This is a genomic window from Mesorhizobium sp. WSM4313 (assembly GCF_002294725.1).
Taxonomy (GTDB): Bacteria; Pseudomonadota; Alphaproteobacteria; order Rhizobiales; family Rhizobiaceae; genus Mesorhizobium.
Genome location: NZ_NSFT01000008.1, coordinates 1 through 55,479 on the forward strand (window position 1 = coordinate 1; position 55,479 = coordinate 55,479).

Consider the following 55,479-nt stretch of genomic DNA (forward strand, 5'->3'; position numbering starts at 1 on the left):
CCCCCCGCCCATGCCGTCGGTTGCCCTGTTGGGCGCTTTTCTGAGCCCGGACGGCTGCGTCAGCTGCGGCTAATCATCGGCTGGAATTAAGCTTCTGGATACGTCCCTTATCCAGCCGGAACACGCCGTCGGTACCGCCTTGCTGCTCGAAGTCGGTTTGAAGCTCGTCCCACGTGCCGAGATATGCGCCGCACTCGGCGCAATGGATCGGTGTTGCTGGCTGGGCATCGGCCGGGATCTGCAGACGAATGGTGCCGCAAAACGGGCATTCCAGTTTGTGGTCCAGATATTCGCCAGCCATTTTGCGGAGCATCGCGCAACAAGCACGTCTTCGCAAGCAGGGAATTTCCGGCGAGCTTTGCTTCAGCCGGGTCGATCTTCGAAGCAGCCGGTCGCGAAATGCCGCCGCCAGATCCGGCGGGCATCCGCCGCATTCAGCCGGTCACACGCGACTTGAGGTGGACGTCTGAACACGCGCCCTTATGATGCGTGCTTCTCGCAGAAGCGACGGTCGGTCGCGCCCAACGGCCTTTATCAGCCTTCTGGCTTGGGCCTCCGAGATGCCGGTTTTCTCTTTCAGCAGAATGACGAGCTGCTTGTCGTCAATTCGACCGTGGGAACTCCCTTCACCGGGTTCAGTCATATCAAGATCCTCCTTCCAACCGAACTGGGAAGACCGTTGAAAGTTTCAATGCGGCGTTGCTTGCCTAGCCGCTCTGTGGCGGCATTATCCGCCCAGCAGTCTTCGCAAGGCGAATCGAGTTGGCGGAAAGCCGTCCGGCTTTTGGCTGTCGAGCCCGGAGCTCGCCCGTTAAAGCGGCTCGATCTCCGAAAACAGCCAATCGCGAAACGCCTTCACCTTGCGCTGGCGGATCGCCTCCGGCGGGTAGACCAGATAGAAGCTGGAGACCGCCTTCAGCGCATGATCGAAGGGCCGCACCAGCCTGCCGGTGGCGAGATCGGCCGAGACGAGCATGGTCCGGCCGAGCACCACGCCTTCGCCCTGCACGGCCGACTCCACCGCGAAAGTGGCTGAATCGAAAGTGAGCCCGCTATTCGGGTCGACATCTTCGACGCCGGCGCTGGCCAGCCACGCGGCCCAGTCGATGCGGTAGCCGTCGCGGATCAGCGTGTGGTGCTTGAGGTCCTGCGGCTGCTTGAGCGGATGCGGCCCTTCCAAAAGCTTCGGGCTGCAGACCGGAAAGACTTCCTCGCCGGTGAGAAATTCCGACGTCAGCCCGTGATAGTGGCCGGCGCCGTAGCGGATGGCGACGTCGATGCCGTCGCCGCGGAAATTGGTCAGTCGCCCGGTGGTCGAGACGCGCACGTCGATATCGCCATGCGCGCGATGAAAGCGGTAGAGCCTCGGCACCAGCCATTTTCCGGCGAAGCCGTCCGAGGTGCTGACGTTGAGCGTCGAGCCGGAATGGCGCGAGGTCGCGGTTTGCGTCGCCAGCGCAACCTGGTCGAGCGCCTCGCGCACGGCGACCGCATAAGGCTCGCCGACAGGAGTGAGTCGCACCGAACGCGTCGCCCGCTCGAAAAGCTGCACGCCGAGCTGGTCCTCCAGATGCTTCACGGCGCGGCTGATCGCGCCATGGGTGAGGTTGAGTTCGTCGGCGGCCCGCGAAAAATTCAAATGCCGTGCAGCGGCCTCGAAGGCCGGCAAGGCGTTGAGCGGCGGCAGTCTGCGGGCCATGACGATAATCCATTTGTGAGGTATGGTAACAAATACTTGCCAAATTTTGGTTTGTCCGTCGAGCCTTTTCCAATCAAAAATCCTCACAGAATTTGTGATCAATACTCACTTCAGATCAAACCTGCGAGGACATCATGGCCACCGTTCATCCCTTCCTCTGGTTCAACCTCGATGCCGAAGCCGCGCGAGATTTCTATCTCTCGGTCTTCAAGAACAGCTGCGCGCTGCGGACCATCGAGTTCACCGACAAGCCGCATGCGATCTTCGATTTCGAGCTCGAAGGCCAGCGCTTCACCGCGCTCAACGCCGGCGGAGTGCCGCCCTTCAACGAGCGGATTTCGCTCTACATCGAAACCAAGGACCAGGCCGAAACCGATTATTTTTGGAACGCGCTGACCGCCGGCGGCGGCTCGGAGCAGCCCTGCGGCTGGCTGAGGGACAAGTTCGGCGTCTATTGGCAGGTCATTCCCGAACCGGCGCTGCGCCTGATGAACGACCCCGACCGCGCCAAGGCCGACCGGGCGCGTCAGGCGATGTATTCGATGAAGAAGATCATCCTCGCCGATATCGAAGCAGCCCACGCCGGCCGCGCCTGATTTTGAACCCATCGCGGAAAGACGGAGAAGACCCATGACCAATCTCCCCACGACATCGCTCAATGGAAAGAAGATCATCGTCGTCGGCGGCAGCTCCGGCATCGGCTTCGGCGTCGCGGCAGCGGCGCTTGAAAGCGGCGCGGAGGTGGTGATCGCCGGCCGTTCGGCCGAAAAGCTGAAGGCCGCCGAAAAGCGGCTCGGCGGGGCAGGGCGCGTGACAGGCATCGCCGCCGACATGGCCAATGAGGCCGAGGTGTCCGGCTTGTTCGAGCAAGCCGGCGCTTTCGATCATCTGGTGGCGACGGCCGGCACGCCGCCGCCCAATTATCCGATCGGCGAGACCGACATGGATTTCGTACGCCAATTTGTCGACGGCAAGCTGATCGGCGCAGTGATGCTGGCCAAGCACGCCGTGCGCACGCTGAACAAGCCTGGCTCGATGATCTTCACCTCGGGCATCAACAAGGACCGTCCGCCGGTCCCCGGCGGCTCGGTCGTCGCGGCGGTCGCCGGCTCCTTCACCTATTTCGCCCGCGCGCTGGCGCTGGAACTTGCGCCAACCCGCGTCAACATCGTCTCGCCCGGTTGGGTCGATACCGAAATGTGGGACGAGATCGTCGGCGCCGCCAAATCAGGCTATTTCGAGCAGATGGGCGCCCGACTGCCGGTCGGAAAGATCGCCAGGTCCGCCGATATCGCGCCGGCCTATCTCTACCTGATGCAGAACGAGTTCATGACCGGCGAGACCGTCCATATCGACGGCGGGCAAAGGCTGGTGTGAGCGGTAGAGCCGGACCTCGATTTGAAGGTTCCGGCTTCACCTATTGCCGTCCACAAGGGCCGGCGTCGCCTTCCAGACCTTCGCGGCCAATGGCGTTTCCGGCGGAACGCTAATATAGATGATGCTCGAATGAGCAGCGCCTCCGCACCGTCGAGGAACGCCATGCGAAGGGTCATCGTCACAGTCATGTGGATTGTCGCCGCGACAGGCGCCGACGCCCATGACTGGTACGAAAACAAGGTCGACCCGGTGACCAACTTCAAATGTTGCGGCGGCACGGATTGCCGCCCCATCCCCGAGTCTGCCGTGCAATCCGGGGCCGACGGCGGCTATGTCTATCTTCCCGATGGCTTCAACATCCCGCCAGACCGCGTGCAGGAATCGCCGGACGGCCGATACCATATCTGCGAGAACCATTACGTCATAACCAACCAGCCCTATCTGCGCTGCTTCTTCGCGCCGCGGCTCAAGGTCTCCCGGCTGCTCGCGCTAGTCGCGGCCCTCGATATCTGCAAGGCACCTGACACTGGTCATCGCCACCATTGAGCTTTCACTTTCGTGCGAAGCTGAAGGTGAAATGGCTGCCGCGGTGATAGACGGCGGCATGGACGACCGGGGCTCCGGTCCCATCGAAACAGGTTTCCGTAATGAGCAGGGCTGGCCCAAAGTCGCGCAAGTCGTTGCGCTGCACGATTTCCTCGGGCAGCGTTACGGCTGCAACGGAAGCGGCCGACATACGCGGCTGATGGCGGTGCTTTTCCAGCAGGGCGAGCAGCGAGCCGCTCCATTCGATGTCGAAAAGGCGCCCCGGCAAAAGGCTGCGCGGTACGTAGTCGAGTGAATAGATGAGGGGCAGATCGTTGTGCAACCGCAGCCGTTCAAGCCGGATGACGCGCTCTCCGTCCGCTAACCGCAATCGCTGCTGGATCAATGGATCGGGCGTTTCCTCGGCGATGGAAAGAACCTTGTTGACGGTGTTGTAGCCATAGTGGCGCGACATGTCGGTCACGCTTTCGAACACCGTGATCGGGCGGTCGACCTGGACGGCGGAGTTCGCGGTCACGAAGCGGCCGAGACCATGAGTGACGGAGATGATGCCGTCCTGTTCAAGAAGCTTCAGCGCTTCGCGCAGGGCAGGGCGCGAGATGCGGAAGCGCTGCGTCAGCTGGGATTCCGTTGGCAGCCGGTCGCCGGGCTTGAGCCCTTCGGTCCTGATGAGGTCGGCCATGCGGTCGCGCAGCTGAACCGCCAATGTGCGCGCGTCCCGAAGCGGCTCGTCCAAGTCCCTCTTCCCCATTGTGCCAACTCTCTTTTTGTTGTCGGACAATCGCGCTCAGGTCAAGCGGGGACATGCCGTGGCGATCGCACGTCGCATAGGCAACGCATGCGAATCTTTCGCAAAATTTCTCTTGAAATGCGCTCCAGTAGATGTCAGTTGTCTTACAACTGAATTGATCGAGGGAACGATGCTCAATTTCGACGAAGCCCGGTTTATGCGCATCCAATCGGGGGCGGTGGCCTTGCGCGAGCGCATTGAAGCCGTTGTGGCGCAGTGCCTCGCCGCCGGGGCGCAAAACATCTTCTTTCTCGGCACCGGCGGTGCAGCGATCCTGATGCATCCGGCGGCGCAATTGCTGCAGCGCCGATCTGGCTTTCCGGCCTTCGTCGACATCACCGCCGAGCTGCAGCTTGTCCAATCCGTGCACCTGACCGACAAATCGATCGTCGTGTTGCCCTCGCTCTCCGGCACGACCAAGGAAAGCGTGGCACTGCTGTCCCGGATCAAGGACGTCGGGGCGACGGTGATCACACTGGTCGGACATGAGGAGACGCCGCTCGGCAAGGGCGGGGACCATGTCTTCGTCAACTTCGCCGAGGACGACACGTCCTGCGAGTCCTTCTATCTCCAGTCGCTCTTCATCGCGCTTGCAGTGCTGAAGCATCGCGGCGAGCTCGCCGAATCGGAACGGATTTTCGCCGAACTGGAGCAGTTGCCGCGACTGTTGCTGGAGGTGAAGCGGAGCTATGAACAGGAAGCCGCCGGCTTCGCGCACAAACTGGCCGCCTCCGACTATCACATCATAACCGGCGCCGGGAATGTCTGGCCGCAGGCCTGGTATTACGGCATGTGCATCCTGGAGGAGATGCAGTGGATCCGGACCCGCCCCGTGCATGCTTCAGACTTTTTCCACGGCACGCTGGAGCTGGTGGACAAAGACGTCAGTGTCGTGCTCTTCAAGGGCGAGGACAGCGCCCGGCCGCTGGCCGATCGCGTCGAGAAATTCGCGCCTGCCTATACGGACAAGTTGACGGTGCTCGACACGGCCGATTTCGAATTGCCCGGCATTTCGCCGGATGTGCGCGCGCTGGTTTCGCCGATCGTGCTCGCGACCGCCCTCGAACGGGTCAGCGCGCATCTCGAGGTGATCCGCAACCACCCGCTGACGACGCGCCGCTACTACAAGCGCGTTGCCTATTGAGCTTAGCTCTCGGCGTCAGCTTGATCGTGCAGCGCAGGATATGAGCAGTTTTCGATTTGCCGCCGTCGGCGACAACTGCATCGACCGCCTCGGAGCGCCGATCGGCCGCTCGCTGGTCGGCGGCAACGCGCTCAACGTCGCCGTCCAGCTCGCCCGGCTTGGCCACGGCAGCTTCTATTTCGGCGCGGTCGGCAGCGACGCGGAGGGCGAACGCACCCGCGCCGAGCTCGAAGCCAATCGGGTGGCGGTCGAGCACCTGCGCATACGCCAGCGCAACACCGCCTGGACCGACATCAACGTCTTGCCGTCCGGTGAGCGTTTGATTACCGCCGAGGATTTCGGCGCCTGCGCCGGCTATGCGCCGGACGAGGCCGAACTGGCGATCCTGGAGGCAATGGATCACGTCCATATCGGCTGGCTGGACGATGGCGGCGCCTTGCGCAGGCACCTGTCGCGGGCAGGCGTCAGCGTCTCGCAGGACATCTCGGTCAACGCCGATCCCGCCGATCTCGCTGTGGAGGGTTTGAGCATAGTTTTCTGCTCGACCGGCCGATCTCGCGACGCGGCCGAAGCGATGGCCGCGAATCTTCTGTCGCGCGGCGCAGGCTGCGCCGTCGTCATGCGCGGTGCCAAGGGGTCGATGGCGCTGACGGCCCGCGAGCGCGCCGAGACCGGCATCCGCCCGGTCCAAGTCGTCGACACGACCGGCGCCGGCGACAGTTTCATCGCCGGTTTCCTGCATGCATGGCTTGCCAGGAGGCCGCTGGTGCAATGCCTCGAAAGCGGCCGCGACCATGCCGCTCTGGCCTGCTGCCATCTCGGCGGCTTTCCCCAGGAGGGGATGCCGCATTGAAGCTCAGCGTTTGAGCGATCGCCCGAAGCGTTCCTCGATGCGGGACTGCAGGAATTCGAGCCCGATGGACAAAAGCCAATAGATCATCGAGGCGGTGATCAGCATCTCGATATGCCGGAACTCGGTCTGGCCCTGCGTGCGCGCCAGATACATGATCTCCCAGACCCCGACCACCGAGACCAGGGAGGAATCCTTCAGCATCGCGATGAACTGATTGCCCGTCGGCGGCACGATGACGCGCATCGCCTGCGGCAGGATCACCAGGAACATTGTTTGATTGGGGCTGAGCCCAAGTGCGGTGGCGCCTTCCGTCTGGCCGCGCGGGATGCTTTCGATGCCGGCACGGAAAATCTCGGTCATATAGGCGCCGTAGCAAAGCGACAGCGCCATGATCCCGGCAGGCACGGCCCCGATCACATAACCGACCTGCGGCAGGCCGAGATAGATGATGTAGATCTGCATCAGCAGCGGCAAACCGCGAAACAGCGAAGTGTAGAACGTTGCCAGGCCATAGACGATGCCGTTCTTGGAGAGCTTGGCTATGGCGCCGATGAAGGCGATGACTGTCGCGATGGCGATCGAAATGGCGGAAATGTAGAGCGTGGTCACCACGCCCTGCGAGATGAGGAAACCGATCTTCCGGGCGATGAAAGAAAAGGACAGGTCAAAGGAATAGAAGAACAGCATCAGCAGCACGAACAGCTCGATCCATACCGCCACGATCTGCTGCTTGCGCCCGAGTTGCTGCAGCGCCTTCCAGTTGGCGGCCACGATCAGCGCGATCAGCATCGCCGAGACGGCTCGCGCCACCACGGGATTGGCCGCAAGCCATTCGATCGAGCTCGGGATCAGCTTGCCGATCCAGTCTGCCTTGATGCCGAGACCGTAGAGGCCCGCGGCGAAAGCGGCGAGCGCCAGGCACACGCCGATGCGGCGCGTGGCGTCCGGATAGTTGAGCAGCAGTCTGCCGATCACCTGTCGATCTCCCTTCTGGTTAGCGGGGGCGTTCGCGCCACCAATCTTGCGCCTGCAGCTTCCAATAGGTGAGTTGCGCCGCGGCAAGCCCCACCGGTCCGCCTGCCCAGGCCAGTCCGAACGGCGCGAACAGAAGGTGGCGGTCCGATTGGCCGAGTACCGCCTCGGCGACCACCTTGCCGGCTATGGCCGTCGTGTTGATGCCGTGCCCGCCAAACGCGGTGAGATACCAGGCGCCTGGCTGCAGCTGCCCGATCTGGGGCATCAGGTGGCGGGCGTAGGCCATCAGCCCCGACCAGGCGAGTTCGGTCTTGAGCGCAGCGAGCTGGGGGTAGGTTCCAACCATCTCCCGGCGCAGTTCCCTGGCCAGCGCCGCCGGCGAAGCGGCCCGCGTAGTGATGCGCCCGCCCCAGAGCAGCCGCTTTCCATCCTCCACGACGCGGTAGTAGTCGCCGGCCCGGCGGTTGTCGCCGACGGCATCCGTCGTAGCGATGGCGTCGGCGATGAGATCGGGGGCTTCCTCGGTCAGCATCACATAGGTCGCGATCGGCAACATGGCCCGCTTCAGCCGGCCGACCAGCGGTCCTGTATAGCCGCCGGTGGCAAACACCGCTTGCCGCGCGCGTACTTCGCCGCTTGCGGTGCGTAGCGTCTTGTGCGGGCCATCGAGTTTAGCCTCGATCGCGCTGGAGCCCTCGTAAATCCTGCCGCCCAGCCGCTCGATCTCCGCCCCGATGGCGCGCAGATAGTTCAGCGGATGCATGTGGAAGGCGTTGGCATCGCGCAGGCCTTGGTAGTAACGCTCGGAACGCAGCACAGCGCGCACTTGCTCGCGCTCGAGATATTCGAGCGGATAGTCAAAATCCCGCGCCAGTTTCTCTGCATGAGCCCTCAGTTCGGCGCCGCCGTCATGGCGCAGCACGCCCATGATTCCGGGGCGAGGCTTCGCTGCCGTGATGTCGAGATCCTTGATCGTCTGCCGCACGAAATCGACGCCTTCGATCGACAGCCGATGCAGCTCTCGTGCCGCCGCCGCGCCGGCCATCGCGGCGATCTTGTCGCTGCCGGTCGCGAAGCCGGGGCTGACGAAGCCGCCGTTGCGGCCCGAGGCGCCGAAGCCGATACTCTCGGCTTCGAGCAGCACGACCTGCTGCCCGGCGCGCGCCAGCTGCAGCGCCGTCGTCAGACCGGCCAGTCCGCCGCCGACAATGACCGTGTCGCATCCGGCCGGACCCGCGAGCGGTGGTCTGACCTTCTCGTCGGCAAGTGTACGGCGATAATAGGTGTCGGGATAAGTCATGATAGGTTCTGACGGAAGCAGGCGGCCTTGAGGGGCCGCCCGCGATGAGCGTCAATCGGCGCTGTAGTTCTTGCCGTACCACTTGGTGGTCAGCGTGGCGAGCGTGCCGTCTTTCTTCATCTGGTCGATGATGCCGCCGATCTTGGTGGTCCAATCGGCATCGCCCTTGTCGGCGATCACCACCAGCGGCTCGCGGAAGGCGTAGTCGCCCTCGATGATGCGCAGCGGATAACCGTTCTTGATGGCGTTTTGAGCGGTCTGCTCGGGCGCGATGACCGCGTCGAGCCGCACGCCGTCCCCAAGTCTCAAATCGTCGAACGGCAGCATGGAATCGGCGAAAGTCCGGATTTCGCCAGGCTGCAGCTTGTATTCGATTGGCAGAAGGCCGGGAGCGTCGATCTCCAATTGGCGGCGGATGAAATCTTCCGAAGTGGTGGCGGTCTCGACGCCGATCACCTTGCCGTTCAGATCGTCCACGGATTTCGCCTTGCTGTCCTTGTGGACCACATAGACATAAGGGCTGTAGTAATAGATGCCGGCGAAATCGATCACCCTCGCCCGGGCCTTGGTCGGCGTCACCGAGCCGACGCCGAGATCATAGCGGCCCTGCCAGTGGCCGCCGGTCATGGTCGCCCAATCGGGCGTCTCGAAGCTGACCTCGACGCCGAGCCGTTTGGCGATCTCTTTCGAGACGTCGATATCGAAACCGACCAACTGGTTGCTCTCGTCGAGAAAGCTCTGCGGTGGCCAACCGCTGTTGGTCGCGACCACCATGGCCTTCTTGGTTGTGACGCGATCCAGGGTTTCTCCCGCCCACGCTGCCGACGCAAATGCGAGCGCGCCGGCAGCCAGCGTGAAACAAGCGATAAATCTCCTCACGAAACCTCCCTCTCGTATGTAAGATGTCTGACAACGCAACTTGTCCGTAAGGGGGAGGGTGAGTCAAGCGTCTTTATCGGCGCATCGTGAGTTTGGCCTGCGATACGCGTTCCCGGCGTTGGCCGGATCGGCATTGGTCGAATTTCCTGGGCTTTTATGCGATCGGCAGCCGGCTGCTGTGCGAATTCGCGGATCAGTCGGGCCGCCACCAGTTCTCGGCGCTCGGGTGCTGATTACCGGGCGCGCCCAATCCATGCTGAAGACGTTGCTGGTTCATGGCAGGCACGCGCGCTCGCCAATACGTCGGCGCAGGCTGCTGCTTCTTGGACAGTTGCTTCCGATCTGTCGCAGCACAAAAGGTAGCTTCTCGACTACGCTTAGGTCTGGTGATCGACACCTGCCGGACGATCGGCCTGCGCGTATCCGAAATAGCCCATGATTTTCCGCGCTTCGCCGGCGTCGAAACGGCAAGCCACTTCCATAGGCAGGCTGGATCGCCAGCTGCCCCGACAGTCGGTGATCGGCTGGTTCACCTGGGCGTGCCGGCGAGCGGAATGGGGCGTGCGCACCGCCTTTTCGCGCCCCCATATGACGGGCTGCTGGTGATAGTTCAGAATGCCTGGATCGAAGGCCACGCCGATGAAGCGGCATAGCCGTTCGATGGAAAGCGCGGGCGATTCGATGAAGTCTTCATAACGCCACAGGATGCTTTCGCCCTTTTCGACGCGCTCCATCGAGGCCTTGCTGTCGGCGATCCATCTTTGGAAAGCCTTGTCGAAATCGCCCTCGTAACGCTGCCCGAGCGAGGCCACGATGTCCCTGCCGTCACGCGTGACGACGATGAAGCGCGCGCCCGGGATCGTCTCGATGATCTGCCCCGTATAGTGGATATGGTTCGGGGTCTTTTCGACCCAGACGCTGCGGCGTGAAATGGCTGCCTGCAGCAAAACCGCGCTTAGCTTGGTCCATCGCGCCCCATCGCTTGAGACAAACGCGCTTGTCTCGCGGCGGACAGAGAAAATATCCGGATGCGCAGCCAGTATCCGGGCGAGCAAAGTTGACCCCGTATGCCCGCATCCGCAAATGAATATTGAAACCTTGGGCTTCGGAAGAAGCCGCACCACGCCTCTATTCACGATTTCGTTTCCCCCGGAGATTCTAAGCAACCTTTTTCTTCCGGGGATTGCAATAGGGAATGCCTATATGCGGTCAGTGACGAACAGCTAATTGCTGCTGGCGCTTTGACCAGGAGGCAGGGTGGCTGGAGTGAAAGGCTCCGTTGTCAGGCCGGCAGCCCGAGCTGCTTTCGCAGGCTCTTGTCGAATGCGGATGCGGGGACGAAACGGCGCAGGAAACTGACTTGGCGCGCTGTCTTTCCCGCCGCATAGCGCCGCTTCGGAGCGGGATCGATCGCAGCCGCCAGAACGGTGTTGGCCACCACTTCGGGTGTATCGCCTTTTTCCATCGCCTTACGCACGGCTGTGGTCATACCGGCGCGCGCGGCGTCATAGACGTCGAGCACCTGGTCCGGCCTGGCCAGATTGTCTTCGAACAAAGTCTGGGTATAGGCCGGCTCGACCAATGCAACGCGAATTCCGAACGGCCGCACTTCGTGGTCAAGCGATTCGGAATACCCTTCAACGGCATGTTTGGTCGATGAATAAAGCGCGAAATAGGGGGCGGGGATGAACCCCTGCACTGAGCTCAAGTTGACGATCCTGCCCTTTCCTTGACGTCGCATGATCGGCAGCACCGCGTTGATCATACGGATGACACCGAAGACGTTCACGTCGAACAGAGCCTGGGCCTGTGCAGTCGAGGATTCCTCCGCGCCGCCGAGCAGGCCGATGCCGGCATTGTTGACCAGCACGTCGATGCGCCCGGCATCGGCCAGCACCTCATCGACCAGCTTCGCCACGGCCGTGTCATCGGTCACGTCGCAGGTCAGCATGGTAATACCGTCGGTTTTCTTGGAGACCGCGCGACGGCTCGTTCCGAACACGCGAAAGCCGGCGCTCTGCAGCGCCTTGGCCGTTGCGTGCCCGATTCCGCTGGATGCCCCTGTGACAATGGCAACGCCAGGATTGGTCCTGTTCATGGAGATCACTTTCTTTGGGTTGGACTGGAAAGCAGGAAAAGCTGGAGCAAAGAGCGTCAATCACGAGCGGCTCGACCGTTTACGCCGTGCCCGTCCCAGCGCCGGAACAGCACGCTGGCATTGACGCCGCCGAAGCCGAAGCCGTTGGCGATCGCGTAGTCCATCTCCATCGGCCGCGCCCGGTTTGCGACGAAGTCTATTCCGTCGCCGGCCGGATCGGGGACGCTCAAATTGAGGGTCGGCGGCGCCACCTGGTCTCTCAGCGCCAGGATGGTGAAGATTGCGCCAATCCCGCCGGCGGCTCCGAGCAGATGTCCGGTCGCCGACTTCGTTCCGCTGACGGCTATGGAGAAATCCGTGCCGAAGACGGTTTTGATCGCTTCGATTTCTCCCAGATCGCCTACCGGCGTGGAGGTCGCGTGCGCGTTGAGATGGCGGATCTCGCGCGTTGAGATGCCGGCCTGGGCGATCGCGATCTCCATGGCGCGGCGCGCGCCATCCCCATCCTCGGGACCGGACGTGACGTGATGGGCATCCGCCGTCGTGCCGTAGCCGACCACTTCGGCGAGCGGTTTCGCGCCGCGCGCCACTGCATGGCCCAATTCCTCGATGACCAGGATGCCGGCGCCTTCGCCCATGACGAAACCATCCCGCGTCATGTCGAACGGACGCGAGGCCTGATCGGGACGGTGATTGAAGGAGGTTGAAAGCGAGCGTGCCGCCGCGAAGCCGCCCAGACTGACGACGTTCATGCAGGCTTCCGTGCCGCCGCACACGGCGATGTCGGCTTCATCGGCGCGGATGATGCGCGCTGCATCGCCGATCGCCTGGATGCCGGCGGCGCACGCCGTTACCGGCGCGCCGATGTGGCCCTTGAAGCCGTAACGAATCGTGATGTGGCCGGCGGCGAGGTTCACCAGGAAAGACGGCACCGTGAACGGCGAAAGACGCCGAACGCCGCGCTGGTCGACGGTTCGCACCGCCTCGGTTATGGCGGGGAACCCTCCGATACCTGAAGCAATGATCGTCGCGGTGCGAAGCCGATCCTTTTCCGACTCCGGCGTCCATCCCGCCTGGGCAAGCGCCTCTTCCGCCGCCGCCAGCGCGAATAGGATGAAGCGATCGATCTTGCGCTGATCCTTCGGAGCCAGGAAGGCATTCGCATCGAGACCGGCTTCGGGATCCTCCTCCAGGGAAAGAACCGTTCCGCCGATCTTTGTCGGCAGGGTTTCCACCATGTCCTCGGGAAGCCTTCGAATGCCCGAGCGGCCGGCCAGGAGACGTAACCACGACGCCTCGATATTTGCGGCAAGGGGCGTGACCGCGCCCATGCCCGTGACAACAATCCGTCGCATCTATTCTCCTATTGATCTGAGTGGCCAGCCCGCGCCGGTCAGACGCTGACGGTGTCGCGAACCTGTTCGGCCGCTGCATCCAGAAAGGCCTGCGCGAGGTCGGGATCATTGACGACGCGCGAGAGAACCACCGCACCGACCATCGTCGAGAGGACGGCCATGGCTTTTTCACCGGTTTCTTCGTTCTCAGTCCTGGCAATCATCCTGCCGAGCACTTCAAGATATGCTTTGATGCCGACTTCGAACGACGCTTTTACCTCGGTCCCCTGTCTGGCCACATCCGACCCGAGCGCCGCAACCGGGCAGCCGTCCATCCTTTCCTCGCGATGGCCCATGCTGAGATAGAACTCGATCACCGCCCCAAGCGGATCGCCGGGATTCGCTGCGGTCGCCGTCCATCTGTCGGCAGCGCTCTCCATCGCGCGCCTGGAAGCTTGCGCGGCAAGGTCCTCCTTTGACGCGAACTGCTTATAGAAAGCGCCTTGGGTCAGCCCGGCGCCCTTCATCAAATCCTTAAGGCCGATACCGTCAAAGCCGTGCTCTCGAAAAAGCCGGCTTGCGACATCGATCACGGTTTGCCGGTTCCGCTCAGCCTGAATGCGGCTCACGCGCATCGTCGACCTCCATATTTTAGATTATGTACGACATCTATAATTCAGTTAGAAGCCGAACGCAATCTATCAATGGGCGGCGTCCCACGTGGCGGTTTGCTACGGGCTGAATGTGCCTGCGGCAGGCCTAGATCATTTTCGATGCCGAAGCGCTGCGACGATCACCGCCATCGTCTCGGCGTTGCCGGCGGCGACGGCGGCAAAGGCAAGTGCCGATGCAAAAAGGCCGATTGCCGAAAGACGAAATGCAGCCATTGTGACCTTCCTCAGACCGGCCGGAGCAAAATCCGCGGGAAACCGTTAGGTCCCATTAAGACCATGCAGGAAACCGCAAGGATGGCACAATCTGTCGACAAACAGGAACCGCTCGCCTTCCGCTTCGCCGATGACGGCCTGGTGCCCAACCATCCGCGCTGGCCCATGCTCTTCTATCCCGGCGCCGTGCAGCTGCCGGACGAAGGCGATCCGGCTGCCGTTTTCGAGGATATTTTCGGCGCCAATGGCTGGGGCGACAGCTGGCGCAACGGCATCTACGACTTCGTCCACTATCACTCGCGCATTCACGAGGTGCTGGGCATCGCGCGCGGCACCGCCGAGGTCCGCTTCGGCGGCGATAAAGGCAAGGTGCTGGAGGTGAAGGCGGGCGACGTGGCGGTCCTGCCGGCCGGCACCGGCCATCAGCGCCTGTCCGGCTCGGCCGATCTTCTCGTCGTCGGCGCCTATCCGCCATTCGGCACCTATGATTTGTGCCGGAGCCCGGAGCAGCACGCCGAGGCGCTGCGCACGATCCCGAAGGTCGGCCGGCCCGACAAGGATCCGCTCTTCGGCGGCGAAGGCCCGTTGCTGAAAGCCTGGAGCGAAGGCTGAAATGGCAAGCATCGTCGCCATCGAGCATGTGACGCTGGACGGTGTCTTCCAGGCGCCGGGGCGCGCCGACGAAGACACGCGCAATGGTTTTGCGCACGGCGGTTGGGGCAATCCAGGCAGCGACCCGAAGATGCAGGAAGTCATTGGCCACGCCATGGCCGGCGGCTGGTCGTTGCTCGCCGGCCGCACGACTTATGAGGATCTTCACGAAGCCTGGGCTGTTCGTCAGCCGGCCAGTCCGATGACCAGGGCGCTGACCGGCGCACGGAAGTTCGTCGCCTCGCATGACGCCGGCTATGAGCCGCGCTGGGAGAATTCGGCGCTGCTTGCCGGCGATGCCGGGGAGACGGTGCGCGCGCTGAAGCAAGGTCACGACGAGGCGCTGATTGTGTTCGGCAGCGGCAAGCTGCTGCGCGCGCTGATGCGGCACGGGCTTGTCGATGAGCTGGTGCTGATGGTCCACCCTCAAGGCCGCGGCGGAGCGGCCAGAATAACCGGAACCCAGCGGTTCTTCCTCTACGGATAATGTGTTTTCTTCGGCGCGTAGCTTGCCGGATCGAAATCGAGTTCCTTCGGCAGCGGCTTGCTCGAGCATTGCAGGTGCATCTGGCGGGCAAGAAGCCGTCGCTGCTGGTGCTCATGCTCCTTGACCGCCGCCACCATCCCCATGCTGTAAGGGCCAAGAAGCACGCCGAACCCCCAGCCGGGATGGTCCTTCTCGCGCTGGGCGTAGTCCGATGCCGCGGCGCGGGCCTGCTGGCATTCCGGCGAGGACCATTTCGGATCCTGCTGCGACAGCGAAGCGCCATTATCGGCGGCAGAGGACACGCATCCAGCCACTGCCGCGCTCAGCGCCACGACCACCGCAATTCTCATCGTTTGAGTCCCTGCTAATTCAAGGCGGAGAGAACACAGAACGCTCCTTCGCACAAGCGAGATAGCGGCGAAAAGCAACGGGCAGGGCGGGATAGCCGCCATCGTCGACCTTCGGCGCTCCCGAGATTTTTTCAACGTCCCGTTCCGTTTCCGCCCACCATTTCGTCCTTGCTTCCGTCCCAACGAAAAAGGAGAACCGCAATGGCTGGAATGGTTGTCATCTACAAGCAGCCGGCTGACGCGGAGGCGTTCGACAAGCATTATTTCGAGACGCACATACCGCTGGCCAAGAAGATCCCGGGTCTGAGGAAATACGAGGTCAGCCAGGGGCCGATCACGGCGGTGGCCGGACCATCCGATGTCTACCTGATCGGGACAATTTATTTTGACGATCTCGAAGCGATGAAGAGGGCTTTCGCAAGCCCGGAGGGAAAGGCGGCCGGGGCGGACCGCCGGCTTTACGCACCCGATGAATCGGGGGTCCAGATGTTCCTCTTCGACAGCAGGGAAGTTTGAGCCCGCGGCCGAGACAGGACGATCGGCCGCCGAGAATCGCGGCCGCATCGCTGCTCACGTCGACTTTTTCCGCTCGATGTCGATGCGTTTTTGCTCCGCCGCGGTGATCGCGGTTTCCATCACGGCATCCAGATCGGCCATCGCTTCCAGATGGCCGTGATCGACGATCGACTTGCGCAGCATGCGCATGGCCAGCAACGCGTCGTCCAATGCCTGTTCGACATTTTTGACCATGGCCGGGTCAGCCTTTGCGCTGGCTGCGCTTGTTCGGCGCCGGATCGTCGGCGGCCGGCCTGTCCGGACGATTTGCTAGCGCCTTGCGCGCCAGCGCCTCGGCCGCCGACCGGTCCGGATTGCCGGCCGGTATCGTGACCGCGCCGGGCATCGCAGCACCCGGCTGTTCGCCCAAGCCGTTGTCCTCGCGCTCGATTTCCTCGCAAGCCTGATGCCAGTGCTCCTCGTCCTGGCCATTCGCTTCGCCGCTGCGTTGCCAGATCTCATAGGCGCGGCGCTTGATGCGTTCGTATTTGTCGGTCGCCATTGTCCGATCCTCCGTCATCTGTTCAAACGCGCGCTGGCCGCGAATGATCCGTGACGGGACAGGGAATGGATAAGGTTGCGACTCAGAACCTGCGGCTGAGATAGGCCGATCCGCCGAGGCCAAAGCGCCACTCGGCTTCCACGCCCTTGGTGAGGCCGATCCGGCGACCGGCGAGGATTGCGGCCGGGTCGGCCTCGGAACGGGCGAACTCGAACGGCGGCGCGGTAAGCGAGAGCCCGTTATGCGAACCGTCGATGTCCAGCGCCTGGCAGAGCTTGCCGGGACCGGAGCAGAGCAGCCGGTCGTCATCCGTTCCGCGCCGCTCGCGCATCGCGGCGATGCCGGATTGCGGCTGGATCGCCCGGATCAGCACGGCGCTGCCCGGCAGGCACACCGCGTTCAGGCACCAATGCAGCCCATAGGAACGATAGACATAGGCGTCGCCGGGCACGCCATACATCGGTGCGTTGCGCGGCGTGCGGCCGCGAAAGCTGTGCGATGCGGGGTCGTCGGGCCGGTAAGCCTCGGTCTCGACGATGATCCCGCCGACGCCGGCGAGCCCAAGCCTGGCGCCGATCAGGGCGCGCGCGACGATGACCGCGTCGCGGGCGAAGAAATCGGGCCCGACACTAGGCGGCATGGCGATCGGCGTCGTTCGGACAGCTCATCATCGCCGTCCGCTCAGCCCAAAAGATTGCGCGCCGCGCGCATGAAGATCCGCGAGCCGATCGGGATAAGATCATCCGGGAAATCATAGTCGGGGTTGTGCAGGGAAGGGTGCCTTTCGCCGGCGCCGAGGAAGAACATCGCCGACCTCGCATTGTGGCCGAAAATACCGAAATCCTCCGAGGCGCGCATCGGCAGCGCGTCTTCGCTGCGCGCAATGCCTTCCGCGTCGAGCGCGCGGTTGAGATGCTCCACAGCGTCCGGCGCATTGACGCTGGCGAGGAAGATCTCGTGATAGTCGAAGCGAACGGCAAGGCCGTGCTTCGCGGCGATTTTTGCCGCGAGCGCCTCCGCGGCGGCGACCTGCTCGGCCATGCGCTCGTCGCGGCGGGTGCGCAGCGTCGCCCACACTTCGGCATAGCCGGGCGCGATGCCGAACACGGCTTCGCCCATCGCGCAATGGGTGACGGTCACCATGCCGAAATCCTCGTCGGTGAAGGTCCCGCGCCCGAGCGCGGGCAGCGCCGGCATCAACTCGCTCACCGCCGGCATCGGCGAGGTGCCGGTCTCGGGCATCGAGGAATGCGCCGTCTTGCCCTCGAGCACGATACGCATGCCGCGCGAGGCGCAGTTGACGGTGCCGGCCTTCAGCCGCACCTCGCCGAACGGCACGCCCGGCAGGTTGTGCAGCGAAAACGCAAAATCAGGCTGGATCTCGCCAAAGCGCGGGTCGGCGACGACCCCGGCCGCGCCGTTGCCGGTTTCCTCGGCCGGCTGGAACATCAAGACGACGCGGCCGCGCGCCGGTCTTTCGCGTCCGAACTGGCGGCCGAGCGCCGCCAGGATCGCGGTGTGCCCGTCATGGCCGCACATATGCGACTTGCCCGGCACCTCGGAGGCATGGGCGACGCCCGAAAGCTCCGCGATCGGCAGCGCATCGAGCTCCGAGCGGAACAGCACCGTCGGGCCGGCCTGCCCGCTGTCATAGACCGCCGCCACGCCATGGCCGCCGAGCCCGGTCAGAACCTTGTCCGGCCCGGTATCGGCGAGGAAATTCACCACCTCTTTCGCGGTCCTTTCCTCCTCATTCGAAATTTCCGGCTGCCGGTGCAGCTTGCGCCGCCATTCGGTGAGCTCGACGATGTCTCGATTGGTCAGGGTCATGGGTTGGGGCTCCGATGGGGTTTTTTCAGGTCACACAAACACGATAGGTTTTTTCTCGCGCCGTGCCATGCCGATCAATTCGGATAGGCCATCGGCCTCCGCGAAATCAATGCCGCTATCTCCCCGCCTTCACCTGCGGCAGGTCGCGGCTGATCGGACGAAGGCGACGCTCGTTCTGTCCACCCGCAACGCTCCGCAAAAGTCAGAACCGTTGCCCGATGGTCCCGTCTTGATAGGGAGCCGTCGCGCGGCTTTCTTTTAGCTCCCGGCATCGGCCAGACTCAATCAAGAAATGCCACGTAAACCGCTGAAATCCTTAACACGATTTTCATTCCGCTCGCCTACCCATTAGAGACATGAAAAGGCATGACGAGCGGCTGGTGTCGGGTCCCTCTTCCGAGGGAAGGAGCGAAGCCGTGGAAGCCGGCATCCTGCGCGACCAGCTTGCGGATCTGAGCAAGGGCGTCTTCATCTCGATGCCGATCGGCACGGTGCTCTCGGCCTTGATCCTGGCGGTGCAGCTCTTGTCGGGGGGCGGCCTCGCCGCGGTGCTGTGGTTCGTGGCGATCGCCTTGATCAACGGCGCGCGCGTGGCGCTTGCCGTCACCCAATCGGAAGCCGCCGGTGACAACCCGAGGGCGGTGGGCGCCCGGCTTTCGCTTTATGGCCTGATGGCGCTTGCCTCGGGTGTCGCCTGGTCTTTTCTGGCGCTGCTGAGCGACGGATACACGACCAGCCAGGCGCCGCTCTATCTGATCGTGCTCGCCGGCACTTCGGCCGGTTCGGTCACCTACGGAACCTCCTATGCGCCGGCTTCGATCAATTTCATTATCCTGCCGCTCCTCACCGCCGCCGGCTGCGTGCTTGCCAAGGGCGGCGTTGAAAATTACGTGCTCGCCTTCACCGTGCTGCTTTTCCTTGGCGGCATGGTCAGGAGCGCGCTGCTCGGGCAATTCCGCTTCCGCGAGACGAGCCGGCTCAAATACGAGGCGCGCGAATTCGCCGCCGAGATGGAGCGCAACTCCAGGCGCGACCCGCTGACGAATCTGCTCAACCGCTATGGGCTGGAGCAGGCGATTGCCAAGCTCGGGCTCTCCGACGGCCCGTTCGTGGCCATGCTGATCGACCTCGATGGCTTCAAATCCGTCAACGACACCTATGGCCACAACATCGGCGACGACCTTTTGGTCAAGGTGGCGCGCCGGATCGAGGACCACGCTCCGCAAGGTGCCACGATCGCGCGCATCGGCGGCGACGAGTTCGTGCTGCTTTTCTCCGCCGGCAGGTCGCAGCAAGCGGCCGGCGAGCTTGCATCCGCCATCATCGCTGCCATCGCCAATCCGGATTCGGAGTTGAATTCGGTGCGCGTCGGCGCCTCGATCGGCATCTACCAATCGGAAAAGCCGCGACTGACCGAGATGCTGCTCAAGGCGGATTTCGCGCTCTATGCCGCCAAGCGCGGCGGTAGGAACGAATATTGTCTCTTCGACGCCGGGCTGGACGCCGCGCTGGAACGCAAGAATTGCATCGAGCGCGACCTGCGCGGCGCCATCGAAACCGGCACGCTCTGCTCCTGGTTCCAGCCTTTGGTGCGGCTCGATACCAACGCGGTGGTTGGTTTCGAGGCGCTGCTGCGCTGGCACCACGATGTCCATGGCGCCATCTCGCCACCCGAGATCGTCACTGCCGCGCGCGAAACCGGGCTGCTTTCGCTTCTGACCGAGACGGTGTTCTTCAATTGCTGCGCCATCATCGCAGAGCTCGTGAAGCATGGGCGCCGCGATGTTCGCGTCGCGATGAACCTCTCGCCGCGCGAGCTCGAGGCCGGCAATGTCGACGACATGATCCTCGACGGCCTGAAGGCCAAGGACGTGCCTGCCGCGATGCTCGAGATCGAGATCACCGAGGAGGCGCCGGTCGACCGCGACCGGGTCGACGAAAAGGTCGGGCGCCTGGCGGATGCGGGCATATCGATCGTGCTCGACGATTTCGGCACCGGCTTCTCGACCCTGGTTTCACTCAAGGACAGCCGCATCCGCAAGATCAAGATCGACAAGGATTTCGTGCGCGACCTGGCGAAATCCCTCGAGGACCAGGCCGTGGTCGAGGCGGTGATCGGCCTCGGCCGGACGCTGGGCATCGAGGTGATGGCCGAGGGGGTCGAGACCGACGCCGACCGTATGATCCTGCGCTCGCTGGGCTGCGTGATTGGGCAAGGCTATCTTTTCTCGGCCGCGCTCCCCCTGGGCGATGCGCTCGCCTTCGACGCGACCGGTAGTTCCGCCACCGAGGCCCTTTTCGAGCCGCGGCGCACGCCCAAGAGCGGCAGCGCCGCCTGATTGGCCACCGCCAAGGGCATTCATTGACTTGGCGGGCAACCGGCGTCGGAAGGACAGGGTAGCCGCGGCCCGCGTGAAACCTTTTGATTTTTGGGCCGTTGTGGCGCGATGTCCCCGGCCAAGCACAAACCGAAACCGGCCGACAGCGCCACGCAGCGCGGTGCAAGCAAGCCGCGTTCGGCGCCGCCGCGCCAGGACAAGCCGCGCCAGTCGGAACCGCGTGGCGCCCCGAAGCCGCGCGCCGAGCGGGCGCGGGAAGACACACGGCACGAAGACCGGCTGAAAGACGACAAGGCGCAGCAACGCAAGCCGCAGGCCGGCGAGGCCGAAGAAAAGGCATCCGCCGACGCCGCGCCGGAAGCCATCGGCCATGCCGGGTCGCCGCCGCCCGAGGCGATCGAGCCGGATCCCGAGCTTTCGCCCGAGGAGGCCGTGCGGGCGCGCAAGAGATATCTGCTGCGGCGCTTCTGGATCAGCGGGCGCGGCTATTGGGGTTTGCGCGGCGACAGGCTTGCCTGGCCGCTGACGATCGGGCTGCTCACGCTGATCTGCGTCAATGTCGGCTTCCAATACGGCATCAACCGCTGGAACCGCGCGATCTTCGACGCCATCGAGCTGCGCGACGCGCACACCGTCTACTGGTTGAGCGCCGTCTTCCTGCCGCTGGTCGCCGGCAGCATCAGCCTGGTGGTCGCGCAAGTGTACCTGCGCATGACCATGCAGCGCCGCTGGCGCTCCTGGCTGACCACGGCCGTCATCCAGCGCTGGCTGGCCAGCGGCCGCTACTACCAGCTCAACCTCGTCAAGGGCGACCATGCCAACCCGGAGGCTCGCCTCACCGAGGATCTGCGCATCGCCACCGAATCGCCGGTCGACTTCATCGCCGGCGTCCTCAACGCCTTCCTGTCGGCCTCGACCTTCATCGTGGTGCTATGGACGATCGGCGGCGCGCTGAGCTTTTCGCTGGGCGGTTCCACCATCACCGTGCCCGGCTTCCTCGTCGTCACCGCGGTCATCTACGCGGCGATCACCTCGACCTCGATGTTCGCCATCGGCCGCCGTTTCGTCCAGCTTTCCGAGGACAAGAACCAGGCCGAGGCCGAGTTTCGCTACGTGCTGACGCGCGTGCGCGAGAATGGCGAGAGCATCGCGCTGCTGGGCGGCGAGGAGGAGGAGAACGCCGGCATCGACCGCACCTTCGCCGGCGTGCTCGGCCGCTGGGCGCGGCTCACCGGCCAGCACATGCGCACGGCACTGGTTTCGCAAGGCTCCAGCCTGTTCGCGCCGGTGGTGCCGGTGCTTCTATGCGCGCCGAAATTCCTCGACGGCTCGATGACGCTGGGCCAGGTGATGCAGGCGGCCTCCGCCTTCGCCATCGTGCAGGGCGCCTTCGGCTGGCTGGTCGACAATTATCCGCGCCTGGCCGACTGGAACGCCTCGGCCCACCGCATCGCCTCGCTGATGATGTCGCTGGACGGGCTGGAGCGCGCCGAGGAGAACGACAAGCTCGGCCGCATCCAGCGCGGCGAGACCGCAGACGGCGCGATGCTCAGCCTCAACAATGTTTCCGTGACGCTCGATGACGGCACCGCCGTGGTCAAGGAAACCGAGGTGGAGATCGCGCCTGGCGAGCGCGTGCTGGTCTCGGGCGAATCCGGTTCGGGCAAGTCGACGCTGGTGCGCGCCATCGCAGGCCTCTGGCCCTGGGGCAGCGGCAGCGTCGATTTCCACCCGGGCAAGCGCCTCTTCATGCTGCCGCAGCGCCCCTACATCCCGTCCGGCACGCTGCGCCGCGCCACCGCCTATCCCGCCGCCGCCGAGAACTGGAAGACGAAAGAGATCAATTCGGCCCTCGACAAGGTGGGCCTCGGCTATCTGAAGAGCCGGCTGGAGGAAGAGGCGCCCTGGGACCAGACGCTGTCGGGCGGCGAGAAGCAGCGTCTCGCCTTTGCCCGCCTGCTGCTGCACGCGCCGGACATCGTGGTGCTCGACGAGGCGACCTCGGCGCTGGACGAGAAGAGCCAGGACAAGATGATGCGGACGGTGATCAAGGTGCTGCCCCAGGTCACCATCATCAGCGTCGCCCACCGCGCCGAGCTGGAAGCCTTCCACACGCGAAAGATCACGCTGGAGAGGCGCGAGGGCGGGGCGCGGCTGGTGAGCGATGTCGAGCTCGCGCCGAAGAAGCGCGCGCCAGGCCTGCTGCAGCGCGCGCTGTGGGGCAGCGGCGGCGATAAGGGATAGGGCACTCTGACGTCGTGCGTAATCCCCGGCGGCGCTTCCCCACTCCGACAAGCGCGCGGCCTTCGCAAGCCTGGGTTCCTCGCCCCACAAAGTGGGCTACGCTATGCGCATATCTTCTGTGACTGGCGCGACTGATCAGGCCGAGGCTTGACTGCCAGGTGGTTCCCCCAATCCGTCGCTGCTTCGCAGCGCCACCTTTCCCCCCTCCGGAGGGAAAGGAAGGGAGCCTTGCTGGACGAGCGTTGACGGCAAAAAGCTTGGCGCCTTCCCCGTCGATCGGGGGAGAGGTGGCTCGGCGAAGCCGAGACGGAGTGGGGGTCGACCAGCGCTACATTAGCCAATGCATGCGCCGAGCTGCCATGCACGCCATCGCCAAAGGCCAGCCGCTTGGAAACATGCATGCCGTAGACGAAGTGGGGACAGGTGGCTCGGCGCGCAGCGCCGAGGCGGAGCGGAGCGGGGCCGGCGTCTGCGATTACGGCCAAACGCGCCCACACTGAACAGTCTGTAGAGTGGCTCGCCGTTTCCATGAACCGAAGAACCGCCTAGAGTTCCGCACGACAGACTGGAACCATCGGGGAGGGGAGAATCGCGATGAACCAAGCCAAGCCGCACGATCCGAGGCCGCTTTCGGAAATCGCCAGTTATCACGCTCACATCTATTACGGCGATGAGGCGCAGCGCCGGCAGGCCGAATGGCTGCGCCAGCGCATCGGCGAGCGTTTTCGCGTGCGCCTCGGCAACTGGCGCGACGAGCCGGTCGGCCCGCATGAGCAGGCCATGTACCAGGTCTCCTTCGCCACCCAGATCTTCGCCACGCTGGTCCCCTGGCTGATGCTGAACCATGGCGGCCTCAGCATCCTCATCCACCCCAACACCACCAACCCCAAGCGCGACCACCTGGTCGACCCGATCTGGATCGGCCACGCGCTGCCGGTGAAGGGCGAGGTGCTCGGCGAGGAGGACGAGGCGGAAGAGGCGCTGGAGGTCAATACGGAACCGACGCTGGGGGTGTGAGGACGCGCGTGAATTGTTGCTGTCGAGCTTAAGCCCGAAACGATTGTCTGCTTCGGGGACGCAAGCGGACAGTCTGCTTGGTTATCCCAAACCGAAAAAACTGTGGTCGTCGCGGCTGGAAATCTGCAAACCAAGAACAAGCTCTCGCTCCGTATTCGCTGAAGACTCCTCTTTTGATTCGGTACGCGCGGGGCTGATGGCGTCCTGATAAGTATAGGTCTCATTAGGATTAGGACACTTTGCGTCATCATGACCAATGAGCCAGAACCAAGCTTGTCGCTGCTTGCTCTGCAGGACGCCTCACTTGAGGCAGTGACTGTGATCCGCGATGAGATCCGGTTCATCTTCGAGAGCAATCCAGAGAAAGGGCCGTTTTCGCAGACCGTTTATGGCCTCGTACGGCTGATGGGCGATCGAAGCCAAGCCACGTTGATGCTAGCCAGCTGGTCGATGCCATGGGATGCCGAGATTGTCTTGCGGGCATTCTACGAAACCGCCGCCAAGGTCCTTCTCTTGACGATGTCGCCTAACGGTCAACGGGAAAAACTGCTGACGGAATTTTGGGATGATTTCGATTCAATCCACACGATTCGGCGGGCACGCAAGGCGGCACTTGCGCTCGGCACGCCTGGTGAGGGCGAAGGCGATCGAGACGTTTTCGAGGCGCTGATCGATCCCGATTATAACGACCTGTCACATCGCCATAATAAGGCTGCCCGGAAAGCGATCGAGCAGCGGTGGTCGTTCTCGGAGATAATTGAGACGCTCTCACGCTTGGGTGCCGGAGAAGATGTCCGGCACGTGAAGTCGTTGCTTCACATGTACGGTATGGCCAGCCATTTCGTCCATGGCGACAAGACGGCCTTGGATTTGGCCCACGACCGGGTTACGCGTCCTGAACCTGAAAGATCGATAGTAGCGGCCGCTCAGGCTGCTCGCATCCACTCTGACATCGTACATCTCTGGTTCATGTGCACAGACACGATTTCGCGCGCCCTAGGCGTTCCGTTCAGTGATGCCGCCACAGTCGTTGCGGCGGTGCGAAAGGTAGAACAGTTGGGTAGACCTTTCGTCGTACTGTTCGAGGAGAGCCAGAAAGGGTTTTACCAAGGCTTGCGGGACAAATATGCGAGTAAGCGGACTGAGGTGGACCGGTGACTTCAGGCCCCGCCTACGCCCTCAACCTTCCTCCGGCACCACAAAGGAAAGCGCGATCAGGTCATCGACGTCGATGCCGCCATGGCCATTGTCCAGCACGTCCGCGACCTTTTGAAAGGCCAGCATGTCATCCATGCTGAGCTTGGCTTCCCGCAGCCTGTCTTGCAAGCCCGCCACCTTGGTTTCCAGGATCCTGGAAGTCTCGATCATGCTTGCCTCCGTTGCTGTCCAACGCCGCGTTCCACACGCTCAGCATCAGGCACGTGAACACGACCGGCCCGATGAAAAGGCCGATCGCCACGGCCGCCGCAATGCCCATCCGCTCCGCTTTGGCGGTGATCCTTGCAAGGCCGTCATCGGCCGGGACGAGATTGGAAAGATCGCCGTGTTGGAGCGCGCTGTTGTCGTTTACGGCCGTCGGGGGCATCTCCCACCGCTCTCGGAAAGGAAGCTGCTGCTCGGCAAAAGGTTCGCGGGCACTCATCCGCATAGGTCACACCCCCGAAAACGCCGCCTTGCCGTGGCGTTCGAAAAGCGCCAGCTTGGCCGAATAGCCAAGCCTGAGCTTGGTCTTGCAGGCATCGCACCGAAAGGTGCTCACCGACTTGAACCATGAACCGTTCCTGATGATCGGCCGGCGGCAATTCGGGCATTCATAGCGAAGACTCACGTCCCGCAACTCCTCGGAAATCGACATTGTCCACCTCTGTCCCCAGCCCCTGTTCTTTCTGCGGATGCCCACCACCTGGGAGCAGGTGGCGGGCGATCCAGCCAACTGACGATGAAGGGACTGATTGCTCGTCAGCGCAGCCCTAATGAGATTGCAGGGATTATGTTTCGCGCGATGGACCAATGCGCTGGCGAATGGGACCTCAGTCGGATCGAGGGCCGTATCAGCGGAACCTAATGTTTCTCGCGCGCTTATGGCCACATGAGCAGGCGAGGTCTCGACTTCTTCGACAGATGGATGGCGGAGCATCTGCCGAACGTGATGACGGATGACCCCGTCGCAGTGGCCGACCTCGCCGACGAAATGATCAAGGCGGCCGAGCGCGAAGGCATCGCGGCCAGCGAGATCAACGAGGAAATCGAGAGCGTCTTCGAGGTGATCTTCGAGGCGCTGCAGCATCGCGAAGGCAGTCTGGGGGAGAGCGACCAGGCTGTCTTTGAGCTGCTTGCAGGGCGCCTGGCAAGGGAGGCCGGCATCACCCAGGAGCAAGCCGGCGAGCTGATCGAGACGATCGGAACCGACTGGGGTTCGCTCCTTCGCGAAGCTCATTTTCTGAAAGAGCAGGGGGGATGAGCGAGCGTGGCGCGGAGTTCTTTGGCGGATGGATCACCGATAATGTGATGCGCGGTAATGTGGGCGCGGACATCGTCTCGGTAGCCGAACTGACGGCCAAGCTGTTCGCCGATGCCAGGGCGGCAGGTATCGCCGAGGACGAGATTGAAGAGGAAGTCGGAAGCGCATACGAAGCGATCCTGGCCGCCATAGTCGGCTCCGAGCACAGCGGCAATCCGTAACGATCGGATGGCCGTCCATGCGAACTGGGGAGCGGCGGTGAGATCCGCGCCGAACCATAGGAACATTAGCGCGCCCTAAGGGTTCTCTCAGCAAGGATCGCAGGTGGAACCATGGCCGAGTTGGCATTCGCTTTTGTGTACTATTCGGGGCTGACCGGCCATGACATGGTGGGTGCGGTCGTGTCTTTGACCGCGGGGCTTCTTCTCTACAACGTTGTGCGCGAAGACCGGCCAAACCGATAACCAGCCCGATAATCATGAGCGGCTCGAAAGCGGGTGGTGCCCGCGAGCCTGACCGGCGGCGGGCACGGACCGGATGCAGGGTGCCTGCCGAACGACGGACGCTTGGAGCAGCCGCCCTGCTTGGAACATTAGTGCGTGCTAATTATTAGTCCTCGATAGGAGGACCTGCCAATGCACAGCATTATCTATCTTATCGGTCTCGTCGTCGTCATTCTCGCCATCTTGAGCTTTTTCGGGCTTAGACGGTAAGGGCCAAGCGGCCGGCACGGTCGCCAGACATGCCGGTTTCAATTTGACAGTGCCAATATCATGGCGCCAGCCAAGGAAACCCGCGGATGGAGGTGGCTGCGGATATCTTCGCCTATGTCTGGGACGCCTGCGTGCTGCAGCAGTTCTGTCGATGCATTCGTCGCCGCCCGTTGCCGAAGTCAAACGGCGGCAGGAACTGCGTGAGCGGCTCGACAGCCGATGGTGGGCGTGTGACGGCCTGCCGCCGGTTCACTCACCCTCCAGCCAGCCGCGGCAGCAGGAAAATCTCCGCCCCCTCCGGCAGTTCCTTGCTCCACGTATCCCGATAAATCGTCCCGTCGATCGCCACCGCGATTCCCCGATCGATCCACGGCTCGATCCCGGGATACTGTTCCGCCAGCTTGCGGAACAGCTCCCTTATGTCCTTGGCCTCGATCTCGTGCTTGGCCTTGCCGCCGGCGACGGCGCTGAGCGAGCCCCAGAGGGTGACCTCGACCATCAGCGCCTCAAGGTGCGTCGATATTCAGGTGAGGCCGGCCTGCGAATGACGGCTTCCTGCGCTTCCGGTGCTCACGTACGTCAAGTACGCTCCGCTCCGGTTCTCGGAAGCCATCATTCTCGGCTCGGCCTGACCTGAATCTCAACACACCTTGCCCTAGCTTGGATACCTCTCAGCCTTCCCGCTCCGCCTCCAGCGCCGCCAGGATGCGCGGCGGCGACATCGGGATGTGGGTCATGCGCACGCCGACCGCGTTCGACACCGCGTTGGCGATCGCCGCCAGCGGCGGCACGATCGAGGTTTCGCCCACGCCGCGCACGCCGTAGGGGTGGTTGGGGTTGGGGATTTCCAGGATCTGCGTATCGATCATCGGCAGGTCGGAGCAGACCGGGATGCGGTAGTCGAGGAAGCCGGCGTTCTGCAGCCGCCCGTCCTTGCCGTAGATATACTCCTCGTTGAGCGCCCAGCCGATGCCTTGCGCGGCGCCGCCCTGGTACTGACCCTCGACATAGGTCGGGTGCACCGCCTTGCCGGCGTCCTGCACCACCGTGTAGCGGATCACCCTGGTCGAGCCCGTCTCGGGGTCGACCTCGACGTCGCAGATATGGGTGGCGAAGGACACGCCGGCGCCGTCGGCGACGAGCTCGCTATGGCCGGCGATCGGCCCGCCGGTCGTACCCGACTTGGCCGCGATGTCCTTCAGCGACAGCGGCGAGAGGTTGCCGTATTTCTCGCCCTTGGCGATGGCGTGGCCCTTTTCCCAGGTCACGTCCTCCACCGGGATGTCCCACATCTGCGCGGCGCGATCCTTGAGGATCTTGATCGCGTTGCGCGCGGCCGAGATCGTCGCCATCGAGGAGGAGAAGGTGCCGCGGCTGCCGTCGGTCATGTCGTTGTAGCCCAGCGAAGACGTGTCGGCGACGATCGCCTTGACGTTGGAGTAGTCGATGCCGAGCTCCTCCGCCGCCACCAGCGACAGCGAGGCGCGGGACCCGCCGACATCGACGGTGCCGACGGCCAGCGAGACCGTGCCGTCCATGCCGATGTTCAGATCCGTGCAGGTCTGGCCGCCGAAGTTGAACCAGAAGCCGCAGGCCATGCCGCGCCCCTGGTTTGCTTTCAGCGGCGCCTTCATGTGCGGATGGCTCTTCACCGCCTCCAGCGTCGGCCCGATGCCGATCGGTCCGTAGATCGGGCCGTAGGACGAGCGCGTGCCTTCCTGCGCGGCGTTCTTGATGCGGAAGTCCACCGCATCCATGCCGAGCTCCTTGGCGAGCTCGTCCACCGCGCTTTCCACGGCAAAGGCGGCCATCGGCGCGGAGGGCGCGCGATAGGCCGCGGTCTTGGGCCGATTGACCAGCACTTCGTAGCCGACGGTCTTGACGTTCTCGAGCTTGTAGCAGGCGAAGGCCGTCATGGCGCCGATCTCGGCCCAGGAGCCGGCATAGGGGCCGCAGCTATAGCGCAGCGTCGCTTCCGCCGCGGTGATGGTGCCGTCTTTCCTCGCGCCGATCTTGACGTCGATCGAGGTGGCGCTGGTCGGGCCCGAGGCGCGAAAAACCTCGTCGCGGGTCATCACCAGTTTTACGGGACGGCCGGCCTTGCGCGACAGCGCCAGCGCCACCGGCTCGGCCCAGACATGGGTCTTGCCGCCGAAGCCGCCGCCGATCTCCGACGAGGTGACGCGCAGCTTCGAGGCTTCGAGCCCAAGCAGCTGGGCGCAATGCTGGCGGTAGACGAAATGGCCCTGCGTGCACACCCAAAGCTCCGCCGTGCCGTCCGGGTTGACGCTCGCCACGCAGGCATGCGGCTCGATATAGCCCTGATGCGTCTGCTCGGTCTTGAACGAGCGCTCGACGATGAAATCGGCCTCGGCGAAACCCTTGTGGACATCGCCATGGCCGAACTGGGTGCGCTTGGTGACGTTGGAGGGCTTGGCCGGCTTTTCCTCCAGGCCCTCGGTATAGACCTGGTCGTTGATCAGCGGCGCGTGGTGCTGGGCCGCCTCGTCGACATCGGTGACATGCGGCAGCACCTCATAGTCGACCTCGATCAGCTTCAGCGCCTGGCGGGCGGTGCGGGCGTCGATCGCCGCCACCGCGGCCACCGCATGGCCGTCATAGAGGGCCTTCTTGCGCGCCATGCAGTTGTCGAGGATGTCGTACATGGCGGCATCGCCGTCGGTGAGGTCGGGCAGGTCCTTGGCCGTGATCACCGCCTTCACGCCGGCGAGCTTTTCCGCCTTCGACGTGTCGATGCTTTTGATCACCGCATGCGCGTGCGGGCTGCGCAGGATCCGGCCGACGAGCTGGCCGGCCATGTTGAAGTCGGCACCGTAGCGGGCGCGTCCCGTCACCTTGTCGACGCCGTCGGGGCGGACCGGCCGCGTGCCGACCGAGGAGAAATTGCGTCCGGAGTAGCGCGGATCGAAGTTCATGATCAGGCTCCCTTCATCACGTTTGCCGCATCCTGGACGGCGCGCACGATCTTGTCATAGCCGGTGCAGCGGCAGAGATTGCCGGCCAGCCCAAAGCGGATTTCCTCCTCGGTGGGCGAGGGGTTCTTCTCCAGCAGGTCCTTGGCCGCGATCAGGAAGCCCGGCGTGCAGATGCCGCATTGCAAGGCCGCATGCTCCAGAAACTTCTGCTGCAGCGGATGCAGCTGGTCGCCATGCGCCATGCCCTCGATGGTCTCGACCTTGCGGCCCTCGGCTTCCGCGCCCAGCACCAGGCAGGAGCAGACCAGCCTGCCGTCGACTATGACGCTGCAGGCGCCGCAGTCGCCGGTGCCGCAGCCTTCCTTGGCGCCGGTCAGCCCCAGCCGGTCGCGCAGCACGTCCAGCAGCGTCTCATCGGGCTGGCACAGATACTCGACGGCGTCGCCGTTGATCGTGGTTGATACAGCTATACCGGCCATTATTTGCCTCCCGCACGCTTGTAGGCGGTCGTTGCGGCTCTCTGTGCCAGCACGCCCGCGACTTTCCGTCTGAATTCGATGGTGCCGCGCTTGTCGTCGATCGGGCGGCAGGCGCCGGCGCAGATCTTCGCCAGCCGCTCCAGCGTCTCTTCGTCGAGCTTCGAGCCGATCAGCACTTGCCCGGCTTCCTCGACCAGAAGCACCGTGGGTGCGGCGGCGCCGAGCGCCACGCGGGCGGTCTTGATCGCGCCCTTCTCGTCCAGCGTCAGGTTGACGCCGGCGCTCACCACCGCGATGTCCATCTCGGTGCGCGGAATGAAGCGCAGATAGGCGTCGCCCGCATGCTCAGGCCGCTTGTCGAGCAGGATCGCTTCGATCATCTCGCCCTTGGCCAGAGACGTGCGGCCGGGTCCGGTCGGCACGGCTTCCACGGCAATCGTGCGCTTGCCCGAGGGCCCGGCGACGACTGCTTGTGCCGCGGCCGCGACCAGCGCCGGCACGCTGTCGGCGGCGGGCGAGGCATTGCACAGATTGCCGGTGATGGTGCAGCGGCCCTGCACCTGCTTGGAGCCGATCAAATTGGCCGCCTCGACCACGCCGGGCCACGCCTTGCGGAGCGCCTTGTTCTCGCCCAGCACCGCGCAGGGCACCGCGGCACCGATCCGAAAACCGTCGGCCGTTTCGGCGATGTCGGCCAGGCCGCCGATCGCCTTGATGTCGACGATCAGCTCGGGCTCGATGAAGCCGCCCTTCATCCTCACCAAAAGGTCGCTGCCCCCGGCCAGGATCGCGGCCGGGCCTACCGCCTTGGCGAGCTCGCCAACGGCATCTTCGATTGAAAGCGGACGTATGTAACGCATCGTCTCCCCTTGGTGGTCATAATCGGATCGCCCGTTATAAAGCGTCTGGTTATAATGGCCATCCCGTTCGTGCATGTCCGGGTTGGGCCAGAGCCCTATTCCAGATGCGCCCAGAGGGCGGGCCAGGGGCAGGCAGCGCGACAGAGCCGGATGCGGCAATCGCCCGGCGGAGCCATTCATGCGATTAACGCCATGCGCGTCGCCTATTGCCTGCGTGGCGGCGTTGGCGAAGCAGCGCCGACCGTGCGGAATGGTCGAAGATGGCTTTGAGACAAGGCAGGGGGCGTCGGCTCGCAAAAGCATGGCCAAGAAATTCGCATTTCTTTTGGTGCGCGATTTCACCTTGTCGCCGCTGTCGCTGTTCATCGACACGCTGAGGCTCGCCGGCGACGAGGGCGACCGCAGCCGCAGGATCGAGTTCGACTGGGAGATCGTCGGCGAGCGCGGCCTGCCGATCCGCGCCAGCTGCGGCGTCGAATTGCTGCCGACCAAGGCGATGGGCAATCCGGAGGATTTCGACAATGTCGTGGTGGTCGGCGGCCTGCTCGACACCAGCCGCAAGCTGAGTTCGGAAAAGGAGGCGTTCCTGTTGCGCGCTGCGCAGAAGGGCGTGCCGCTCACCGCGCTCTGCACCGGCAGCTTCGTGCTGGCGCGCTACGGCCTGCTCGACGGCTACAGCGCCGCGGTCAGCTGGTTTCACATCAAGGATTTTCGCGCCGAGTTCCCCGATGTGAACGCCCATGCCGACAGCCTCTATTCCGTCGACCGCGGCCGCGCCACTTGCGCCGGCGGCACGGGCGCGGCCGACCTTGCCGGCTATTTCGTCTCGCAATTCATCGGCCGGAAGGCGGCGGAGAAGGCGGCCAAGATCCTGGTGCTCGACCGCATCCGCTCCAGCCGCGACGTGCAGCCGGTCGGCGATCTTTTTCCAGCGGCCGCGAGCCGCGCGGTGAAGCGGGCGCTGCTCCTGATGGAAAGCAATCTTCAGGAGCCGATCCCGATCGCCGAGATCGCCGCCAGGCAGAACTGCTCGCGCCGCCAGCTCGAGCGCTTGTTCGGCACCGAGCTCGGCATCGGCCCGATGGCCGCCTATCTGGCGCTCAGGGTGCACTACGCCAGGTCGCTGCTGGAAGGCAGCGAACTCGCGATCGGCGAGATCGCCTATCGCTGCGGCTTTGCCAATGCCGGCCATTTCAGCCGCGTCTTTCGCCAGCAGGCCGGCATCACGCCGACCCATCTCAGGCACCCGAATCGGGTTTTGGCGAATGACGTTGCCAAGTAGCGGTCCCTGTGCACGACTTCGGCAAGCTGGTTTCTATGTCACAGCGATGACTTTCCCCGTCGCACCAAGACGACACAGGACCTTCGCTTGTCGCACTTGGATGCCGCCTGGAAGCGCATAGTTTATTCGCACCTCGATCGGCGCCGCCAGACCGGCTTTGCGTTGGCGCATCGGACCGGCACTGACCGCGAATACGCGCACAGCACCAAGCGGCGTCGTGACCGACATGATCGCCGCGCGGCAAGCGCTCACGACTTTGGGCGGCGTGCCTGGCTTCGCTTTCAACGATACAAGGGGCGCAAAAGGATAGCCCGCTCCAAACCGCCCGAACTCCCCGCCACCGGTGCTGGAGGGTTTGAGGATGGATGGCAGGCTGATCGCGGTTGTCGCGCTTCTGGCGGAGAAAACGGTGGGGTTGTCGGGAGGCGCGGTGTCCCCGGTGCCTGACGTTGCGGTGCCGGCATTCGTCGACACGCCGGCGCTTGCGCTGCCTGCAGCGTCACCCGTCGAAACGCTGGCGCCAATCGACCCGGTACCAGCATTCGCGGACGCGCCAAGGCTCGCCCCTCCTGCGCCTGCCGACGCGCCAAGGCTGACGCCGCCTGAGCTCACCGACGCGCCAACGCTTGCGCTGCCCACATTTGCCCCCAAGCCAGCGGAGACACCTTGTGATCCGGCGCCCAGTCCAGCGCCGACGCCAATGCCGCCGACCTTGCCGCCACCGCCGACATCAAGGGCGGCCGCCGGTCCGGTAGCGGCTGCGATCATCAAAGCGACCGCCACGTATTTGCCCATTTCAGGACCCCTCCTGGGCATGCGTTCCTGCCAATCCAAATGTACTCCCGACCATCATCATCGAGGTGGGGTCGGAAGCAACGCGTCGGGGAGAGTGATCGTCGTCGCCACCAGAACCCGTTTCGGTGGTCTTGGGATCTTCGCTCTGTTCTTATCCTGCAAGCCTGTTCGGCGGACAGCTTGGCCATCCTGGCTGGCAAGTGAAACCGCGGCGGAACGCGTCCCAGGCGCGCGCTCCGTCTGCGCTGTGCGGCGCGCGCTTTGCGCCTTGACGAGATCGATCGCCTTTCGCGCAGCGGTGAGAGCGACGGACATGTCGGTCAGCTTTTGACGCTCCTGCTCCAGCGCTGCGTTCAAGTCGGCAGATGCCTGCTTCGCGGCGTCTCTTTCCCGACGGGCGTCATCGGCATCGCTTGCGGCCGAAACCGCGCGCGTGTGTTCCAGATCCAATGCCTGGTTGACATGCTTTGCGGCAGTAACCGCGAGCTGGAGGTCCTTTAGGGCGGTGGCCCGCTCGGCCGCAGCCAGATTTGCGCGTTTCTGATCGGCCTCGCCGGCCTGGCGAGCCATGGCGAGTTCGTGCTCGAATTGTTCGACCTTATGGCGCTCTTCGGCAACCGATTGATTTGCCTCGCCCAGGGACGCTTCCACAGCGTTGCGTGCTTCGTTTGCAGAAATCAACTGTGCCTTCAAGTCTTTGATGACGCGCTGCGCCGCTTCCAGATCGAGTTTGAGGGTTCCGTTGCTTTGGTTCGCCTCTCTCAGGGCCTTTGTCTGCTCTGCGGAGGTGCTGGCCAACAGCCTTGCCTGGGCGCTTGCTGTGCGCTCGGCATCCTGACTCAGGCCCAGTTGCGCTTTTGTCGACGCCAGTTCGCCTCGCGCTGCCGCGATCTGTTGCTGGATTTCGGCGCTGTTGTCTGGGGGAGATACCGCCGCCAAGAGGAGGATGCATCCGGGAACGGCGCTCCACCTCCAGTGGCGCATGCTGAAGCGAACCCACGCCGGGCGCGGGTCGTCTTCGAACTCCTCGTAAGATCCATGTATGGACGTCACTGGCCACGGTCCTCTGTCTGCCGGTATTCTTCGCGATGCTCAAGAAACACGTCATAGCGGCTGTGCGTGCGCAAAATTAAGATTTTCGGTCTTGGCGGTTCGCTCCGTGTTGAACTCCATCTACAGCTTGGACAACTTGTATTTTGCGCAGTTGACGGGCTGCTTATACCAGGTACGCCTTTAGGGGCAGGATGCATCATCCAAATGGACTACATGTCATGATTGATCGTCTCGGAGCAGAACTTCTCGATGGCGGGCTGATCAATGTCGGGCAGTCTAAGCGCGCGGTTGCTGCTGCGCAAAATGATGAGGGTCCGCGATAACCCTGGTCGGGTCGCATGACCGGTCTGGCCGATTGCGCCGGCGCGCAAACGAGCCGTAGCTTCGTGACGAGCGGCGCGCCGCTGTTTCAACAGTCGAATTCGCCTTCGGAACGCCATGCCGCATTATCCCGACGCCATGCCTGGATCGAAAACCCTGTTCGAGCGCGCCAGGAAGGTGATGCCGGGCGGCAATACGCGCACCACGGTCTTCGTCGATCCGTTTCCGATCTACGCCGCGCGCGGCGAGGGGTGCAGGGTCTGGGACGTCGACGGCAATGCCTATTACGATTGCATCAACAATTTCACCGCGATGATCCATGGCTACGCGCATCCCGATGTCACCGCGGCCGTCGTCGAGCAGCTGCCCTTCGGCACCGCTTTCGGCGCCCCGACGCTGAGCGAGATCGAGCTTGCCGAGCTGCTGGTCGAGCGGCTGCCCTCCGTCGACCAGATCCGCTTCACCAACTCCGGCACCGAGGGTGTGATGATGGCGATCAAGGCTGCGCGCGCCTTCACTGCGCGGCCGAAGATCGTCAAGATCGAAGGCGCCTATCACGGATCCTACGATTTCGCCGAAGTCAGCCTGGACTCCTCACCGGCGAACTGGGGCGACCTGCCCAGGTCGACGCCCTATGCAAAGGGCACGCCGCGCGGCGTGCTGGACGATGTTATTGCCGTGCCCTTCAACGACACCGAGGCGCTGCGCGCCGTCTTAGCCGCCGAGGGCGACAGCATCGCGGCCGTGCTGATCGACCCGATGCCCAACCGTGCCGGCCTCATACCGGCGCGTCGTGACTATCTTCAGGCCATGGTCGAGACCGCCCATGCGGCGGGCGCGCTGGTGATCTTCGACGAGGTCATCTCGTTTCGGCTGGGCTGGTCTGGCGCGCAAGGGCTGTGGGGCATCGAGCCCGACCTGACGGCGCTGGGCAAGCTCATCGGCGGCGGCTTTCCGGTCGGCTCCGTCGGCGGGCGCGCCGATATCATGGCGGTGTTCGATCCAACCGCAGGCCAGCCCGCACTGCCGCATGGCGGCACCTTCACCGCCAATCCGGTGACCATGCGCGCCGGCCTTGCCTCGATGCGGGCGCTGACGAAAGAAAGTTTTGCCCATCTTGATCGGCTTGGCGCATCGTTGCGCGAAGGGATTACCGCCTCATTCGAAAAGCATGGACTTGCAGGCCAATGCGTCGGCCTTGGCTCGCTGTTCAAGGTTCATTTCACGTCGCATCCCGTCACGGATTACCGCTCGATCTACCCAGGGCCGGCCGAGCACAGGAAGTTCGACACCTTCCACAAGGGTTTGCTTGGCCGCGGCGTTCTGTCCGCCAGCTACGGCCTGTTCGCGCTGTCGACGCCGATGACCGAGGAAGATGCCAGCGCCATTCTTCAAGCGATCGACGAGACCTTGGGCGACGTCGCCGCGCAGTCGTGAAAGCAGGCGGACCACAGATGACAGCTTCTCCTCATGTCGTGGTGATCGGAGCCGGCACGCTGGGCATGTGCACGGCGCTCAACCTCGTCGAGCAGGGCGCGCGCGTGACCGTGCTCGAAGCGCACTCGATTGCCTCGGGGTCGAGCGGCCGGTCCGTCGGCGTCGTCGGATCGCAATTCACCGACCCGTTCGAGATCATGCTGCGCGTCCATTCGCTGCGCCGGTTCCGCGAATGGGAAGGCGAGGGGCTTCGGTTCAACCATATCGGCTATCTGCGGCTGGCCCGCACGCCCGCCCAAATGGAGCTCTTCGCCAAATCGGTTGAGGTTCAGGGCGAAGCGGGTCTTAGTTCGCGCCTGATCCATGCCAACGGACTCACGGAAATCGTTCCGCACATCAATCCTGACGGGCTCGAAGGCGGATTGTTCGGGCCCGACAACGGTTTTCTCGATCCGCATGAGATGTGCAATTTCCTTGCGGGCATCGTCCGCGCCAAGGGCGGCGAAATCCGTCAGTACCGCAAGCTGGTCGGGGTGCAACGGCGCCCGGGCGGCTACACGCTGGAAACCGATGGCGGCCCGGTCGATCGCGAGCGACGACTGATCGATTGCGATGTCGTGGTCAATGCGGGCGGCGCCTGGGCGCCGCAGGTCGCCGCGCTTTTCGGCCAGCGCCTCCACATCTGGCCCGAGCGCCACGAGGCCGTCGTCATCCATCTTGACGAGCCGCTCGGCTACACGATGCCGATGGTGATGGACCTCGTGAACGGCGAAGGCAGCGGGCTCAACTTCCGCCACGAAAAACCAGGCGAGCTGATCGCCGAAATCCACAAAGTGAATTCGATCGCGCCGGAGGACCCCGACAATTACAACGACCAGTGCGAGGAGCAGTCGAAGGTCGATCTGGCCGAGCTGCTTTTGGAACGCGTGCCCGACCTGCCGGGCGCGCGACTCGGCCGGGGGTGGGCGGGCCTTTATCCCGTCACCGCCGACCATCGCCCCTTCGTCGGACCATTCGATGCCTCGGAGCCGACGCTGATCACCGCTGCCGGCGCCGGCGGCTATGGCATCCAGCTCGCCCCTGTGATCGGCCAGATCGCGGCCGACTGGGTGCTTCAGGGTGCGCCGGTTTCGGTGCCCGGTTCGCAGAGCCTGGCGCCGTCGGCCGAGCGCAACGTCCTCGGTCACTGACCGATGCATCAAGCTGGCCCCTGACGCGTAAGATGCGAGCGTTCCCGTTAACCATCGATTAACTATCCAGTCGCCTTTAATAGGGTTCTGGAGGATACTGATTTCGGCCGCCAGCGATGATCTCGCGACTGCCGAAAATTAGAAAAGAGCGGCGGATACCGTCGCCGTCTGCCGGGGAGGCGCCCAGCATCTTAGATGAGGGAGCGCCGGAATGAATATCGAGGAAGCGGTCACTGCAGCGACGGCGGGGTCGAGCGCGCTCCTGTCCTGTCTTGGCCAGCCGGTCGTGGCATATCACGTCACGGCCATCATGCGCGAAACCGACGCAAGACATGCGCGGCAGATGCAGCTCGCCTTGCTGCGGCGGAGCATCGAGGCCCTTGTCGAGGACGGCCTCGAGGACATCGAAGCCAAACGCTTCGCATCGCAGTTCCATGGGCGCGTCGGCTCGGCCTGGGATCTTCTGCATATGGCCGGCGACACGTCGCATTGATCCCTGCCGCGTACGCTTTTGCCGGGCCGACTATGTAACACTCCCGTCATGAGGTAGACTGTCGGCTGCGACTGGGATTGACCTTCATGGAGTGGGGGGCATGCGATGCAGGCGATACCGATAGCGCATCCGGCGGAAGCGCCGGTCGCTCGAGCGATATCGCTGGCTGGTTATCCCGCCGCCGTGTTGTGCTGGCTGCTTTCGGCCGGCGTCTATATCGCGGCAAAGTGGGTGGCACCGGAAATGCCGCCTTGGGGACTGTGCTTCTGGCGGCTGGCGCTCGCCTGCGCCATCCTGTTGCCGATCGTGCACCGGCATCACGGCGCCATGCTGGCGCTGCTCAAATCGCGGCCGCTGGAGATCGTCGCCGTCGGCGCCATCGGCCTGACGCTCTGCCAAGGGATGATCTACCATGGCCTCAACGACACCGACGCCACCACGGCCGGCATCATCATGGCGATGTCGCCGATCATGACCATGGTGCTGGCGCGTCTCGTGCTAGGCGAGCCGCTCGGGCTCTGGAAGTCGCTCGGCGCGGTTGCAGCACTTGCCGGCATGCTGGTGATCGTCGCGCATGGCAAGCTGGACGCGCTGGTGCAACTGCGCTTCAACATCGGCGAATTGTGGATCGTCGGCAGCGCCTTCTGCTGGGCGCTCTATACGGTGCTGCTGCGCCGCTCAAAATTCGGCCTCGAGCTCCTGCCGCTGGTGGTCCTTCTGCTTGGCGCCGGCGCGCTGGTGGCGCTGCCGTTCCACCTTTGGGAAATCTTCAACGACGAGCGCTCCGCCTTGAATGCCGACGGCCTTCTCGCGCTTGCCTATCTGGCGGGTCCCGGCGGCGCGCTGATGTACTATCTCTATAACCAAAGCGTGGAGACGCTCGGCGCCAGCCGGGCAAGCATGTTGCTCTATCTGCAGACCTTGTTCGTCGCCGTGCTCGCCTATCTGCTGCTCGGCGAGAGCCTGCACGATTACGATCTGCTCGGCGCGGCCTTCATCGTGGTCGGGGTCGTGCTGGCGACGGCGACCAAGTCGAGGCCGGTTCCGGCAAAGGCGTGAACGAGCGGCCACGTGCCTTGATCGACATATGCGGCTGCCCGAGCCGCCAAGTCGATCTGGTTCCTCAGGCGGTGAGCCGTCCTGACCAAGCTTTCCTAAATTAGCCAATTTTGCTATTGGCTGCCCCTTCGCAGCGTCGGCCAAGGCCGAAGGGGATCATGGCGATCGACAAGCGCGTGGACGCATGAACGGCGGTCAGCACATGCTGGAACTGCGCGTGCTTGGCGATTTTCAGGTCACGCGCGACGGCGAGCCGCTTCACCTGCCGCCATCGCGCAAGACGCGGGCGCTGCTCGCCTACCTCGCCGTCACCGCCAGGCAGCACCAGCGCGAGCGGCTGTGCGAGATATTTTGGGACATCCCGGACGATCCGCGCGGCGCCTTGCGCTGGAGCCTGTCGAAGATCCGCCAGGTGCTGGGCGCCGACGAATCCGTTCTTGCCGCCGATCGCAATGCTGTCGCGCTCAATGTCGAAACGGACTATACGCGGCTGGCGCCGCTGGTGAAGGCCGATCTTTCATCACGCTCGACCGAGGAGCTCGAAGCGGTCCTGGCCTCGATCCGAGGCGGCTTTCTCGCCGATCTCTCGCTCGAACGCTGCTTCGACTATGAAGCCTGGCGGCAGGCCATCGGCAGCGAGGTCGAGATCGTCGAGCTTGGCATCCTGCGCGAGCTGGTCGAGCGCCTGGAGAATGAGCCGCGACGTGCGCTGCCGTTCGCCCAGCGTCTGCGCCGCCTGACGCCCGACGACGCCAGCATCGCCGCCGAGATCGAGGCGCTGGAGGACAAGGTTCGGTCGGCCGCCGCTCAAGCCACGGGACGCGCGCCGCAGTCCGCTCCCCTCGCGCCGCCGTCGAAGCCTGCCGCGTCGCCGCAGGATTCCGGCCGCGCCGTGCAGTTCTGTCGGGCTCTCGACGGCACCAGGCTCGCCCATGCCAGCACCGGCAGCGGGCCGGCGATCCTGCGCGCCGCGCACTGGATGTCGCATCTCACCTTCGACTGGGACAGCCCGATCTGGCGGCATTGGATGCGGGAATTGTCACGTCACAACCGGCTGGTGCGCTATGACGAGCGCTGCAATGGCCTGTCGCAAAGGCACGTCGTCGACATCTCGTTCGAAACCATGGTGTCGGACCTCGAATGCGTGGTCGAGGCAACCGGGCTCGACCGCTTTACCTTGCTCGGCCTGTCGCAGAGCTGCGCGGTTTCGATCGCCTATGCCATCCGCCACCCCGAGAGAGTGTCGGGCATGATCCTCTACGGCGGCTACGTCAAAGGCTGGCGGGCGCGCGGCGATGCCGGCGAGATCGCGACGCGCGAGGCCGTGGCGACGCTGATGCACGAGAGCTGGGGCAAGTCGAACCCGATGTTTCGCCAGGCCTTCTGTTCCATGTTCATCCCCGGCGCCACGCACGAGCATTTCGCCTGGATGGACGATTTGATGCTGCGCACCGTCTCACCCGACGATGCCTGGCGTCTTCAGAACGCCTTTTCGGTGATCGATGTCAGCGACTTGCTGGAAAAGGTGCATGTGCCGACGCTGGTGCTGCACGCGCGCGACGACAACGTAGCGCCGGTGGAGTCGGGCCGCACCATGGCCGCCGGCATTCCCGGCGCGCGCTTCATCGAGCTCGATAGCCAGAACCATATCCTGCTCGAAGGCGAGCCCGCCTTCGAAGAGTTCATCGACCACGTCCGCGCCTTCATCGCCGAGACGACGGGGGGATAACCAGGTACTTGCGAAGCGCTCAGCCGCTGATGAGCGGCACGGTGAACACCGTCGCGGTGCCGGTGAGGCAAAGCTCGCCCGCTTCGTTGCGCACCGATGTCTCCAGCTTCGTGATCGGCTTGTCGGCGCGCACGTCCTTGACCTCGACGCGGCCGGTGATCATTTCGCCGACGCCGACCGCCTTGACGAATTTCCACGAGACTTCGAGGAACACCGAGCCGGGGCCGGGGAGGTCTTCCGCGACCACCGCGTTCAGGATGCCGGACGTGACGCCGCCCTGCACGATGAGCTTGCCGAAGACCGAAGCCTCGGCCAGCGCCTTGTCGTAATGCAGCGGATTACGATCGCCGGTCATCTCGGCAAAGGCGTCGATATCCTGCGGCTGCGTGCGCCGCGAGCGTTCGGCAAAGGCGCCCACCTTTGGCCGGCCCTTGATGACACCGATCCACCCGTCCTTCATCACATGCACAGTCATGGTCTTGCTCCAGTTCGGTTGCGGGAAAAATCGGCCGGCGGCCCGTCCTGGTTGGCCGGCGCTCGATAGGTCGAGGGCTTCGATGCGGTAGCGCGGCGGGCCGGCATGGGTTGCCCGGCCAGCGCCTGCACCTCGGCCTTCAGGACGGCGCTGAATCGGCGATGCCGCTCGCCGAGATCGTCAAGGGTCCAATCGAAGCCGGCGATGGCGTCCGTGGTGTCGAGGATCTGGTTGGCGATCATGTCGCGCTGCTGCTGCCAGACCGCGAATGCTGCCTCGGACCCACTGAGGATTGCCCGCGCGAGGCTCTCGGCGTCGCGCAGCGCGTCGGAAATGCCGTGCGAGGTGATCGGATCGCGGAAGAAGCCGGCGTCGCCCACCAGCGCCCAGCCCGGGCCGTGCGGCTGGCGGATATAGCCCGGCACGCCGCGGAACGCCTGCAGGCGCGCATCCTTGGGTGCCCGCGCCGCCTGTGCTGCCAGTGTCGGGGAAAGCGTCTCGAGCACATCCATCCGGGCGCGGGCGTGGCCGAGGCGGAAGCGCTGGTCGAACAGGCCTGTCGGCACCGAAGCGACGATGCAGGCGAGGCTGTCATTGGTCGGGATTAACGAGCCGGCGATCCCGTCGCGGAAGTACCAGTGATAGCCGGCGCCCGGCTCGACTGGCGCATAGCCATAGACATGGGCAGCCGACACCGCGCCGCGCCGCAAGGGCTGGGCGTCGACGCATTTTGCCACCAGCGAGCCGATGCCATCGGCGCCGACGACGATATCGGCGCTGACCCGCACGGCAGTACGGCCGGCGGCGCGGATCTCGATGCCGCGCACGCGGCCACGCGTGTCGGCAAAAAGACCGCCGACCGCGACCTTGTGCAGGATCTCCGCGCCGGCCTTGCGCGCCGCATCGACCAGGATGCGGTCGAGCACGGTGCGCCGCGGCGCGATGAGGCCGGGGAGGTCCGAGCTAGCGGCGAGCGGGATGGTGATCTCCTCGTCGCCATAATGGAAGGTCGTCGTCTCGATGAGCGGCGTGCCGGCCTTGAGCAGCGGCTTGAGCAGACCCCAGCGCCAAAGCTGCAACACGGCCGGTCGCATCAGCGCATGCGTCGACAGCATGTCGGATCCATAAGGCTTGCGGTCGATCGCAAGCACCTTGAGGCCGGCGCGCGCAAGCAGCATCGCCGTCGCCGCGCCCGCGCAGCGCGCGCCGACGACGATAGCGTCGTAATGGCCATGCTTCGGAGCGGCCATCAGGGAGATGAGGTTGTTTGCCATGTTCAATGTCCTCAGGCCGCCTTGCGGGCGTTGCAATCGAGATAACGGGAGATTTCAGCGGCGATCGCCTCGGCATCCGCGCCGACGCCGCCGATGAAGTTGGAATCGCGTTTGCGCAGAAAGCGGAAGCCGAGCGCGTAGAGACCCGGCACGCTGGTGACGCCGCCCTGATGCGCCAGCTCGCCATCGGCGCCGAGCGCCAGCGGCTCCAGCCAGCCGAACGAGCGCGCATAGCCGGTTGCCCAGACGATGCTGCGGATCGATCCGTCCGTCAGCGAAAGCCGCGCCGCGCACGTCGCCGGCGTCGCCACCGGCTCGGGCCGGTACGGTGTCGTCATACCCGCGAAGCGATCGATCTGGTCGAGTAGGCGCGCCTGCTTCGCTTCGGCTGCTGCGATGTGCTGGCCAAGATCGCCGGCGAAGCCGATCTCGCGGTCGCCGACGCCATGCACCCGCCCGGTGAGTTCCACGCCGAGCGCCTGCAGCGTGGCGAGGTCGACATCTGCCCTGTCCGGTCGGCCGGCGAGCTGCAGCGATGGTTGGCGCCGGGCGCCTTCCGGATCGGCGAGGTCTTCCTGGCGCTGTGCCATCAAGCCCATTTCGCAAAGCCAGAAGAAGATATCCTGGCCGCGCCATGTTCTGGGCAGGCGTGTATGCTTGCCGACCGAAAGCACCACGCGCCGCCCGGCGCGGACGAGCTCGTCGGCGATCTGCACGCCGGAGGACGAGGCGCCGACAACCAGCACACCGCCGCCCGGCAGCTCGCCAGGCGAGCGATATTGCGAAGCGTGGATGCTGAGCGGTCCGCGAAGCATCTCAGCCGAAAAAGGGATGACCGCCCGGTCGCAATGTCCCGTCGCGACGACGACCGCTCGCGCCAACAGCTCGCCGGCGCTGGTGCGCAAGGCAAAGCCTTCGACGGTCCGCCTGGCAGCGATGACCTCGACATTGCTCTCGACGGGTGCATGCCATTCCCAGGCGTAGTGTTCCAGGCTTTCCACGAAAGCCTCCTTGGTCATGAAGCCGTCCGGATCGCCGCCCTCATAGGGCGAGCCGGGCAAGGCGTTCAGCCAGTTCGGCGTGAGCAGCCTGAGCGAGCGCCAGCTCTGCGAACGCCAGCGCTCGCCGATGCGGCCGCGCTCCAGCACGGCATGGTCGATGCCGGCCTGGCCGAGGCAATGGCTGAGCGCAAGCCCGGCCTGGCCCGCGCCGATGATGACGACGTCCGAGCGTCTCATGGTTCATTTCCGTCTCGGGAGGCGGCGGCCCGGATCGGTTCCGGACCGCCGGCCTGCTTACTGGATGGTCTTGATGCCGACGGTGACCGGCACGCCCTTGGTCAGCACGTCGAACACGGCCGAACGGGCGCGCGACTGCTCGACCAGCTGCTGGAGCTTCTCGGCCGGCGCATCGCCTTCGATCTCGAACGACACCTGGATGTTCTGGAAACCGTTGCGGACCTCGTCGGAGATGCCGAGAATGCCGCGCAGGTCGATGTCGCCGTCGACCGAGCATTTCACCTTGGTGAGCTTGATGCCGCGCGCGGCGGCGATGTTGGCGACGCCCGCCATCAGGCAGCCCGCCAGCCCGTGCAGCAGCCACTCGACCGGGGTCGGCGCATTGTCGGCGCCGCACAAGATCGCCGGGTGATCGGCATCGGCATAATGCGGCTTCTCGTGCTTCTGCTCCTGTCCGGCGCCGAAGAAGCCGTTCATGACGGTCTTGCTGTGCGTGCCCTCGATCCACTCGTTGTGAGCACGGAACTGGAACTTGGCCAGCTCCGGCTGCCCGGCGACGAAATTGATCGTCGCCAAAAGGTTCGGCGTGTCGACGCCATTGAGCGGAAGCCGTGCAGGTTTGGTGTTGGGTTGCATCTTCATCTCCAAAGGTTCGTTTGCGGCTTGGTTGCCGTGACGGCCTCTGTTTGCCGATGGAGCGTTTGAACGAGAGTGGATGAGACCGTGGAATTTTTCATACGCCTACCGTGGAAATTGCGTCGGGCGTATCGTTTGAAACGAAGTGTCTTGACCCGAATGCGCCGGAACGCAACAGCCCCGGGCGTGGGGAAGCCCGGGGCCTGTCGACGGCGTGGCGACGATCGCCATCGGCGGTCAGCGGGCGCTGCGGATGTCCATCCCGTTGGTGTCGGAGGCGTAGCGCATCGAGGTGTAATGATCGATTTCAGAACGGGCGATACCCAAGTCCTTGAGTAGGTAATCGGGCATAGCCTGCATGGCGGCGCGGTCGCTGCGCATCCTCATTGCACGGTAGACAAGGCGCAGCGCACGGCCGGCAAAATTGATCGGGCCGAGACCCGATCGGCTGGTTTCATGGGCGGTGTGTTCCAAAGTCGTCATCGTCGTCTCCATCTTTTGCGGCGCGACCGTTCGCGTCGTCGATGGCGGACTTGTCGCCCATGACCGAGGGAACGAGCGTTGGAACGGGTGTCGAATTGCCGTGGAAATGGAGGTTTCGCGACTGACGCCCAGCCGGGCTGGGGTTGATTGAAGCCGGACTGGATCGCGGGCAGCCCGATGCTTTGCGCCGCCCTGTCGCGATCTCAGGAAATCCGCAGCCCGGCCTCGTCCAGCAAGACGCAATCGTGCGGGTCGAAGCCGAGTTCGATCGCTTCGCCTTCGCGCAGCACCCGGCCGTCGATCGGGGCGTTGGCGCGGATGTTCGCCTTGCCGCCTATGTCGACCTCGTAGATCGCGCTGCCGCCGAGATAGGAGGCAGACACGATCCGGCCGGGCAACCGGTTGGCGCTCGCTCGACCGACCGACAGTTTCTGCGGCCGCACCACGACGGTGACTGCGCTTCCCTGCGGCAGCGCCTTGGGTGAAAGCACATAGATCGTCTGACCGCCGGCGAGCGTGACAATGGTCGGCCCGTCGGATCGGCTCACCGTGCCTGACAGCATGTTGGCCTTGCCGAGGAAGTCGGCGACGAAGGCGGTGGCCGGCCGCTCATAGACCTCTTCCGGCGTGCCGATCTGCTCGGCCGAGCCGGCATTCATCACCACGATGCGGTCCGACATGGACAGCGCCTCTTCCTGGTCGTGCGTGACGAAGATGGCGGTGATGCCTGTTTCCTTCTGGATCTTCTTGATCTCGACGCGCATCTCCTCGCGCATATTGGCGTCGAGGGCCGAGAGCGGCTCGTCGAGCAGAAGCACCTGCGGCTCGAAGACGATGGCGCGCGCCAGCGCGATACGCTGCTGCTGGCCGCCCGACAATTGCGAGGGCAGTTTCTTCTCGCTGCCCGGCAGCCGCACCATGTCGAGCGCCTGGCCGACCTTGCGCTTGATCTCGGGCTTGGCGACGTTGCGGTGTTTCAGCCCGAAGGCGACATTGTCGAACACGCTCTTGTGCGGAAACAGCGCATAGCTCTGGAACACCAGCCCGATATTGCGCTTGTAGATCGGCACGTCGTCGACCCGCCGGCCGCCGATCATGATCTGGCCGGCAGAAATATCGACCAACCCGGCGATGGAGCGCAGGATCGTCGTCTTGCCGCAGCCCGAAGGGCCGAGCAGCGTGACGAAGCTGCCCTTGCCGATCGACAGCGAGAAATCGCGTACCGCGACGAACTTGCCGTAGGCGATGTCGATGTTGCGGAACTCGACCGCCGGGCTGCTCGCCCCGGCGCCCGCGCTCGCGCCTTCCGCCCCGGCCGAGGCCGGCCGGGGATTGAGTGTCGTGCCCTGGCTGTCAGGCACCTTTCGAGATCCTGTTCCACTGCTTGGTCCAGGCGTCCTCGTTGGTCGCCCAATAGACCGGATCGGCGAAGGTCAACGCCTTCATCGTGCCGGTCGGATCGAAAGCCGGCAGCTTCGCGATCTTGTCGGTGAGCTTGACCTTGTTCGGGTCGAGCGACGGCGGATAGCTCTGGCCTTCGGCCACCGCGATCGAGGTCGCCGGATCGAGCATGAAGTTGATCAGCTCCTCGCACTCGGCCATCGGCGAGCCTTTCAGGATCAGCATGTCCTCCATCCAGGCATAGGAGCCGGCCGGATCGAGATAGCCGATCGGGTGGCCCTGGTCCTGCAGCGCCGCGACGCGGCCCGACCAGGCGTCGGTCACTACGATCTCGCCCTTGGAGAGCAGGTCCATCAGCTCCGCGCCGGAGCTCCAGAACTTCTTGGCGAGGTCGCGCGTCTCGCGCACCTTGGCCCAGATCGCGTCCATGTCCTTGAGATCGTTGGGATCTTGTCCGGTGGCGAGAGCCGCGTACCAGACGCGGGTGGTCATGTCGGAATAGCCGCCGACCTTGCCGGCATATTTCTTGTCGAGCAGAAGTGCCGCGCCCTTTTCCTTGGCTTCCTCCGGCGAGATCACCTTGGTGTTGTAGGCGATGCCGGTGGTGCCATAATCGTAAGGCACGGCCGACAGCTTCGGCGTCAGCTTGCGGAACGGCTCGATCATCGGCTGCAGCACATTCGCCATGTTGGGAATGTTGGCCTCGTTGATCTCCGAGTTCATCCCGGCATTGATATATTTGATGTAATAGTTGACGCCGGACGAATGGACGATCTGGAAGTCGCCGGGCTTGGCCGTCTTGATCTTGGTGATGATCTCGTTCTCGTCGCCGAACGTGCCCTGCACCACCTTGATCTTGGTCTTGGCCGTGTAGGCCTGGAAAGCATATTTGTCGATCGCGTCCTGCACCGTTCCGCCCCAGCCGTCGAAGCGCACCTGCTCGACCGCGGCAAGCGCGCGGCTCATCCACGGCATGGAGAGGCCGGCGGAGGCCGCAGCAGCCGCGGTCAGACTCAGGAACGTCCGTCGGCTGAGATCGCCGTTGACATAGCGGTCGTGCAGCCGCTCCAGCCGCTTGGTGGTGGTCAGTTTCATCGTGCTTCCTCCTTGGGTTCGCCGCGTCTTCTCAGTTTTGTCAGGCTTTGCATCAGCAGGCCGCCGATCAGCGGGATGCCGACGGTCACCACAATCATCACGGTGCCGAGCGCGTTGATCTCCGGGCTGATCGAGATTTTCAGCATCGAAAGGATTTGCGTGGGCATCGTCTCAACGCCGGCCGGCCGCCAGAACAGGCTGGCCGACGTGTTGTCGAACGAAATGGTGAAGGCGAGCAGCGCGCCACCGACGACCGCTGGGATGAGCAGCGGCAGCGTGATCTCGCGGAAGGACGAGAAGCGCGAGGCGCCGAGCGAGAGCGCCGCCTCCTCATAGACGCGCCTTATGCCGACCATGCGCGCCTGCGCGATCAGCACCACATAGGGCACCGCAAGCAGGATGTGGCCGAGCACCAGGAGCAGCATTGTGCGCGGCTGGTCGATCGCCTTGATCAGCACCAGAAGACCGACGCCGAGAATGGTTTCCGGCACCAGCGCCGGCAGGATCACCAGCGTGCTCAGCGCCTGCTTGCCGCGGAAGTCGAAGCGCGCCAGCGCGAAGGCCGTGACGACGCCTATTGCCGTGGTGACGGCCGCCGTCACCAGCGCGATCCACAGCGAGGTGCGGAAGGCCGTCAGCACCGCTTCATTGCCCATCAGCTTGGCATACCATTGCAGCGAAAAGCCGGTCATCGGGAAGCCGCCGAACATCGAGGCGTTGAACGACAGGATGACGGTCGCCACGATCGGCGCGAACATGAAGATGTAGACGCAGAGCGTGACGAAGCCGGTCAGCCGCCAGGCCCATTTGCCTTCCTTGTTCGGTCGCGCAGCTTTCATCCGCCCAACCCCTTCACGATCTGCGACATACCCATGTAGCGGGTGTAGATCGCGGCGAAGAAGCCGAGCACGAGGAACAGCACGATCGACAGCGTTGCGCCCAGCGGCCAGTTCAATTCGCTCATGATGGTGTCATAGATCAAATTGCCGAACAGCGCGTCGCGGCCCGAACCCAAGAGCTGCGGCGTCACATAGCTGCCGGCCGCCAGCACGAAGCAGAGCAGCAGGCCCGCCGCGAGACCCGGCAAGGAAAGGGGCAACGTCACCTCGCGGAACGCCTGCGCGCTGGTGCAGCCCATCGAGCGGGCCGCCGAGATCAGCGTGCGGTCAATGCCCTCGAGGCTGACATAGACGTTGAGGATCATGTAGGGCAGGAGGAAATGCAGCAGCCCCAGGATCACCGCGCCTTCATTGTAGAGCATCGGCAGCGGCGCATTGATGATACCTATCTTGAGCAGCGCGACGTTGATGACGCCCTGTTCGCCAAGGATGTTGATCCAGGAAAAGGTGCGGATGGTGAAGCTGATCCAGAACGGCACGATGAGCAGGAGCAAGAGCAGCCATTTGTGCCGGAAGCTCGTGGCCCAGATGAAATAGGCCGGGAAGTAGCCGAGCACGCCGCACAGCAGCGCGGTGATCGCGCCGACCCTCAACGTCTTCAGCAGGAAGCCGGAATAATAACTGTCGCTGAAGAATTCCTGCCAGTTGGCGGTGGTCAGCGCGCTGGTTTCGACGCCTGCGGTGACGAAGGTGAAGAACGTATAAGCCGCCATCACCGCGATCGGCAGCACCAGGAAGAAGATCAGCAGCAAGAGCACCGGTGCAACCAGCATCCCGGCCAGGCGCGGATCGTACAAGGTCCAGCGATTCTTCATGCGCACTCGGTGGTAGGCGCCTTCTTCGACGCGCTTATGTTCCCGCAGTGAAGATTGTTTCATTGCCGCCACGATGTCTACAGGCGGTGATTGAGCCAGAGAGATGGAAGCGAGGAGGGTAACCCCTTTTGGTATGTCGCCGGGGTACATTGTGGCGTTGTCTGAGCGGTTCTCCAAAAGCTTCGAAGAGCTTGATGCATCCGCATTGGTTGGAGCCTGCCGCTTCGCCAAAAAAGGCAGAATAGCGGCATAGACGTGTCATTTCCTGGAACGAACGGTCACGTTTTCATTCAGGCTGATAACTATTCTGTGTTGCACCGCACCATTTTGTGCCGCAGTCCTTTAGCGTAGGCGAATATACGGTTTAGGAGTCGGCACGCTTGCGTTTTCCGTTGACCGGCACGGATGTTGCGGCCGCCGGCCCGGGCCATGTCGTCAGCACCAGCGGCTGCGAATGATGCCCGGCGGTCGCGACCTCCAGCTTGACGCGCTCCGGGCTGCTGCCGTCACGCTTGTGCTTTATTCGCATTTCTTCGCGCCCGGCGGCACGTCCTTCCTTGGTCATCTCGGAGTGCGGCTGTTCTTCGTGCTTTCCGGCTTCCTGATCACCAGGCTTTTGCTGGAGGCACGCGACGCCGACCAATTCGCGGCTGGATCGGCGCTGCGCTCCTTCTATGCCAGGCGCGCGATCCGAATATTCCCGCCCTATTTCGCGGTACTGGCCTTCGTCTGGTTTACCGATCTTGAACAGGCTGGATCGTCGCTCATCTGGCACGCGCTCTATCTGTCGAACTTCTGGTACGCGCATCGCAACGACTGGACGCCCTGGCTGCTTTGCCATTTCTGGAGCCTCAGCATCGAGGAGCAGTTCTACATCGCCTGGCCGCTGATCGTGCTCCTGGCGCCGCGCAGGCGCATCGAGGCGATCACCATTGGCCTCATCTGCTTTTCGCTCGCCTACCGCTTCTACTGGCCGATCGCCGCCAACCCGGCGCTGGCCCGAGACCTGTTGCCGCCGGCCTCGATGGATGCGCTTGCCTGCGGCGCGCTGCTTGCCGTACGTCGCGCCAGGGGCGCCGGCGTGCCGTGTTGGATGCGGTTCGGCTGGCCGGCCTTCGTGGCGCTCTTCCTACTCGTCGTCTTGTCCGATCCGGGGCCGGCGAACTCGACATGGGAATGGCCGCGCTGGCTCCTGGTGCAGGTGCTGCCGCTGGTGCCGTTGGTGGCGATCGTCTCGATGTGCTCGAACGGCCTTCCCGGCACGCTCGGCTGGCTGGCCGAACTGCCTCCGCTGCTTTTCCTCGGCCGCATCAGCTACGGCGTCTATCTCTATCACGCGATCCTCCTCGCTTACACCGTAAAGGCCCAGCCGTGGATCCCGCTCAACGTCTCGGAGGAGGGGCCGGGCCGCTTCCTGGTCGCGGGCGCCGCCACGCTGATTGTCGCCTCGCTGTCCTGGGTGCTGTTCGAAAAGCCGCTCAACAGCTTCAAGCGCTATTTTCCCTATATCGCGCGGCCACGCGCTCGTGCGCCGAGCGAGACCCGGCGGTTCGGCGCCACATATCCCGGCGCAGAAGCGGCGCTCGATCTGCAGCCGACGGACCGGAGCTGACAATGATACGCCCGCTCATCTCCGTCGTGCTGCCGATCTACAATGCCGAGCTCTATGTCGGCGCTGCAATCCAATCGATCCTGCGGCAGGACTACGACCGGCTCGAAATCATCGCCATCAATGACGGATCGACCGACAGGTCGCTGGAAATCCTGGAGCGCTTCCGCAAGGCGGACGGCCGCGTAGCCATAATCTCGCGCGAGAATCGCGGCCTCGTCGCCAGCCTCAACGAGGGGCTGTCAATCGCCCGGGGCGAGTTGGTGGCGCGGATGGATGCCGACGATTTTGCCTATCCTTGGCGCCTGTCGCGCCAGGCGGCGCTGTTTGCCGCGCGGCCCGAACTCGGCTTCTGCGGCTCGCTTGTCGACACGCTGCTGCACGGCCGCGTCGCACGGGGCAGGGTGGATCCGGTGTTCCGCCTCGGTCTCCTCCCGGTGCTGTCGAAGTTCTTCACGATCTTCATGCACCCGACGGTGGTCTACAACCGCCGAGTCATCGGCGAGGCAGACCTGCATTACGATGGCCGCTACCGGCATGCCGAGGATTTCGATCTCTTCCGGCGGCTGGCCGACCGCTATCCGGCGGCGCTGATGCCGGAAAGCCTGCTCGTCTACCGCCTGCATCCCGGCAGCGTGACCAGCTTGCATACAAGCGAGATGCGGCGCACGCACCTCCGGATTGTCGGCGAAAATCTCGAGCGCGAGGGGCTGGCGGACGAAACGCAGGATCTGCGCGCCATTGGCGACAATGTTTCGTTCGATACGGTGCGCCGCGCGGCCGTGTTCATCCGCAGCCTGGAGGAGCGGATCGCCGAGTTGCCGGCCGCATCGCGGCCGAGCTTCGAGGCCGGCGCGCTGAACCTGTTCTATTTCCTCTACCAGCTCGTCAACGACCAGCAGCGGCCGGCGTTGGCGCATGAGTTGCTGACGCTGACGGCGAAGTGGGACGTCATCCGCCGCCGCGAGAAATACGCGCTGCGCGCCGGCGCCTGGGCGCCCTGGTTGAGCCAGGCTTCGATCTGGGCTGGCAAACGCGCGGATAGGATCGCCTATCGCTTCAAATCCGCGCCAGCGGCGTCCGTGCTTGCGCCTTATCGGATGGGGGCGGCATGAACGCCGATCGCCATCCGCTGCTGCAGCATCTACGCTCGCCTCCCGGCCCGAACCAGCGGCCTGAGGTCTCCTTCATCGTCTGCACGCGTGATCGCGCGACGGTGCTGAAGTCCTGCATCGATTCGATCCGCGCCGCCTGCCGGACGCATCCTGCCTTCGCCGCCGAGCTGGTGGTGGTCGACAATGGCTCGCGCGACGGTACGGCCGACTATCTCGCGCGGATCGCCACGGCATCCGATACAGCGCTGACGGCTATCTGTGAGCCACGGCCCGGACTGGCGGCGGCGCGCAATGCCGGGATGGCGCGAGCGCGCGGGCGCGTGCTGGTCTTCGTCGACGACGATTGCCGGCTCGACCGCGACTATCTCGTCGACCTCGAGCGGCATTATGCGAGCGGCGAGAAATGGCTGATCCGCGGCGGCCGCGTCGAGATCGGCGACGCCGGGGACCTGCCCTTCACCATCAATCGCTGCGAAAAGCGCAAGCGGCTGACGCGCGCCGTCCATCCGGGCGGCTTCGTGCTCGGCTGCAACATGACCATGCATCGCGATGTTGCCGCCTTGATCGGTCCCTTCGACGAACGCTTCGGCGCCGGCGGAGCGCTGCGCTCGGCCGAGGATACGGATTACCTGGTGCGCGCCATGCTGGCCGGTATGGCGGTGGAGTATGTGCCGGATATGACGATCTTCCACCATCATGGAAGGCGCGACCGCGGGGCGATCGAACGGCTGCACCGCGACTATCATTTCGGCAACGGTGCGCTCTGCCTGAAACATATGCGCCGCGCCCCGTGGCTGCTTCGTCACTTTTACTGGGCAACGCGGGCGGCCACGCGCGAGCTCTTCGGCGGTCCGCGCTTCGACCAGGAGCTCAGCCTGTCGCACTGGCCGATTGTGCTGATGAACCTGGCGGGCGCGGCGAAGTTCATGGCCCTGGTGCTGGCCGGGCGGCCTGACCGGCAGGAGCGGCCCGCCCAGGAAACCACCGAGGCCAGGGCCGAGGCCGGTGCGCGATGATCGAACCCAAAGCCCCTATCTTGTCGATATTGCAGCGCGCGCTCGGACGGCGTCAGCTCGGCCTGATGCCCGTCGTCGTCGTGCTCGGACTTGCAAGTGCCGCGCTCGAAGGGCTCGGCATCGGGCTGATCATCCCGCTGCTTGGCATCATCATGGGCCATGGCGAGACGACCGGCATGGCCGGCCTCTCCGCCCTCCTGCAGAAGGTCGGCGCCGGGCTAGGCGAGCGTGAGCGGCTGATTGCGATTTCGGCCGCTATCCTCGGCTCGATCCTGCTCAAGAACCTCCTCGCTTTCGCCAATTCGGTGCTGACCGCTCATATCTACGGCAAGGCGAGCCAAGCGATACGCGGCGCCCTGGCCGAGCGGCTGCTCAATGTCGGCTATACCTTCTTTCTCAGGCAAAGCCCGGGCCGCTTGCTCAACATCATCTCCAGCGAATCCTGGCGGGCGTCGGATGCCATCCAAGGTATGCTCAGCGCGATCGTCAGCGCCTCGGCGGCGCTCATCCTGCTCGCCTTTCTGTTGCTGCTCTCGTGGCCGATGACGCTCCTGGTGATGCTGGGGCTGGCGCTGGTGCAAGCGGCGCATATGGCGCTGTCGGCGCATCTCAGAGCACCCAGCCGCAATGTTTCGGCGCGCAACAGCGCCTTGGCCTCGCAAATGCTGCATCTCGTCCATGCTGGCCGGCTGATCCGCATCTTCGGCCAGGAGGCGCGTGAGAAGGCGGCGTTCGAAAAGGCGTCCGACGGCGTGCGGCGCGCGGCCTTCCTGCTCTCAAACCGCCAGGGCGCGCTGGGGCCGCTGACCGAAGTTCTGCACGCCATGCTGTTCCTGGCGGTGGTGATCGGCGCCTGGCTTGAGGGCTTGAGTTTCCCGCTGGTCGCCGCCTTCCTCATCCTGCTCTACCGCCTGCAGCCGCATATCAGAGCCTTGCAGATGACCTGGAGCCAGTTGCAGGGTCTTTCCGGCTCGCTGGAAGAGGTGACCTGGCTGCTCGATCCCGATGGCAAGCCCGCGCCGCCCGAGGGCAGCCGGCAGTTCGCCACCTTAACGAAAAAAATCGCCTTCGAGGGCGTGAGCTTCAGCTATGCCAATGAGGAGCAGCGCGCGGCGGTGCTGCACGCGGCGAGCTTCGACATCGTGAGCGGGCACTCGACGGCGTTGATCGGCCGCTCCGGCGCCGGCAAAACGACGATCGTCAACCTGCTCTGTCGCTTCGTCGAGCCGGATGCAGGCAAGATCCTCGTCGACGGCGCGCCGCTCGGCGAGATCGACCCGGCCGACTGGCGCCGCCACATCGCTCTGGCCAGCCAGGAGCTGGAGCTGGTCGACGGTACGATCCTCGACAACATCACCTATGGCAAGGACACGGCGACGTTCGAGGAGGCCCGCCGCGCCGCCGAGCTTGCCGAGGCGCACGGCTTCATCGAAACGCTACCGCAAGGCTACCAGACGGTGGTCGGCTATCGCGGGGTGAACCTTTCGGCCGGGCAAAGGCAGCGCATCGCGCTCGCCCGCGCTCTTGTACGCGACCCCGACATATTGATCCTCGACGAGGCCACCAACGCGGTGGATGGGCTTTCGGAAGCGGCGATCGTCGAGACGCTGAAGTCGCGCGCCGGCCGCCGCACCACGATCGTCATCAGCCACCACCGCAGCACCATCTCGTTCTGCGACGACCTGGTGATCCTGGAGCATGGTAGAGTGAAGAAACAGGCGCCGTTCACTGAGATGGCGAAGCTTAGTATGGATGAGTTGTATCGGCCGGAGTGAGGAGCCCGAGCAGGGGCTCGCCCGCATCTTCTTCGTCATCACTTCCTCCTCCTATGTGCCGAAGCGAGGACGGTTCTGGCGCAAAGCAGCGTTCCGAGGCGGCCGGAAGGGCTGCCCTACCTTTCCCTGAACGCCCGTGCGAACGAGTCCATCATCGGGCGTACCAGATATTCGAAGAAGGTCCGGTTGCCGGTGCTGATGAAGGTGTCGACCGGGGTGCCGGGATAGAGCTGGTCCGCCTTCACGCCGGGGGGCAGGGCATCAGCGATTTTCAGCCTGGCACGGAAATAGGGTTCGTGGGTGGCCTCGTCGATCAACCGGTCGGCAGAGATCTCGCTCACCGTGGCCGGGACTTCCGGCGTCAGGCGCGCGTTGAGCGCCGACAGCCGGAGCTTTGCCTGCTGGCCGACATGCACCTGGTCGATGTCCTTCGGCCGCAGCCTGGCGTCGACCACCAGGCCCGAGGTCGTGGGCAGGATCTCCATGATCTTTTCGCCGGGCGCGACCACGCTGCCTTGCGAATTGTAGGTCGAGGAGACGACGATGCCCGCCGCCGGCGCGGTGATTGTCGTGCGCTTCAGCACCGATTGCGCGGCGCGCATCCGCTCCTCGATGTCGGCGAGGTTGATGCGCACGTCGTCGAGCTTCGTCAGCGCCTCCTCGACGCGCTGCGTCGTGGCGCGCTCGGTCTGCGCCTCCGCTTCCACGATCTGCGTGCTGGCCGAGGCGAGGTCCGCCTCGAGCGCGCCGGCTTGGCCGACGAGGTCGGCCTCCGAGCGCAAAAGCTGCGAATATTCCCTGCGGTCGGTAAGGCCCCGGTTCAGAAGGTCGGTCTTGATGCCGAGCTCCTTCTTCACCACCTCGGCCTGCTGCTCGATTGCGGCCTTCTGCGCGTTCAGCCCTTTGACCGACTCGCGATGCATGGCGACGCGCTGCGCCAGGATCGACTGCTCCGACCAGAATCGCGCAAGCCTGGCGTCGAA

At 64.2% G+C, this 55,479-nt stretch carries 58 protein-coding genes (1 of these 58 only partly in view); 24 read left to right on the forward strand and 34 right to left on the reverse strand.

The features are described from left to right. Positions 1–73: 73 nt before the first annotated feature. Entirely contained in the window at positions 74–301 is a 228-nt protein-coding gene (locus CK219_RS18635) for a hypothetical protein (protein WP_095768463.1), read from the reverse strand. A gap of 510 nt (positions 302–811) precedes the next feature. Next, positions 812–1,699 (reverse strand): transcriptional regulator GcvA, encoded by an 888-nt coding sequence (locus CK219_RS18640; protein WP_095768221.1) that lies wholly within the window; start codon positions 1,697–1,699, stop codon positions 812–814. Positions 1,700–1,833: 134 nt separating this feature from the next. On the opposite strand from CK219_RS18640, the gene CK219_RS18645 reads away from it, so the two are divergent. The 3 genes from CK219_RS18645 to CK219_RS18655 all read left to right on the forward strand — a co-directional run bounded on the left by CK219_RS18645 (position 1,834) and on the right by CK219_RS18655 (position 3,622). Continuing rightward, a complete protein-coding gene (locus CK219_RS18645) occupies positions 1,834–2,295 on the forward strand; it encodes a VOC family protein (RefSeq protein ID WP_095768222.1) in 462 nt (153 codons plus the stop codon). A 34-nt stretch (positions 2,296–2,329) separates the two neighbouring features. Then, positions 2,330–3,076 (forward strand): SDR family oxidoreductase, encoded by a 747-nt coding sequence (locus CK219_RS18650; protein ID WP_095768223.1) that lies wholly within the window; start codon positions 2,330–2,332, stop codon positions 3,074–3,076. A 162-nt stretch (positions 3,077–3,238) separates the two neighbouring features. Further along, positions 3,239–3,622: a hypothetical protein gene (locus CK219_RS18655; RefSeq protein ID WP_141245377.1), complete on the forward strand. Its 384-nt coding sequence runs from the start codon at positions 3,239–3,241 to the stop codon at positions 3,620–3,622. Between the two features lie 4 nt (positions 3,623–3,626). Here CK219_RS18655 and CK219_RS18660 read toward each other — a convergent pair whose 3' ends face one another. Continuing rightward, positions 3,627–4,358 carry a GntR family transcriptional regulator gene (locus CK219_RS18660; RefSeq protein WP_095768464.1) on the reverse strand — a complete coding sequence of 244 codons (732 nt, stop codon included), beginning with the start codon at positions 4,356–4,358 and terminating at the stop codon, positions 3,627–3,629. A gap of 184 nt (positions 4,359–4,542) precedes the next feature. Here CK219_RS18660 and CK219_RS18665 point away from each other — a divergent pair, with 184 nt between their 5' ends. Beyond that, on the forward strand, positions 4,543–5,556 hold the full coding sequence (locus tag CK219_RS18665) for an SIS domain-containing protein (RefSeq protein WP_095768225.1): 1,014 nt from the start codon (positions 4,543–4,545) through the stop codon (positions 5,554–5,556). Between the two features lie 40 nt (positions 5,557–5,596). Further along, positions 5,597–6,409 (forward strand): PfkB family carbohydrate kinase, encoded by an 813-nt coding sequence (locus CK219_RS18670; RefSeq protein ID WP_095768226.1) that lies wholly within the window; start codon positions 5,597–5,599, stop codon positions 6,407–6,409. 3 nt (positions 6,410–6,412) lie between these two features. Here CK219_RS18670 and CK219_RS18675 read toward each other — a convergent pair whose 3' ends face one another. The 8 genes from CK219_RS18675 to CK219_RS32605 all read right to left on the reverse strand — a co-directional run bounded on the left by CK219_RS18675 (position 6,413) and on the right by CK219_RS32605 (position 13,882). Beyond that, positions 6,413–7,384, reverse strand: coding sequence for an amino acid ABC transporter permease (locus tag CK219_RS18675; RefSeq protein ID WP_095768227.1), 972 nt, complete (start codon positions 7,382–7,384; stop codon positions 6,413–6,415). 19 nt (positions 7,385–7,403) lie between these two features. Beyond that, on the reverse strand, positions 7,404–8,684 hold the full coding sequence (locus CK219_RS18680) for an FAD-binding oxidoreductase (protein ID WP_095768228.1): 1,281 nt from the start codon (positions 8,682–8,684) through the stop codon (positions 7,404–7,406). A 51-nt stretch (positions 8,685–8,735) separates the two neighbouring features. Continuing rightward, positions 8,736–9,563: a transporter substrate-binding domain-containing protein gene (locus CK219_RS18685; protein WP_095768229.1), complete on the reverse strand. Its 828-nt coding sequence runs from the start codon at positions 9,561–9,563 to the stop codon at positions 8,736–8,738. A 377-nt stretch (positions 9,564–9,940) separates the two neighbouring features. Beyond that, positions 9,941–10,699 carry a sulfotransferase gene (locus CK219_RS18690; protein WP_348628339.1) on the reverse strand — a complete coding sequence of 253 codons (759 nt, stop codon included), beginning with the start codon at positions 10,697–10,699 and terminating at the stop codon, positions 9,941–9,943. Between the two features lie 146 nt (positions 10,700–10,845). After that, complete coding sequence (locus tag CK219_RS18695) at positions 10,846–11,661, reverse strand: oxidoreductase (RefSeq protein ID WP_095768231.1); 816 nt, start codon at positions 11,659–11,661, stop codon at positions 10,846–10,848. A gap of 56 nt (positions 11,662–11,717) precedes the next feature. After that, positions 11,718–13,016: a beta-ketoacyl-ACP synthase II gene (gene fabF, locus CK219_RS18700; protein ID WP_095768232.1), complete on the reverse strand. Its 1,299-nt coding sequence runs from the start codon at positions 13,014–13,016 to the stop codon at positions 11,718–11,720. Between the two features lie 38 nt (positions 13,017–13,054). After that, positions 13,055–13,630, reverse strand: a complete 576-nt coding sequence (locus CK219_RS18705; protein WP_095768233.1) for a TetR/AcrR family transcriptional regulator — start codon at positions 13,628–13,630, stop codon at positions 13,055–13,057. A 129-nt stretch (positions 13,631–13,759) separates the two neighbouring features. Beyond that, complete coding sequence (locus CK219_RS32605) at positions 13,760–13,882, reverse strand: hypothetical protein (protein WP_263497044.1); 123 nt, start codon at positions 13,880–13,882, stop codon at positions 13,760–13,762. 81 nt (positions 13,883–13,963) lie between these two features. Between CK219_RS32605 and CK219_RS18710 the strand changes: the two genes are divergently transcribed. Both CK219_RS18710 and CK219_RS18715 read left to right on the forward strand, forming a co-directional pair. Next, positions 13,964–14,494, forward strand: coding sequence for a cupin (locus CK219_RS18710; RefSeq protein WP_095768465.1), 531 nt, complete (start codon positions 13,964–13,966; stop codon positions 14,492–14,494). 1 nt (position 14,495) lies between these two features. Beyond that, the gene (locus tag CK219_RS18715; RefSeq protein WP_095768234.1) at positions 14,496–15,020 is read left to right on the forward strand and encodes a dihydrofolate reductase family protein; all 525 of its coding nucleotides are present in this window, start codon (positions 14,496–14,498) and stop codon (positions 15,018–15,020) included. Here the strand turns inward: CK219_RS18715 and CK219_RS18720 are convergent. Then, positions 15,011–15,370: a hypothetical protein gene (locus CK219_RS18720; protein ID WP_095768235.1), complete on the reverse strand. Its 360-nt coding sequence runs from the start codon at positions 15,368–15,370 to the stop codon at positions 15,011–15,013. The two genes, CK219_RS18715 and CK219_RS18720, sit on opposite strands and share 10 nt — an antisense overlap. Before the next feature lie 201 nt (positions 15,371–15,571). On the opposite strand from CK219_RS18720, the gene CK219_RS18725 reads away from it, so the two are divergent. Further along, positions 15,572–15,886 (forward strand): EthD family reductase, encoded by a 315-nt coding sequence (locus tag CK219_RS18725; RefSeq protein WP_095768236.1) that lies wholly within the window; start codon positions 15,572–15,574, stop codon positions 15,884–15,886. 54 nt (positions 15,887–15,940) lie between these two features. Here CK219_RS18725 and CK219_RS18730 read toward each other — a convergent pair whose 3' ends face one another. The 4 genes from CK219_RS18730 to CK219_RS18745 form a co-directional block, all read right to left on the reverse strand. Then, the gene (locus tag CK219_RS18730; RefSeq protein ID WP_095768237.1) at positions 15,941–16,120 is read right to left on the reverse strand and encodes a hypothetical protein; all 180 of its coding nucleotides are present in this window, start codon (positions 16,118–16,120) and stop codon (positions 15,941–15,943) included. A gap of 7 nt (positions 16,121–16,127) precedes the next feature. Next, positions 16,128–16,427 (reverse strand): DUF2934 domain-containing protein, encoded by a 300-nt coding sequence (locus tag CK219_RS18735; protein WP_176477069.1) that lies wholly within the window; start codon positions 16,425–16,427, stop codon positions 16,128–16,130. Between the two features lie 82 nt (positions 16,428–16,509). Beyond that, a complete protein-coding gene (locus CK219_RS18740) occupies positions 16,510–17,067 on the reverse strand; it encodes a DNA-3-methyladenine glycosylase (protein WP_095768239.1) in 558 nt (185 codons plus the stop codon). 41 nt (positions 17,068–17,108) lie between these two features. After that, entirely contained in the window at positions 17,109–18,257 is a 1,149-nt protein-coding gene (locus CK219_RS18745) for an amidohydrolase (RefSeq protein WP_095768240.1), read from the reverse strand. Positions 18,258–18,613: 356 nt separating this feature from the next. Here CK219_RS18745 and CK219_RS18750 point away from each other — a divergent pair, with 356 nt between their 5' ends. From CK219_RS18750 to CK219_RS18765, 4 genes are all read left to right on the forward strand, one after another. Beyond that, positions 18,614–20,596 carry a GGDEF domain-containing phosphodiesterase gene (locus tag CK219_RS18750; RefSeq protein WP_095768241.1) on the forward strand — a complete coding sequence of 661 codons (1,983 nt, stop codon included), beginning with the start codon at positions 18,614–18,616 and terminating at the stop codon, positions 20,594–20,596. A 108-nt stretch (positions 20,597–20,704) separates the two neighbouring features. After that, positions 20,705–22,840 (forward strand): ABC transporter ATP-binding protein/permease, encoded by a 2,136-nt coding sequence (locus CK219_RS18755; protein WP_095768242.1) that lies wholly within the window; start codon positions 20,705–20,707, stop codon positions 22,838–22,840. Positions 22,841–23,434: 594 nt separating this feature from the next. Beyond that, complete coding sequence (locus CK219_RS18760) at positions 23,435–23,857, forward strand: DOPA 4,5-dioxygenase family protein (protein ID WP_095768243.1); 423 nt, start codon at positions 23,435–23,437, stop codon at positions 23,855–23,857. Positions 23,858–24,106: 249 nt separating this feature from the next. Next, positions 24,107–25,015, forward strand: coding sequence for a DUF5677 domain-containing protein (locus CK219_RS18765; protein WP_095768244.1), 909 nt, complete (start codon positions 24,107–24,109; stop codon positions 25,013–25,015). A 127-nt stretch (positions 25,016–25,142) separates the two neighbouring features. On the opposite strand, the gene CK219_RS31720 is transcribed toward CK219_RS18765, so the two are convergent. Continuing rightward, a complete protein-coding gene (locus tag CK219_RS31720; RefSeq protein ID WP_176477067.1) occupies positions 25,143–25,505 on the reverse strand; it encodes a hypothetical protein in 363 nt (120 codons plus the stop codon). Positions 25,506–25,508: 3 nt separating this feature from the next. After that, on the reverse strand, positions 25,509–25,685 hold the full coding sequence (locus CK219_RS18775) for a hypothetical protein (RefSeq protein WP_224548393.1): 177 nt from the start codon (positions 25,683–25,685) through the stop codon (positions 25,509–25,511). 297 nt (positions 25,686–25,982) lie between these two features. Between CK219_RS18775 and CK219_RS32205 the strand changes: the two genes are divergently transcribed. After that, positions 25,983–26,318, forward strand: a complete 336-nt coding sequence (locus tag CK219_RS32205; protein WP_245340524.1) for a hypothetical protein — start codon at positions 25,983–25,985, stop codon at positions 26,316–26,318. Continuing rightward, a complete protein-coding gene (locus CK219_RS18790; protein ID WP_095768247.1) occupies positions 26,315–26,539 on the forward strand; it encodes a DUF768 domain-containing protein in 225 nt (74 codons plus the stop codon). The genes CK219_RS32205 and CK219_RS18790 overlap by 4 nt, the downstream gene beginning before the upstream one ends. 745 nt (positions 26,540–27,284) lie before the next feature. Here CK219_RS18790 and CK219_RS18795 read toward each other — a convergent pair. The 4 genes from CK219_RS18795 to CK219_RS18810 all read right to left on the reverse strand — a co-directional run bounded on the left by CK219_RS18795 (position 27,285) and on the right by CK219_RS18810 (position 31,306). Further along, positions 27,285–27,530, reverse strand: coding sequence for a MoaD/ThiS family protein (locus CK219_RS18795; protein WP_095768248.1), 246 nt, complete (start codon positions 27,528–27,530; stop codon positions 27,285–27,287). Between the two features lie 172 nt (positions 27,531–27,702). Next, positions 27,703–29,967: a xanthine dehydrogenase family protein molybdopterin-binding subunit gene (locus tag CK219_RS18800; protein ID WP_095768249.1), complete on the reverse strand. Its 2,265-nt coding sequence runs from the start codon at positions 29,965–29,967 to the stop codon at positions 27,703–27,705. A gap of 2 nt (positions 29,968–29,969) precedes the next feature. After that, positions 29,970–30,446, reverse strand: coding sequence for a (2Fe-2S)-binding protein (locus CK219_RS18805; RefSeq protein ID WP_095768250.1), 477 nt, complete (start codon positions 30,444–30,446; stop codon positions 29,970–29,972). Continuing rightward, the gene (locus CK219_RS18810; RefSeq protein ID WP_095768467.1) at positions 30,446–31,306 is read right to left on the reverse strand and encodes a xanthine dehydrogenase family protein subunit M; all 861 of its coding nucleotides are present in this window, start codon (positions 31,304–31,306) and stop codon (positions 30,446–30,448) included. The genes CK219_RS18805 and CK219_RS18810 overlap by 1 nt, the downstream gene beginning before the upstream one ends. Positions 31,307–31,607: 301 nt before the next feature. Here CK219_RS18810 and CK219_RS18815 point away from each other — a divergent pair, with 301 nt between their 5' ends. Further along, positions 31,608–32,588 (forward strand): GlxA family transcriptional regulator, encoded by a 981-nt coding sequence (locus tag CK219_RS18815; RefSeq protein WP_095768251.1) that lies wholly within the window; start codon positions 31,608–31,610, stop codon positions 32,586–32,588. A 33-nt stretch (positions 32,589–32,621) separates the two neighbouring features. Here CK219_RS18815 and CK219_RS18820 read toward each other — a convergent pair whose 3' ends face one another. Next, positions 32,622–33,383: a hypothetical protein gene (locus CK219_RS18820; RefSeq protein ID WP_095768252.1), complete on the reverse strand. Its 762-nt coding sequence runs from the start codon at positions 33,381–33,383 to the stop codon at positions 32,622–32,624. 57 nt (positions 33,384–33,440) lie between these two features. Then, positions 33,441–34,322, reverse strand: coding sequence for a hypothetical protein (locus tag CK219_RS18825; RefSeq protein WP_141245378.1), 882 nt, complete (start codon positions 34,320–34,322; stop codon positions 33,441–33,443). A 552-nt stretch (positions 34,323–34,874) separates the two neighbouring features. Between CK219_RS18825 and CK219_RS18835 the strand changes: the two genes are divergently transcribed. From CK219_RS18835 to CK219_RS32210, 5 genes are all read left to right on the forward strand, one after another. Beyond that, entirely contained in the window at positions 34,875–36,194 is a 1,320-nt protein-coding gene (locus CK219_RS18835) for an aspartate aminotransferase family protein (RefSeq protein ID WP_095768255.1), read from the forward strand. Positions 36,195–36,211: 17 nt separating this feature from the next. Further along, on the forward strand, positions 36,212–37,384 hold the full coding sequence (locus tag CK219_RS18840) for an FAD-binding oxidoreductase (RefSeq protein ID WP_095768256.1): 1,173 nt from the start codon (positions 36,212–36,214) through the stop codon (positions 37,382–37,384). Positions 37,385–37,595: 211 nt separating this feature from the next. After that, entirely contained in the window at positions 37,596–37,877 is a 282-nt protein-coding gene (locus CK219_RS18845; protein ID WP_095768257.1) for a hypothetical protein, read from the forward strand. Between the two features lie 105 nt (positions 37,878–37,982). Next, complete coding sequence (locus tag CK219_RS18850; RefSeq protein ID WP_095768258.1) at positions 37,983–38,936, forward strand: EamA family transporter; 954 nt, start codon at positions 37,983–37,985, stop codon at positions 38,934–38,936. A gap of 184 nt (positions 38,937–39,120) precedes the next feature. Further along, positions 39,121–40,665 carry an alpha/beta fold hydrolase gene (locus CK219_RS32210; protein WP_245340525.1) on the forward strand — a complete coding sequence of 515 codons (1,545 nt, stop codon included), beginning with the start codon at positions 39,121–39,123 and terminating at the stop codon, positions 40,663–40,665. 19 nt (positions 40,666–40,684) lie between these two features. Here the strand turns inward: CK219_RS32210 and CK219_RS18860 are convergent, their stop codons facing one another. From CK219_RS18860 to CK219_RS18900, 9 genes are all read right to left on the reverse strand, one after another. Then, the gene (locus CK219_RS18860; protein ID WP_095768259.1) at positions 40,685–41,140 is read right to left on the reverse strand and encodes a MaoC family dehydratase; all 456 of its coding nucleotides are present in this window, start codon (positions 41,138–41,140) and stop codon (positions 40,685–40,687) included. After that, positions 41,137–42,414, reverse strand: a complete 1,278-nt coding sequence (locus CK219_RS18865; protein ID WP_095768260.1) for an NAD(P)/FAD-dependent oxidoreductase — start codon at positions 42,412–42,414, stop codon at positions 41,137–41,139. The genes CK219_RS18860 and CK219_RS18865 overlap by 4 nt, the downstream gene beginning before the upstream one ends. 11 nt (positions 42,415–42,425) lie before the next feature. Beyond that, positions 42,426–43,652 carry an NAD(P)/FAD-dependent oxidoreductase gene (locus CK219_RS18870; RefSeq protein ID WP_095768261.1) on the reverse strand — a complete coding sequence of 409 codons (1,227 nt, stop codon included), beginning with the start codon at positions 43,650–43,652 and terminating at the stop codon, positions 42,426–42,428. A gap of 57 nt (positions 43,653–43,709) precedes the next feature. Beyond that, on the reverse strand, positions 43,710–44,288 hold the full coding sequence (locus CK219_RS18875) for an OsmC family protein (RefSeq protein WP_224529713.1): 579 nt from the start codon (positions 44,286–44,288) through the stop codon (positions 43,710–43,712). Between the two features lie 237 nt (positions 44,289–44,525). Continuing rightward, the gene (locus CK219_RS18880) at positions 44,526–44,771 is read right to left on the reverse strand and encodes a DUF1127 domain-containing protein (RefSeq protein ID WP_176477070.1); all 246 of its coding nucleotides are present in this window, start codon (positions 44,769–44,771) and stop codon (positions 44,526–44,528) included. Between the two features lie 203 nt (positions 44,772–44,974). Further along, positions 44,975–46,132: an ABC transporter ATP-binding protein gene (locus CK219_RS18885; RefSeq protein WP_095768264.1), complete on the reverse strand. Its 1,158-nt coding sequence runs from the start codon at positions 46,130–46,132 to the stop codon at positions 44,975–44,977. Next, positions 46,125–47,267 (reverse strand): ABC transporter substrate-binding protein, encoded by a 1,143-nt coding sequence (locus tag CK219_RS18890; protein ID WP_095768265.1) that lies wholly within the window; start codon positions 47,265–47,267, stop codon positions 46,125–46,127. Before CK219_RS18890 ends, CK219_RS18885 begins: the two co-directional genes overlap by 8 nt. Beyond that, entirely contained in the window at positions 47,264–48,106 is an 843-nt protein-coding gene (locus CK219_RS18895) for an ABC transporter permease (RefSeq protein WP_095768266.1), read from the reverse strand. The genes CK219_RS18890 and CK219_RS18895 overlap by 4 nt, the downstream gene beginning before the upstream one ends. Then, positions 48,103–48,981: an ABC transporter permease gene (locus CK219_RS18900; protein ID WP_095768469.1), complete on the reverse strand. Its 879-nt coding sequence runs from the start codon at positions 48,979–48,981 to the stop codon at positions 48,103–48,105. Before CK219_RS18900 ends, CK219_RS18895 begins: the two co-directional genes overlap by 4 nt. Positions 48,982–49,438: 457 nt before the next feature. On the opposite strand from CK219_RS18900, the gene CK219_RS18905 reads away from it, so the two are divergent. From CK219_RS18905 to CK219_RS18920, 4 genes are read left to right on the forward strand one after another with little or no spacing between them, the layout of a single operon-like run. Next, a complete protein-coding gene (locus CK219_RS18905; protein ID WP_095768470.1) occupies positions 49,439–50,593 on the forward strand; it encodes an acyltransferase in 1,155 nt (384 codons plus the stop codon). 2 nt (positions 50,594–50,595) lie between these two features. Further along, on the forward strand, positions 50,596–51,705 hold the full coding sequence (locus tag CK219_RS18910; RefSeq protein ID WP_095768267.1) for a glycosyltransferase family 2 protein: 1,110 nt from the start codon (positions 50,596–50,598) through the stop codon (positions 51,703–51,705). After that, positions 51,702–52,721 carry a glycosyltransferase gene (locus CK219_RS18915; protein WP_095768268.1) on the forward strand — a complete coding sequence of 340 codons (1,020 nt, stop codon included), beginning with the start codon at positions 51,702–51,704 and terminating at the stop codon, positions 52,719–52,721. Before CK219_RS18910 ends, CK219_RS18915 begins: the two co-directional genes overlap by 4 nt. After that, the gene (locus CK219_RS18920) at positions 52,718–54,496 is read left to right on the forward strand and encodes an ABC transporter ATP-binding protein (RefSeq protein ID WP_095768269.1); all 1,779 of its coding nucleotides are present in this window, start codon (positions 52,718–52,720) and stop codon (positions 54,494–54,496) included. Before CK219_RS18915 ends, CK219_RS18920 begins: the two co-directional genes overlap by 4 nt. A 116-nt stretch (positions 54,497–54,612) precedes the next feature. Here CK219_RS18920 and CK219_RS18925 read toward each other — a convergent pair whose 3' ends face one another. Continuing rightward, positions 54,613–55,479, reverse strand: the 3' portion of a protein-coding gene (locus tag CK219_RS18925) for an HlyD family type I secretion periplasmic adaptor subunit (protein WP_095768270.1). The gene runs 450 nt beyond the window's last position; the window shows 867 of its 1,317 coding nt (coding positions 451–1,317); the start codon falls outside the window, past its right edge; the stop codon is at positions 54,613–54,615.

Bases quoted from the DNA above. Each gene is read 5' to 3' on its own strand.
- CK219_RS18670 (WP_095768226.1), top strand. From the start codon at position 5,597: ATGAGCAGTTTTCGATTTGCCGCCGTCGGCGACAACTGCATCGACCGC.
- CK219_RS18755 (WP_095768242.1), top strand. From the start codon at position 20,705: ATGTCCCCGGCCAAGCACAAACCGAAACCGGCCGACAGCGCCACGCAG.
- CK219_RS18790 (WP_095768247.1), top strand. From the start codon at position 26,315: ATGAGCGAGCGTGGCGCGGAGTTCTTTGGCGGATGGATCACCGATAAT.
- CK219_RS31720 (WP_176477067.1), bottom strand. From the start codon at position 25,505: ATGCGGATGAGTGCCCGCGAACCTTTTGCCGAGCAGCAGCTTCCTTTC.
- CK219_RS18895 (WP_095768266.1), bottom strand. From the start codon at position 48,106: ATGAAAGCTGCGCGACCGAACAAGGAAGGCAAATGGGCCTGGCGGCTG.
- CK219_RS18865 (WP_095768260.1), bottom strand. From the start codon at position 42,414: ATGGCAAACAACCTCATCTCCCTGATGGCCGCTCCGAAGCATGGCCAT.
- CK219_RS18650 (WP_095768223.1), top strand. From the start codon at position 2,330: ATGACCAATCTCCCCACGACATCGCTCAATGGAAAGAAGATCATCGTC.
- CK219_RS18705 (WP_095768233.1), bottom strand. From the start codon at position 13,630: ATGCGCGTGAGCCGCATTCAGGCTGAGCGGAACCGGCAAACCGTGATC.
- CK219_RS18725 (WP_095768236.1), top strand. From the start codon at position 15,572: ATGGCTGGAATGGTTGTCATCTACAAGCAGCCGGCTGACGCGGAGGCG.
- CK219_RS18665 (WP_095768225.1), top strand. From the start codon at position 4,543: ATGCTCAATTTCGACGAAGCCCGGTTTATGCGCATCCAATCGGGGGCG.
- CK219_RS18875 (WP_224529713.1), bottom strand. From the start codon at position 44,288: ATGCAACCCAACACCAAACCTGCACGGCTTCCGCTCAATGGCGTCGAC.
- CK219_RS18805 (WP_095768250.1), bottom strand. From the start codon at position 30,446: ATGGCCGGTATAGCTGTATCAACCACGATCAACGGCGACGCCGTCGAG.
- CK219_RS18870 (WP_095768261.1), bottom strand. From the start codon at position 43,652: ATGAGACGCTCGGACGTCGTCATCATCGGCGCGGGCCAGGCCGGGCTT.
- CK219_RS18905 (WP_095768470.1), top strand. From the start codon at position 49,439: ATGCCCGGCGGTCGCGACCTCCAGCTTGACGCGCTCCGGGCTGCTGCC.
- CK219_RS18765 (WP_095768244.1), top strand. From the start codon at position 24,107: ATGACCAATGAGCCAGAACCAAGCTTGTCGCTGCTTGCTCTGCAGGAC.
- CK219_RS18835 (WP_095768255.1), top strand. From the start codon at position 34,875: ATGCCGCATTATCCCGACGCCATGCCTGGATCGAAAACCCTGTTCGAG.
- CK219_RS18710 (WP_095768465.1), top strand. From the start codon at position 13,964: ATGGCACAATCTGTCGACAAACAGGAACCGCTCGCCTTCCGCTTCGCC.
- CK219_RS18900 (WP_095768469.1), bottom strand. From the start codon at position 48,981: ATGAAGAATCGCTGGACCTTGTACGATCCGCGCCTGGCCGGGATGCTG.
- CK219_RS18730 (WP_095768237.1), bottom strand. From the start codon at position 16,120: ATGGTCAAAAATGTCGAACAGGCATTGGACGACGCGTTGCTGGCCATG.
- CK219_RS18915 (WP_095768268.1), top strand. From the start codon at position 51,702: ATGAACGCCGATCGCCATCCGCTGCTGCAGCATCTACGCTCGCCTCCC.
- CK219_RS18635 (WP_095768463.1), bottom strand. From the start codon at position 301: ATGGCTGGCGAATATCTGGACCACAAACTGGAATGCCCGTTTTGCGGC.
- CK219_RS18740 (WP_095768239.1), bottom strand. From the start codon at position 17,067: ATGCCGCCTAGTGTCGGGCCCGATTTCTTCGCCCGCGACGCGGTCATC.
- CK219_RS18760 (WP_095768243.1), top strand. From the start codon at position 23,435: ATGAACCAAGCCAAGCCGCACGATCCGAGGCCGCTTTCGGAAATCGCC.
- CK219_RS18715 (WP_095768234.1), top strand. From the start codon at position 14,496: ATGGCAAGCATCGTCGCCATCGAGCATGTGACGCTGGACGGTGTCTTC.
- CK219_RS18695 (WP_095768231.1), bottom strand. From the start codon at position 11,661: ATGAACAGGACCAATCCTGGCGTTGCCATTGTCACAGGGGCATCCAGC.
- CK219_RS18850 (WP_095768258.1), top strand. From the start codon at position 37,983: ATGCAGGCGATACCGATAGCGCATCCGGCGGAAGCGCCGGTCGCTCGA.
- CK219_RS32605 (WP_263497044.1), bottom strand. From the start codon at position 13,882: ATGGCTGCATTTCGTCTTTCGGCAATCGGCCTTTTTGCATCGGCACTT.
- CK219_RS18735 (WP_176477069.1), bottom strand. From the start codon at position 16,427: ATGGCGACCGACAAATACGAACGCATCAAGCGCCGCGCCTATGAGATC.
- CK219_RS18750 (WP_095768241.1), top strand. From the start codon at position 18,614: ATGAAAAGGCATGACGAGCGGCTGGTGTCGGGTCCCTCTTCCGAGGGA.
- CK219_RS18810 (WP_095768467.1), bottom strand. From the start codon at position 31,306: ATGCGTTACATACGTCCGCTTTCAATCGAAGATGCCGTTGGCGAGCTC.
- CK219_RS18640 (WP_095768221.1), bottom strand. From the start codon at position 1,699: ATGGCCCGCAGACTGCCGCCGCTCAACGCCTTGCCGGCCTTCGAGGCC.
- CK219_RS18800 (WP_095768249.1), bottom strand. From the start codon at position 29,967: ATGAACTTCGATCCGCGCTACTCCGGACGCAATTTCTCCTCGGTCGGC.
- CK219_RS18745 (WP_095768240.1), bottom strand. From the start codon at position 18,257: ATGACCCTGACCAATCGAGACATCGTCGAGCTCACCGAATGGCGGCGC.
- CK219_RS18920 (WP_095768269.1), top strand. From the start codon at position 52,718: ATGATCGAACCCAAAGCCCCTATCTTGTCGATATTGCAGCGCGCGCTC.
- CK219_RS18680 (WP_095768228.1), bottom strand. From the start codon at position 8,684: ATGACTTATCCCGACACCTATTATCGCCGTACACTTGCCGACGAGAAG.
- CK219_RS18815 (WP_095768251.1), top strand. From the start codon at position 31,608: ATGGCCAAGAAATTCGCATTTCTTTTGGTGCGCGATTTCACCTTGTCG.
- CK219_RS18890 (WP_095768265.1), bottom strand. From the start codon at position 47,267: ATGAAACTGACCACCACCAAGCGGCTGGAGCGGCTGCACGACCGCTAT.
- CK219_RS18645 (WP_095768222.1), top strand. From the start codon at position 1,834: ATGGCCACCGTTCATCCCTTCCTCTGGTTCAACCTCGATGCCGAAGCC.
- CK219_RS18840 (WP_095768256.1), top strand. From the start codon at position 36,212: ATGACAGCTTCTCCTCATGTCGTGGTGATCGGAGCCGGCACGCTGGGC.
- CK219_RS18860 (WP_095768259.1), bottom strand. From the start codon at position 41,140: ATGACTGTGCATGTGATGAAGGACGGGTGGATCGGTGTCATCAAGGGC.
- CK219_RS18795 (WP_095768248.1), bottom strand. From the start codon at position 27,530: ATGGTCGAGGTCACCCTCTGGGGCTCGCTCAGCGCCGTCGCCGGCGGC.
- fabF (WP_095768232.1), bottom strand. From the start codon at position 13,016: ATGCGACGGATTGTTGTCACGGGCATGGGCGCGGTCACGCCCCTTGCC.
- CK219_RS18820 (WP_095768252.1), bottom strand. From the start codon at position 33,383: ATGGGCAAATACGTGGCGGTCGCTTTGATGATCGCAGCCGCTACCGGA.
- CK219_RS18910 (WP_095768267.1), top strand. From the start codon at position 50,596: ATGATACGCCCGCTCATCTCCGTCGTGCTGCCGATCTACAATGCCGAG.
- CK219_RS18880 (WP_176477070.1), bottom strand. From the start codon at position 44,771: ATGACGACTTTGGAACACACCGCCCATGAAACCAGCCGATCGGGTCTC.
- CK219_RS32205 (WP_245340524.1), top strand. From the start codon at position 25,983: ATGGCGGAGCATCTGCCGAACGTGATGACGGATGACCCCGTCGCAGTG.
- CK219_RS18655 (WP_141245377.1), top strand. From the start codon at position 3,239: ATGCGAAGGGTCATCGTCACAGTCATGTGGATTGTCGCCGCGACAGGC.
- CK219_RS18845 (WP_095768257.1), top strand. From the start codon at position 37,596: ATGAATATCGAGGAAGCGGTCACTGCAGCGACGGCGGGGTCGAGCGCG.
- CK219_RS18720 (WP_095768235.1), bottom strand. From the start codon at position 15,370: ATGAGAATTGCGGTGGTCGTGGCGCTGAGCGCGGCAGTGGCTGGATGC.
- CK219_RS32210 (WP_245340525.1), top strand. From the start codon at position 39,121: ATGAACGGCGGTCAGCACATGCTGGAACTGCGCGTGCTTGGCGATTTT.